Origin of the sequence: Streptomyces sparsogenes (assembly GCF_001704635.1) — a bacterium.
Taxonomy (GTDB): Bacteria; Actinomycetota; Actinomycetes; order Streptomycetales; family Streptomycetaceae; genus Streptomyces; species Streptomyces sparsogenes.
Genome location: NZ_MAXF01000016.1, coordinates 1 through 56,662, shown reverse-complemented (window position 1 = coordinate 56,662; position 56,662 = coordinate 1). Strand labels below are relative to the sequence as shown.

Sequence of the window (56,662 nt, the reverse complement as noted above, 5' to 3'; positions counted from 1 at the left end):
GCCTGCCGCGACGTCCGCCGCGAGGTCTTCGTCGTCGAGCAGCGGATCCCCGAGGCCGAGGAGATGGACGCGTACGACGCCCACGCCGTCCACCTGCTCGCCACCGGCCCCGACGGCCCGGTGGGCACCGTCCGCTTCCTGCACGGCGCGGCCGCCGACAGGAAGTACGGCCACGCGGGCGTGGACGGCGCCACGACCGCGGCCCTGGGCCGGCTCGCGGTCCTGCCGGCCGCCCGCGGCACCGGGCTCGGCGCGGAGCTCGTCCGCGCGGTCGAGGCCGAGGCGCGGCGGCGCGGGCTGACCGAGGTCTACCTGGAGGCCCAGACCCACGCCCTCGGCTTCTACGAGCGCCTCGGCTACGCGGCGTACGGCCCCGAGTTCGACGAGGGCAGCGGCATCCCGCACCGCGCCATGCGCAAGACCCTCCCGTAGGGTTCTCGGCCCCGAGGTGGTCAGCCGCGGCGCGAGCCCGTGCCGTCCTTGCGGAATTCGCCGTCGAAGCGGGCGAGGCGGTCCTCGGAACCGGGCCCGGCCCCGGGCGCGGGGCGCGGCGGGTGGACGGTCGCCGTGGTGATGCGCGGCAGCGCGTACGGATGGTGCTCGCGCAGCCACGCGATCATCTGCTCCCGCACCTCACAGCGCACGGTCCAGGCGTCGTCCGGGTCCCGGGCCGTGATCAGCGCCCGCACCACCATCGTGGACGGCGTGGTGTCCGTGACCGCCAGGTTCCAGTCCCGGCCGTCCCAGGCGGGGGACTTCCGCACGATCTCGCCCAGCTTCATCCGCATCGCCTCGATCGGCGCCGAATGGTCCAGGTGGAACAGGACCGCGCCGGTCTTCTGCGTGCCGCCGCGCGACCAGTTCTCGAACGGCTTGCCGGTGAAGTACGACACCGGCATGGTGATCCGGCGCTCGTCCCAGGTCCGCACCGACAGGAAGGTCAGCGTGATCTCCTCGACCGTGCCCCACTCGCCGTCCACGACCACCGTGTCGCCGATCCGCACCATGTCGCCGAAGGCGATCTGCAGCCCGGCGAAGAGATTGCCCAGCGTCGACTGCGCGGCGACACCGGCGACCACGCCCAGGATCCCCGCCGAGGCCAGCATGGAGGTGCCCACCGTGCGCATCGTGGGGAAGGTCAGCAGCATCGCCGACGCCGCGACCACCCCGACGATCGCGGTCACCACCCGCTGGATCAGCGTCACCTGGGTGCGCACCCGGCGCACCCGCGCCGGGTCGTGCGCGCTGGCGGCATAGCGGTAGTACGAGGACTCCACCACCGCCGCCGAGACCCGCACCGCCAGCCACGCCGTGGCCGCGATCAGCACCAGCGCCAGGACCTGCCCGATGCCCGACGCGTGCTCCCGCACCACCCGGGCGTGCGTCTTGTCGTACGAACCGCGCAGCAGCGCCGCGCACACCGTCACCTGGAGGGGGAGCCGGGCGCGGCGCAGCAGGCCCCACAGCGGCGTCTCGGGGTGCCGGGCGTCGGTGCGCAGCAGCAGCCGGTCGACCGCCCAGCCGATGAGCAGCGTGATGGCGACCGAACCGCCGATGACGATCAGCGGACGCAGTATGTCCTCCATGGACACGTATCCTTTTCCTTCCCTCGGGGGCACCGGGCGTTCCGCTTCCCCGGAACACAACTGGCACGATGGGCGAAGCGCTCCGCGGACAAGGAAGTGACCAAGTGACCCGTTCCCCGATCCTGCTCCTCCATTCGATGTACGGACTGCGACCCGCCGTGCACGCGGCCGCCGACCGGCTGCGCACCGCGGGCCACGAGGTGCGCGTACCCGATCTCTACGAGGGGCGGACGGCCGACAGCGCCGAGGACGGCATGGCCCTCAAGGAGGAGATCGGCCGGGAGGAACTGCTGCGGCGGGCCGTGGCGGCCGCCGCGCCGCTGTCCGACCGCGGCATCGTGTACGCGGGGTTCTCGCTCGGCGGGTCGATCGCCCAGAACCTCGCGCTCGGCGACGAGAAGGCGCGCGGGCTGCTGCTCCTGCACGGCACCTCGGACATCGCCGACGACGCGGCGACGGACGGCCTGCCGGTGCAGCTGCACGTCGCGGACCCGGACCCGTTCGAGCCGCACGACTGGCTGAACGCGTGGTACCTGCGGATGGGGCGCGCGGGGGCGGAGGTGGAGGTCTACCGCTACCCGGGGGCCGGGCACCTGTTCACCGACCCGGACCTGCCGGACTACGACGAGGAGGCGGCCGAGGCCACCTGGAAGGTGGCGCTCGGCTTCCTCGAGGAAGTCACGGAGGGCTGACGGCCGCGTAGGCCCCCAGCGGGTCAGCGCACCGGGCCCTCGGCGCGCTCGACCCGCTGGGTGCCGGAGCGGGTCCGGTAGGAGCGTGCCCAGGAGGCGGTGGCGGCCGGGTCGGTGCGGTCGGAGACCACGTAGTAGTCCATCTGGGCCCGCTCGGGGGTGACGTCGAGCACGCCGTAGCCGTGCGAGTCCATGTCCACCCACTTGACGTGGCGGTTGGCGGCCCGGATCGCGGCGGCCGCGGCGAGCGAGACCGTGTGCGGCGCCACACGCAGGATGTCGTCCAGGTTGTCCGAGGTCACCGAGGTGACCACGAACTCGGTCGCGGCGGAGGCCGACAGCGGGTACGTCGCGGCCTTCACCGGCACGTCGTTGGCCCAGGCCATGTGGATGTCGCCGGTGAGGAAGACGGTGTTGCCGATGGAGCGCCCGGTGAGATGGGCGAGCAGCTCCCGCCGGTCGTCCGTGTAGCCGTCCCACTGGTCGGGGTTGATCGCCAGGCCCTCCTTGGGCAGCCCGAGCAGCTCGGCGAGCGGCCCGAGCAGCTCGGCGGGGACGGCCCCGAAGGCGACCGGTGAGATCATCACCGAGTTGCCCACCAGCCGCCAGGTGGTGCCGGAGGCGGCCAGGCCGGACTTCAGCCAGTCGAGCTGGGCCCGGCCGATGATCGTGCGGTCGGGGGCGTCCACGTCGCCGCTGCCGGTGGTGGCCTGCTGCGAGCGGAAGGACCGCAGGTCGAGCAGGTGCAGATCGGCGAGGTTGCCGAAGCGCAGCCGCCGGTAGGTGGTGCCCTCGGTGGAGGGGCGCACCGGCATCCACTCGAAGTAGGCGCGCTTGGCGGCGGCCACCCGGGCCGCCCAGTCGCCCTCGGTGCCCGGGGTGTGGTTCTCCGCCCCGCCGGACCAGGCGTCATTCGCGAACTCGTGGTCGTCCCAGATCGCGATCAGCGGCCGGGCGGCGTGCAGCGCCTGGAGGTCGGGGTCGGTCCTGTACCGGCCGTGGCGGATCCGGTAGTCGGCGAGGGTGACGATCTCATGGGCGGGGGAGTGGGCGCGGACCGTGTACTTCCGCTCGGGGTACGCGCCGCTCGCGTACTCGTAGATGTAGTCGCCGAGGTGGAGGGTCGCGTCCAGGTCGGCCCGCGCGGCCAGGTGGCGGTACGGGGAGAAGTAGCCGGCCTCCCAGTTGGCGCAGGAGACCACGCCGAAGCGGAGGGCGCCCGGGGCGGCGTTGTGCGCCGGGGCGGTGCGGGTGCGCCCCACGGGGGAGAGCACGCCGGGCTGGGCGCCGAAGCGGTAGAAGTAGTCCGTGGCGGGCCGCAGCCCGCGGACGTCCGCCTTGACGGTGTGGTCGGCCGCGGCGGTGGCCCGTACGGTGCCCCGCGCGACGACCGCGGCGAAGTCCTTGTCCTCGGCGACCTCCCAGGTCACCTCGGTGTCCGGGCCGAGCCCCGAGCCGGGCACCGCCTCGGGGGCGGGCGTGACGCGGGTCCACAGCAGGATCCCGTCGGGCAGCGGGTCCCCGGAGGCGACGCCGTGCAGGAAGGCGGGGCCGTCGGCGGCCCGGGCGGGGGTGGCCGGGGCGGCCAGGGGCAGCAGGGCGGCGGTGGCGGCTGCTGCCGTGACGGCGGTGCGGCGCGTTATGGCGGTGTGGTGGAGGTCGGTCACGGCCGACGAGACTACTGGCTGGTAGTCCCGCCGCGCAGGGCTCTTCGCCAAGTTCGCCCGCCCGTCGCCGGCCGGTCACCGCCGGGTCGCCGCACAGCTCGCAGGTGGTTCGCGGGGCGCGTCGCCGGAACGGGCCGCCGGGGTGTCGGGCGCGCCGCGACGGCACGCCCGACACCCCGGCGGGGGCGCCCCTCGGCGCTACTTCTTCAGGTTCTCCCGGACCACCGAGTTGAACTGTTCGGGGGTGATCGGGGGCGCCTGCTGTCCCTGGACGGTCACCCTGAGGATCTTGCCGTTCAGCTTGATCGTCGGGGTGCTGTCCACGTCCTTGGTGTCGTTGAACGCCTTGGACATGGCCAGCGCCCACCGGTCGTAGGTGCCGTTCGTCACGGCCTTCTCGAAGGACTTGTTGCCCTTGAGCGCCTTGACCTGCTGGGCGATCTCGATCAGCTTCTGGTCGCTGGCGAAGGCGTCGTCGGTCTCCTGCTGGGGGTGGTTCTTGGCCGAGAAGAGCGCCGACTTGTACTCCAGGAAGGCGTCCGGGCTGACATTGAGGGCCGCGCCCAGCGCGCTCAGGGCGTTCTTCGAGCCGGCCCCGATCATGCCCTCCTTGTCGTCCAGGAAGGTGCCCATCGTGTACTGCGCCTTGTAGGTGCCGTCCTTGATGTCCTTCGCCACGGTGCTGCCGGTGTACTGCTCGAACTCCGCGCAGACCGGGCAGCGCATGTCCTCGTAGACGTGCAGGGTGTTCTTGGCCTTCTGGTCGCCGATGACCACGGTCGTGCCCTGCGGGCCGGTCGTGTGAGCGGGCTTGACCAGGGGCTCCTTCTCGGCGGCGGCCTTCCACTTCTTGCTGGCGTCGCCGCCGCCGCCGTTCATCTGGCTGACGCCGTAGCCTATGCCGCCCGCGATCGCGAGGATGGCGACGACCGCGCCGCCGACGATCAGCTGGCGGCGCGTCCGGTCCTTCTTGGCCTGGCGCTCGCGCTCGGCGCGCAGCCGCTCGCGCGCGGCCTGCTTGTTCTGGTGGCTGTTGCGGTTGCTCATGGTGGATCGCTCTCCGTCGTGTGAAGGTCGTACGAAAGGGTGGGAATCGCTGTGCTCAGGCGGCGGCTGAGCACGGCGGTCCACGCCGCACGACGGAGTGCACGAGAAGGGGGAGCGCCGGGGCCGGGCTCGGTGGGCCCGCCGGCCGCGGAGCGCGGCGCCGGGCCGCGAAGGCCGCGGTGACGACCGCGACGGCCAGCAGCAGCGGCCGGAAGGCGAAGGCGGCGAGCGAGGACAGCAGCCGGCCCACGGCGGCCTCGCCGCGCCGCAGCCAGGCCGCGGCGACCAGCCCGAGGGCGACATGCGCGGCGAGCAGCAGCCAGGGAGTGGCGGAGCCCACGGCGGACGCGAGGGAGCCGCCGCCCGGCCCGGCGACCCGGGCCAGCGGGGAGCCGACGCCGCCGCTGCCGCACAGCACGTCCACGCCCAGGGCGCGCAGAGAGCCCGCCACAGGGCCGCCGGAGGGCCCGTAACAGGCGCTCTGGCCGGTGGTGAAGACCGTGTCGGCCGCCAGCTCCAGGGGGACCAGCAGCGCGGCGATGCTCCAGTAGCCGCGCTCCCGTCCCGCCAGGGCGTACGCGATCACGAAGACGAGGACGGACAGCCCCGCCACGGTCGTCAGCGGCAGCGGGGTGCTCGACAGCAGGACGTGGGCGGAGGAGGACAGCGTGACGCACAGCGCTGTGAACAGCGCCGCGCGCAGTCCCCTCAGCAGCGGTCCCGTCCCGTCCATAGGGTCCGATTGTCACACGACGGGCTGTAGGGGCGACATCAAGACCGTGGGACGGGGAGGCACCCAGCGCGCGAGCACCTGCGCGGCCGGGTGCCCCTACCGTCCGGGAGTCCGCCGCTACAGCCCGGGGATGCGGCCGTTCCGGAAGAGGTCCACGAAGATCTGGTGGTCGGCCCGCGCCCGCGCCCCGTAGGAGTGCGCGAAGTCCACCAGCAGCTCCGCGAAGCCGCCCTCGTCCGCCGCGATCACCGCGTCGATGGCCCGCTCGGTGGAGAACGGCACCAGCGAGTGGCCGCTCTGGTCGTCGGCGGCCGCGTGCATCGTGGCCGTCGCCCGCCCCAGGTCGGCGACGACGGCGGCGATCTCGGCCGGGTCGTCGATGTCCGACCAGTCCAGGTCCACCGCGTACGGCGAGATCTCGGCGACCAGCTGCCCGGCGCCGTCCAGCTCGGTCCAGCCCAGCCACGGGTCGGCGTGCGCCTGGAGGGCGCGCTGCGAGATGACCGTGCGGTGGCCCTCGTGGTGGAAGTACGAGCGCACCCGCTCGTCCGTGATGTGCCGGGAGACCGCGGGGGTCTGCGCCTGCTTCATGTAGATCACCACATCGTTCTCGAGGGCGTCGCTGTTGCCCTCCAGCAGGATGTTGTACGAGGGCAGCCCCGCGCTGCCGATGCCGATGCCGCGGCGGCCGACGACGTCCTTGACGCGGTAGGAGTCCGGCCGGGCGAGGCTGGACTCGGGCAGCGTCTCCAGATAGCCGTCGAACGCGGCCAGGACCTTGTAGCGAGTCGCCGCGTCCAGCTCGACCGAGCCGCCGCCGGGGGCGAAGCGCCGCTCGAAGTCACGGATCGTGGTCATCGAGTCGAGCAGCCCGAAGCGGGTCAGCGAGCGGGCGTCGCGCAGCGCGTCCAGCAGCGGGCCCTCGGCGGTCTCCAGGGTGAACGGCGGCACCTCGTCGTCCTTGGCGCCGACGGCCAGGGCGTGGATACGCTCGCGGTAGGCGGCGGCGTAGATGCGCACCAGCTCGCTGATCTTCTCGTCGCTGAGCGCCTTGGTGTAGCCGATCAGCGCCACGGAGGCCGCGAAGCGCTTGAGGTCCCAGGTGAACGGGCCGACGTACGCCTCGTCGAAGTCGTTGACGTTGAAGATCAGCCGGCCGTTGGCGTCCATGTAGGTGCCGAAGTTCTCGGCGTGGAGGTCACCGTGGATCCACACCCGGCCCGTGCGGTCGTCCAGGTAGGGCCCGCCGTCCCGCTCCTGCTCCGCGTCGGCGTAGAAGAGACACGCCGTGCCGCGGTAGAAGGCGAAGGCCGAGGCGGCCATCTTGCGGAACTTGACGCGGAAGGCGGCCGGGTCGGCGGCGAGCAGCTCGCCGAAGGCGGTGTCGAAGACGGCGAGGATGTGCTCGCCTCGCTGGTCCGCCTGGGTCTGCTGGGTCGGCATCGCGGGGCGCCTCCTGGTGCGTGGAAGGAGAAGTGGACGGAGAAGGTGAAAAAGAGCATGACAAATAATGGCGAACGGGACGGGTTGCCCGTCCGTCCCAACGCCTGAGGCTACTCGTGGGTGCCCACGAGCTGTCAGTCCGGAGGGGTAACCTTCGGAGCTGTTCCGTCAGCCCGTAACCGCCCTTCACCGATCGTTCGCCGGAGGTCTGCCACCGTGACCAAGCCGCCCTTCACGCACCTGCATGTCCACACCCAGTACTCGCTGCTGGACGGTGCGGCGCGGCTCAAGGACATGTTCAACGCCTGTCAGGAGATGGGCATGACGCACATCGCCATGACGGACCACGGCAACCTGCACGGGGCGTACGACTTCTACCAGCAGGCGACCGGGGCGGGCATCACGCCGATCATCGGGATCGAGGCGTATGTCGCCCCCGAGTCGCGGCGCTACAAGCGGCGCGTCCAGTGGGGCCAGCCGCACCAGAAGCGGGACGACGTCTCCGGCTCCGGCGGTTACACCCACAAGACGATCTGGGCCTCCAACAAGGCCGGTCTGCACAACCTCTTCCGGTTGTCCTCGGACGCCTATATGGAGGGCTACTTCGTCAAGTGGCCCCGGATGGACAAGGAGACCATCGCCCAGTGGTCGGAGGGCCTGATCGCCTCCACCGGCTGCCCCTCCGGCGAGGTGCAGACCCGGCTGCGGCTCGGCCACTTCGACGAGGCGCTCAAGGCCGCCTCCGAATACCAGGACATCTTCGGCAAGGACAAGTACTTCCTGGAGCTGATGGACCACGGCATCGAGATCGAGCGCCGGGTCCGCGACGGCCTGCTGGAGATCGGCAAGAAGCTCGGCATCCCCCCGCTGGTCACCAACGACTCGCACTACACCTACTCCCGCGAGGCCGAGGCCCACGACGCCCTGCTGTGCGTCCAGACCGGCAAGAACCTCTCCGACCCCGACCGCTTCCGCTTCGACGGCTCCGGCTACTACCTGAAGTCGACCGACGAGATGTACGCCATCGACTCCTCCGACGCCTGGCAGGAGGGGTGCCGCAACACCCTGCTGGTCGCCGAGCAGATCGACACCGCCGGGTGGTTCGAGAAGCGCGACCTGATGCCCCGCTTCGACGTGCCCGAGGGCTACACGGAGGTCTCCTGGTTCCAGGAGGAGGTCCGGCGCGGCATGGAGCGCCGCTACCCGGGCGGGGTGCCGGAGGACCGCCAGAAGCAGGCCGAGTACGAGATGGACGTCATCATCCAGATGGGGTTCCCGGGCTACTTCCTCGTGGTCGCCGACTTCATCATGTGGGCGAAGAACAACGGCATCGCGGTCGGCCCCGGCCGCGGCTCCGCGGCCGGCTCGATCGTCGCGTACGCGATGGGCATCACCGACCTCGACCCGATCGACCACGGTCTGATCTTCGAGCGGTTCCTCAACCCCGAGCGCGTGTCCATGCCCGATGTCGACATCGACTTCGACGAGCGCAGGCGCGGTGAGGTGATCCGGTACGTCACCGAGAAGTACGGCGCCGACAAGGTCGCCCAGATCGGCACGTACGGCACCATCAAGGCGAAGAACGCGATCAAGGACTCGGCCCGGGTGCTCGGCTACCCGTACGCGATGGGCGACCGGATCACCAAGGCCATGCCCGCCGATGTGCTCGGCAAGGGCATCCCGCTGTCCGGCATCACCGACGAGAAGCACCCCCGCTACAGCGAGGCGGCCGAGGTGCGCGGGATGTACGAGAACGAGCCGGACGTGAAGAAGGTCATCGACACCGCCCGCGGTATCGAGGGCCTGGTGCGGCAGATGGGTGTGCACGCCGCCGGCGTGATCATGTCCAGCGAGACGGTGACCGAGCATGTGCCGGTCTTCTCACCGAAGAACGACGGCCAGGTCGTGACCCAGTGGGACTACCCCACCTGTGAGTCGCTCGGCCTGCTGAAGATGGACTTCCTCGGCCTGCGCAACCTGACCATCATGGACGACGCGGTCAAGATGGTGCGCCAGAACAAGGGCGTGGACCTCAAGCTGCTCGAGCTGCCGCTGGACGACCCCAAGACCTATGAGCTGCTGTGCCGCGGTGACACGCTCGGCGTCTTCCAGTTCGACGGCGGCCCCATGCGCTCCCTGCTGCGCATGATGAAGCCCGACAACTTCGAGGACATCTCCGCCGTCTCGGCCCTCTACCGGCCGGGCCCCATGGGCATGAACTCGCACATCAACTACGCCCTGCGGAAGAACGGCCAGCAGGAGATCACCCCGATCCACCCCGAGCTGGAGGAGCCGCTCAAGGAGGTCCTCGGCATCACCTACGGCCTGGTCGTCTACCAGGAGCAGGTGCAGAAGGCCGCCCAGGTGCTCGCGGGCTACTCGCTGGGCCAGGCCGACCTGCTGCGCCGCGCGATGGGCAAGAAGAAGAAGGAGGTCCTCGACAAGGAGTTCGTCCCCTTCCAGAAGGGCATGCGGGACCGGAACTACTCCGACGAGGCCATCCAGGCGGTGTGGGACGTGCTGGTCCCGTTCGCCGGCTACGCGTTCAACAAGGCCCACTCCTCGGCGTACGGCCTGGTCACCTACTGGACCGCCTACCTCAAGGCCAACTACCCCGCCGAGTACATGGCCGCGCTGCTCACCTCGGTGCGCGACGACAAGGACAAGTCGGCGATCTACCTCAACGAGTGCCGCCGCATGGGCATCAAGGTGCTCACTCCGAACGTCAATGAGTCCGAGGCGAACTTCACCGCCCAGGGCGATGACGTGATCCTCTTCGGTCTTACCGCGGTTCGAAACGTCGGACAGAACGTGGTGGAAGCGATCATCCGCGGTCGCAAGTCGAAGGGGAAGTACACCTCCTTCCCCGACTATCTGGACAAGGTCGAGGCGGTCGTCTGCAACAAGCGCACCACCGAATCGCTCATCAAGGCGGGTGCCTTCGACGAGATGGGCCACACCCGCAAGGGGCTCATGGCCCACTACGAGACCATGATCGACAACGTGGTCGCGGTGAAGCGCAAGGAGGCCGAGGGCCAGTTCGACCTCTTCGGCGGCATGGGCGGCGACGACAGCGGCGGCGACGGGCCGGGCTTCGGGCTCGACGTCGAGTTCTCCGACGTCGAGTGGGACAAGGCCTATCTGCTCGCCCAGGAGCGCGAGATGCTCGGCCTGTACGTCTCCGACCACCCGCTCTTCGGCATCGAGCACGTCCTCAACGACAAGGCCGACGCCGCCATCTCCCAGCTCACCGGCGGCGAGCACGCGGACGGCGCCATCGTCACCATCGGCGGCATCATCTCCGGCCTCCAGCGCAAGATGACCAAGCAGGGCAACGCCTGGGCCATCGCCACCGTCGAGGACCTGGCGGGCTCCATCGACTGCATGTTCTTCCCCGCCACCTACCAGCTGGTCTCCACCCAGCTCGTCGAGGACGCCGTCGTCTTCGTCAAGGGACGGCTCGACAAGCGCGAGGACGTGCCGCGGCTGGTCGCCATGGAACTGATGGTCCCCGACCTCTCCGAGGCCTCGGCCAACGCACCGGTGACCATCACCATCCCCACGGTCAAGGTCACCCCGCCGCTGGTCGAGAAGCTCGGCGAAGTGCTCACCCACCACCGGGGCTCCACCGAGGTGCGGATCAAGCTCCAGGGGGCGCGCAAGACCACCGTGCTCCGGCTCGACCGGCACCGGGTCACCGCCGACCCCGCCCTGTTCGGCGACCTCAAGGTGCTGCTGGGCCCGGCCTGCCTGGCGGGCTGACCGTCCGGCGGGCTGACGGAGACGGCCCGTAGGACCGGCTCATGAAAGGGGCGCGCCCGGACCGGGCGCGCCCCTCAATCGCTCTGTGACAGCGATCCGTTCGGCGATCAGTTGTGGCCGAAGCTCTTCTGCCGGTCCTTACGGGCGGCGGCCGAGGGGGCCGCGGGGCCGCCCTCCGACTGCATGGCGTGCGACTGCCCGTCCATCGAGGGGCGTTGCGTCTGCTCGCTCTGGCGGTCGGCCGTACCGCGGCTCTGGCGCTGCTGCTGTTCCTGCTGCTTGCGGTCGCGGTTCTTGTTCTTGGCCATGGTGCTGTGCCTCCAGTTGGGATCGGCCCCCGAGGGGAAGAGCCCTTCGGGAAGAACAGTGACACGTCCGGGCGAAGGCTGCATTTCGGGCAATTACGGTGAGTGAGAAGGAGGGTCTTCGAGGGTAGGCCGTATCCGCCACGCCAGTGATCCAGTTCGGACTGATAACCGCCGTCGCGTCGGGCAGACTCCACATGAGGCCGAAAGCGAGAAATCGAGGCACGGCTGTGCACGGGGGGCGACCGAGGACTGGACTTCAGGAAAGAGGGTGGAACGTGGACCGCTGCGTCGTCCTGGTGGACGCCGGTTATCTGCTGGGCGCCGCCGCGAGCCTGCTCGCCGGGGAGCCCGCCCGGTCCCGCATCTCCGTGGACCACGCGACCCTCATCCAGGGACTGCGTGAGCGCGCCGAAGCCGAGACCGAGCGGCCGCTGCTGCGCATCTACTGGTTCGACGGAGCACCCGACCGCGTCCCCCAGCCCGAGCACCGGCGGCTGCGCGTGATGCCCCGCGTCACCGTCCGGCTGGGCGCCCTGACCCGCAGCGACGGCCGCTGGGCGCAGAAGGGCGTGGACGCCGCCATGCACGCCGAGCTCACCGAGCTCGCCCGCAACCGCGCCTGCTCCGACATCGTCCTCGTCACCGGCGACGGCGACCTGCTGCCCGGCCTGATGTCCGCCAAGGAACATGGCGTGGCCGTCCATCTGTGGGCCGTCCAGGCCGCCGACGGCGACTACAACCAGTCCGAGGACCTGGTCGCCGAGGCCGACGAGCGGCGCGTCCTGGACCGCGCCTGGATCACCCGGGCCGTCCGCGCCAAGGACCTCACCGGGGCGTGCGCGCCCGCCTCCGAGCCCCGCCCGGAGATCGCGGCCATCCTCTCCGCGCCGCTGCCCGAGACCGCCGCCGCGGCCGCCGCCGGGGCGGTGAGCGGCATCTCCGGGGTCTCCGGCGCCGCCGGGGACCTGGCGCCGGGCCGCAACGGCGCCACCCGGCCGGGCACCGCGCCCGCCCGCGGCCCCGGCAGGACGCCCGCCGACCCCGCCCGGGACGACGGCTCCGGCCCCGCCGGCCCGGGCGGCGGGGCGGCCACGACCGGCTCCGAGGCCGGCTCCGCCCCCGGCGGCAGAGGCGTGCCCACCCCCAAGGACCTCGCCGACCTCGGCCGCGGCCCCGCCGGCGGCCACCCGGCCCACCCCGCGCCCAGCGCCACCCTGCGCTGGTCCTCCGACAAGGGCTGGATCGACCGCGGCCCGGGCACGGGGCTCGGCGAGCCGCCGGAGACCGCCGGGCTGCCCATGCTGGCCCAGCTCACCAGCCCCGAGCAGCGCTGGGCCGACCGCGAGGAGGACATCACCACCGTCAGCGGCGACCCCTTCGAGGTGGGCCAGGTCTTCGCGCGGCGCTGGATCGAGCGGCTCTCCGACCCCGGCCACCTCCAGCAGCTCTCCACCGAGTACCCGCGCATCCCCCACCGCATCGACGGGGAACTGCTGCGCTACGCCGCCCGCTTCGGACTGCTCGCCCACAAGGACGACCAGATCGACGAGCACGACCGCTACGCCATCCGCGCGGGCTTCTGGCGCGAGATCGACACCCGCACGGCCGCGGAGCACGCCCCGGCGGCCGAGTAACCCGGACGGGGCCCGCGGCCCACGCCCCCACCGGACCCTGAGAGCAAGGGTGGGTGATTGGGCGCGTACCCTCATAGCTCGTGAGGACGGGCGCGAAACAGGCCGCGGGCGGCGATGTGGTGTGCGCCGTGCGCGGGCTGGTCAAGACCTATCCGGCCGCGCGCGGCCGCCGGGGCGTGCCCGCCGCGCCCGCCGTCCGCGCGAGCGACGGCATCGACCTCGAGGTGCGCCGCGGCGAGGTGTTCGGGCTGCTCGGCCCGAACGGTGCCGGGAAGTCCACCCTGGTGCGCCAGCTCACCGGGCTGCTCCGCCCCGACGACGGCAGCGTCCACGTCCTCGGCCACGACCTCGTACGCCACCCCGAGCGCGCGGCGCGCCTGCTCGGCTATCTGGGGCAGGACTCGACCGCGCTGGACGAGCTGACCGTCGCCCTCGCCGCCGAGACGACGGGCCGGCTGCGCGGGCTCGACCTCCGGGCGGCCCGCGCCGAGCGGGACGCGGTGATCGAGGAGCTGGGGCTCGGCGAGCTGGCCGGGCGCCCGCTCAAGAAGCTCTCCGGCGGTCAGCGGCGGCTGGCCTGCCTGGCCGCCGCCCTGGTGGGGGAGCGGCCGCTGCTGGTGCTGGACGAGCCGACCACCGGAATGGACCCCGTCGCCCGGCGGGCCGTGTGGGCGGCCGTGGACCGGCGGCGGGCGGAGCGGGGGGTGACGGTGCTGCTGGTCACCCACAACGTGATCGAGGCGGAGACCGTGCTGGACCGGGTGGCGGTGCTGGAGCGCGGCCGGGTGATCGCCTGCGACACCCCGGCCGGGCTGAAGGCGCTGGTCGCCGACGAGGTCCGGGTGGAGCTGGTGTGGCGCGACGAGCCACCGCTGGAGGCGCCCGGGGTCGCCGCGCTGCGGGAGGCCGCCCGGGCCTCCGGGCGGCGCTGGACGCTGCGGATGGCCCCGGAGCAGGCCCGGGCCGCGATCGCCACGGTGACCGGCGGGCCCGCCTTCGCCGCGCTCGACGACTTCACGCTCGCGACCCCTAGCCTGGAGGACGTCTATCTCGCGCTGGGCGGCCGCTCGGAGGGGGCGGAGGGGCTGGTGAAGGCGTGACGACCAGGGCGGAAACCGGGGGAAGAGCAATCGCCGGAAACAGGAGCAGCGCAAGGTGAGTGTCGTGCCCGCGGAGGCCGTGTCCGGCGAAGACGCCCGCCCCGGGGCCGGCGCCCCGACCGGCGGGGCGCCCCGGCCCGGCGGCGACGCCGTACCCGCCCCGCTGGCGGCGCGGGCGCGGCTGCTGCCCGCGCTGGCCGCCGTCTACCGGGCGCAGCTGTCCCGGGCCCGGGTGGCGCGGATACCGCTGCTGTTCGTCGCGACCTTCCAGTCCGTGGGGATCATGATCCTGATGCGCGGGGTCGTGGACGGCGGGGTGGAGGCGCGGTCCGTGGTCGCCGGGTCCAGCGTGCTGGTCGTGGCGTTCGTCGCGCTGAACCTGCTGGCGCAGTACTTCGGCCAGCTCCGGGCGAGCGGCGGGCTCGACCACTACGCGACCCTGCCGGTGCCGCCCGCCGCCGTCGTGCTCGGCGCGGCCGCCGCGTACGCGTCCTTCACCGCGCCCGGGACGGCGGTCACCGCCGTGGTGGGGAGCGCGCTGTTCCAGCTCCCGATGGCGCATCTGTGGGTGCTGGTGGCGGTGATCCCGCTGTCCGGGGCGGCCCTGGCGGGCCTGGGTGCGGCGCTCGGGCTGCTCGCGCCGCGTCAGGAACTTGCCACGCTCTGCGGGCAGTTGGGCATGTCGGCCGCGCTGCTGCTGGGCGTGCTGCCCGCTGAGCGGATGCCCGCCGTGGTGTCGTACGCGCGTGACGCGCTGCCCTCGACGTACGGTGTGGAGGCGCTGGCGCGGTCCTTCGACAGCAGCCCCGACTGGCTGGTGGTCTGCGCGGACCTCGGTGTGTGCGCGGCCGTGGCGGTGGTCTCGCTGACCGCGGCGACCTGGGCCTACCGCCGGGCAGCCGTGCGGTGACGCGGCGCGGCGGGCCTCCCGCCGACCGGTGGACGCCCGTCGCCTGGCACCATGACGGGGTGACCGCACCGTTGACTCCGCACGACCGGCCTCAGCCCCATCAGTCCCTGCCGCACGACCAGTCCCCGCCTGGAGGTGCTGTGCCCCACCCGTCCGCTCCGGACCACTCCGCCCCGGACCCCTCCGAGCCGGGCTCCTCGGCTCCGGACCCCTCCGAGCCCGGTCCCGAGCTGCGCGCCGAGCTGGTGCAGGCGGCGCTGGTGGCGATCGGGGTGGCGGTGAGCGGGGTGCTGCTCGGGCTGGTGTGGCTGTGGCTCGCGCCGCGGGTGCCGCTGGTCTGGATCGGTGACGGGATCTACCCGAAGGACGCCGAGGGCGAGCAGGCGATGGGCGCGGACGGGGTGTTCACGCTGCGGGCGCTGGCCTTCGGGGCCGTGTCCGCGGCCGTCGTCTTCTGGTTCTTCCGGCGGGGCGGCATCGCGCTGGTCGTGGGTCTCGCGATCGGCGGGGTGCTCGCGTCCGTGATCGCCTGGCGGCTGGGGGTGTGGCTCGGGCCCGCGGCCGACATCAAGGCGCACGCCAAGGACGTGGGCCGGAACGTGACGTTCGACGCCCCGCTGAAGCTGGGCGCCAAGGGGGCGCTGCTGGCCTGGTCGTTCGCGGCCATGGCGGTCCACCTGGGCCTCACCGCGCTGTTCGGGCCCCGAGACGAAGAGCCGGCGCAGCCGGCGGGCTGAGCGGTGCGGGCGCAGCAGGCGGGCTGAAGAGAACTTCTAGAAGCGCGCGATGGGTGCCAGCACCGCGTCCGTGAGGGTCGCGAGGTCCCCCGGCGACAGCTCGACCTCCAGCCCGCGCCGCCCCGCCGAGACGCAGATCGTCGCGTGCTCGGAGGCCGACGCGTCCAGCGCGGTGGGCAGGCGCTTGCGCTGCCCGAGCGGGGAGATCCCGCCCAGCACATAGCCCGTGGCACGCTCGGCCGCCGCCGGATCCGCCATGGCCGCGCGCTTGCCGCCCACCGCCGCCGCGAGGGCCTTGAGGTCGAGCGTGGCGGAGACGGGCACGACCGCGACGGTGAGGCCGCCGTCGACGCTCGCGACGAGGGTCTTGAAGACCCGGGCCGGGTCCACGCCGAGGGCCTGCGCGGCCTCCTCGCCGTACGAGGGGGCCGCCGGGTCGTGCTCGTACGCGTGGAGCGTGAAGGCGGTGCCGGCGGCGGTCAGGGCGGTGGTGGCCGGGGTGCCGGCGGAGGTCTTCTTCTTGGCCATCTCGGTGGGGGCTCAGTTCGGGCTGGTGGGGTGGCGGGTCAGATCGACCGCCGGAAGCGAGGGGAGCTTACCGATGACCGCGCTCTCCGCACGCAGCAATTTCAGCTCCTCCGCCAGCCGGCTCGCGGTGTCGGGGGCCTGGAGCAGCCGCTGCTTGGCGGGCGTGTCCAGCACGGCGGCGGCCGCGACCAGGTAGGACAGCACGGACGGCTCGTCGGGCAGGTCCTGCTGGGCGGCCAGGGTCCGCTCGCGGGCGCCGGCCAGCCGCTTCTGGTAGGTCCGGAAGGCGCGTACGACCCCGGAGGCCAGCGCCCCGGCGCCGTCCCCCGGCTTCTCGTCGAGCTCGTCGATCTCGGCCGTCAGGTACGGGCCCGAGGCGTCGACCGAGCGCAGCTCGAAGCGGGTGGTGCCGGTGGCGAGCACCTCGAAGGTGCCGTCCTTCTGCTTCCGGATGGTGGCCGCGTCCGCGACGCAGCCCACGGCGTGGAAGGACTTCATCGGGTCCGGGCCGAACCCGGCCGCCGCGCCGCGCTCGGGCTCGGCGGTGGGGTCGGGCAGGCCGACGGCGGTCGTCGCGACCTCGCGGCCGTCCCGGATGGCGATGACGCCGAAGCGGCGCGGCACGTCCTCGGGCAGCGCCAACAGATCGCGCATCATGGCGCGATACCGCTGCTCGAAGACGTTCAGGGGCATGACGAGCCCCGGGAACAGCACCGTGTTCAGCGGGAAGAGCGGAAGGCGCGCGGAGGTCACGGGCGTTAAGCCTAGTGGTCCCGCGCGCTCCGATCACTGGCGGCGCAGCAGCCGGGAGGCTCCGGCCGCCACCGTGGTGGCCAGGACCCAGCCGAGCATGATGGTCACGATGGCCGCCCACTGGACCGCGCCGTCGGGTTTCCAGTAGCCGTCCTGGCCCAGATCGATCACCGGGAGCAGCAGGTCCAGGGTGTACAGGGAGGCGTTCCAGTGGGGTGACTCGGCCGGTTTGATGGCCTCCGGCCGGTTGTGGGCGAAGAACACCGAGCCGATCGCCCACAGGACCGCCATCCACACCGCGGCCCGGCCCGGGCGGTAGCCGTAGGCCACGGTCCAGTCCTGGAGGTAGCCCCACAGCTTTCCGGCCAGCGGCAGCGTCTCCCGGCGCCGGCGCTCCTTGGCGAGCAGCACCTCGCGCGCCTCCGAGTCCTCGCCGCTGCTGCGCATCGCCTGGGCCAGCATCTCGTACGGGCCCCGGGAGAACTCGGGGGTGGCGGCCGCCACCCACTCCAGCCGCCGCGACAGCGGGAAGTGGCCGACCGGTATCAGACACTCGTACGAGAAGCCCGCCATCGCCAGGCCGCCGGGGCCCGGCCAGCTGACCGACTTGTCAACCAGGTTGACCACCCGCGCGCCGGAGAGGATCACCCGCCCCCGCTGCGGCCGCTCGCCGACGAACCGCAGCTCGGGCGTCTGGATGCGGCGCAGCGACAGCTCCTGGTCGTTCTCCATGACGAAGCGGGCCTGGTCGAAGTCGACCGCGTCGCCGAACCGCCCGTCGTCCAGCCGTATCCCGCCCTCGCACTCGAAGCGCTGGATGCGGGTGCCGCGGGTCGGCGTGTTGCTGGTGCCGTACGGCGGGGTGGCGCCGCCCGAGTAGTTCGCCACCCCGGCGGCGGTGAGGTAGAGGCTGCGCTCGACGGTCAGCTGCGGCGCGTTCAGCGCGTGGCGCCCGTAGGGGTTGCGCAGCTGGGCGCCGCGCAGGCTGAGCGACACGCCGATCTGCGCGCCGCGCAGCCTCAGCTCGCCGTGCGACTCGATCATCTCGGCCTGGAGGTCCTGGCCGACGGTCAGCCCGTCGGCGCTGATCGACAGGCCCCGCCGGTCGCGGCGCACCACTAACTGGTTGAGCAGCAGGTCCGTGCCGATGTGGGCGTCGGTGAGCCGGATGCCGTGCTCCACCACACAGCGCGGCAGATGCAGATCGCCCTCGGTGCGCAGCCGGGCCCCCTCCAGCCGCGGCAGCGCGCAGCCGACCAGGCGGAGGGTGGTGAAGCTCGTCTCGGGGAGCAGCACCTCCTGCTCGAAGCGGCAGTTCTTCATCTCCACGTACGGCTCGATGGTGCCCCCGGCCAGGTCGAGCTGGCCCGTGATGTGCACCCCGTTGAGCTTGAGCGCGGCGACCCGGCCCGGCTGCGGGGTGGGGCCGTCGAGCAGCAGGAGGGCGACGACCCGGGCGCGCACGCTGCGCTCGGGCCCCCAGGCGTAGGGGCCGGAGGGGTCGTTCCGCTGGGGGTGGGCGGTGCGCAGATCGTGGGTGCTGCCGTTGCGGAACGCCTGCCACATGCCCCACTCCGCGGTGGTCAGGTCGAGCCCCGGGGGTGGATCGCCGTCGTGTGGCTCGGTCACAGCCGTGTCCCCTCCTGTTCTCCGTACCCCCGTACGGATCCCCATTCCCGCTGAGTAACCGCTTGAACGCTCGCGGTCAGAGTCAACTTAGACCGTCCCGCAGCGGTACGTATCACTGACTGATACGGGGGGCGGGCCGCCGGTGCGGGTCTGAGACAATTGATCGCGTGATCTCCCGAATCGATCTGCGCGGCGCCGCCTTCCCGGAAGGCGGGATCGACCGCGACCTGCTGCCCCGTGCCGAGCTCGACGTCGAGGCCGCCCTGGAGAAGGTGCGGCCCATCTGCGACGACGTGCGCCATCGCGGCACCGCGGCGCTGGTCGACTACGCGCGGCGGTTCGACGGGGTGACCATCGAGCGGGTGCGGGTGCCCCGGGAGGCGCTGACGCGCGCCCTCACGGAGCTGGACCCGGCCGTGCGGGCCGCCCTGGAGGAGTCCATCCGGCGCGCCCGGCTGGTCCACCGCGAGCAGCGGCGCACCGACCACACCACGCGGGTCGTGCCGGGCGGCACGGTCACCGAGCGGTGGGTGCCGGTCGAGCGGGTGGGGCTCTACGTGCCGGGCGGTCGGTCGGTCTACCCGTCCTCCGTGGTGATGAACGTGGTGCCCGCGCAGGAGGCCGGGGTCGGCTCGATGGCCGTCGCCTCGCCGCCGCAGAGTGAGTTCGGCGGGCTGCCGCACCCCACCATCCTGGCCGCCTGCGAGCTGCTCGGCGTGGAGGAGGTGTACGCGGCGGGCGGCGCCCAGGCCGTCGCCATGTTCGCCTACGGCACCGAGGAGTGCCGCCCGGTCTCCCTGGTCACCGGGCCGGGAAACATCTATGTGGCCGCGGCCAAGCGGCTGCTCAAGGGGCGGATCGGCATCGACGCCGAGGCCGGCCCCACCGAGATCGCGATCCTCGCCGACACCACCGCGGACCCGGTGCACGTCGCCGCCGACCTGATCAGCCAGGCCGAGCACGACCCGCTGGCCGCCTCGGTGCTCGTCACCGACTCCGAGGAGCTGGCCGCGGCGGTCGAGAAGGAGCTGGACGCGCAGGTCGCCGCGAGCAAGCACGCCGAGGAGCGGATCCGCCCCGCGCTCGCCGGCCGGCAGTCCGGCATCGTGCTGGTCGACGGCCTGGAGCAGGGCCTGGCGGTCGTGGACGCCTACGCCGCCGAGCACCTGGAGATCCAGACCAGGGACGCGGCCCAGGTCGCGGCCCGGGTGCGCAACGCCGGCGCCATCTTCGTCGGGCCGTACGCGCCCGTCAGCCTCGGCGACTATGCGGCGGGGTCCAACCACGTCCTGCCCACCGGCGGCTGCGCCTGCCACTCCTCGGGACTCTCGGTGCAGTCCTTCCTGCGCGGCATCCACGTCGTGGACTACACCCGCCAGGCGCTGGCGGAGGTCGCCGGGCATGTGGTGACGCTCGCCGAGGCGGAGGACCTGCCCGCCCACGGCGCGGCGGTGAAGGCAAGGTTCGACTGGAAGGTGCCGGGCGACAAGTGACCGGGATCGACGACCTCCCCATCCGGGACGAGCTGCGCGGCACGTCCCCGTACGGCGCCCCGCAGCTCGATGTGCCGGTGCGGCTGAACACCAACGAGAACCCGTACCCGCTGCCCGAGGAGCTGGTGGCGCGGATCACCGAGCGGGTCGCCGAGGCGGCCCGCCACCTCAACCGCTACCCGGACCGGGACGCGATCGAGCTGCGCACGGAGCTGGCCGGATATCTGACCCGCACGGCCGGGCACCAGGTCTCCGTGGCCAACGTGTGGGCCGCCAACGGGTCCAACGAGGTGCTGCAGCAACTCCTGCAGACCTTCGGCGGGCCCGGGCGCACGGCCATCGGCTTCGAGCCCTCGTACTCGATGCACGCCCTGGTCTCGCGCGGCACCGGCACCGGCTGGATCTCCGGCCCCCGGAACGCGGACTACACCATCGATGTCGACTCGGCCCGCGCCGCCATCGCCGAGCACCGCCCCGACGTCGTCTTCATCACCTCGCCGAACAACCCGACCGGCACCGCAGTCGAGGCCGAGACCGTGCTGGCCCTCCACGACGCCGCGCAGGCGGCGCGGGCGGACGCGGCGGGGGCGCTCGTGGTGATCGACGAGGCGTACGGGGAGTTCAGCCACCGTCCCTCGCTGCTGCCGCTGATCGAGGGACGCCCCCGGCTGGTCCTCTCCCGGACGATGTCCAAGGCCTTCGGCGCGGCCGGGCTGCGGCTCGGCTACCTCGCGGCCGACCCGGCGGTGGTCGACGCCGTCCAGCTGGTCCGGCTGCCCTACCACCTGTCCGCCGTCACCCAGGCCACCGCGCTGGCCGCCCTCGAGCACACCGATACGCTGCTCGGGTACGTCGAGACGCTCAAGGCCGAGCGGGACCGGCTGGTGAGCGAGTTGCGCGCGCTCGGCTGCGAGGTGACCGAGTCGGACGCCAACTTCGTACAGTTCGGCCGCTTCGAGGACGCCCACGCGGCGTGGCAGGCCCTGCTGGAGCGGGGGGTCCTGGTCCGTGACAACGGCGTACCGGGCATGCTGCGGGTCACCGCGGGCACCCCGGCCGAGAACGACGCGTTCCTCGACGCGGTACGCGAGCTGATGAAGGAGACAAGCGCATGACCCGCGTGGGCCGTGTGGAGCGCACCACCAAGGAAACCTCGGTCCTCGTCGAGATCGATCTCGACGGCACCGGCCAGGTCGACGTCTCGACGGGCGTCGGCTTCTACGATCACATGCTCGACCAGCTCGGCCGCCACGGTCTCTTCGACCTCACCGTCAAGACCGAGGGCGACCTGCACATCGACACCCACCACACCATCGAGGACACCGCCCTCGCGCTCGGCGCCGCCTTCAAGCAGGCGCTCGGCGACAAGGTGGGGATCTACCGCTTCGGCAACTGCACGGTGCCGCTGGACGAGTCGCTGGCCCAGGTGACCGTCGACCTCTCGGGCCGCCCGTACCTGGTGCACAGCGAGCCGGAGAACATGGCGCCGATGATCGGCACGTACGACACGACGATGACCCGGCACATCCTGGAGTCCTTCGTTGCGCAGGCGCAGATCGCCCTGCACGTCCACGTCCCGTACGGGCGCAACGCCCACCACATCGTCGAATGCCAGTTCAAGGCGCTGGCGCGAGCCCTGCGCTACGCGAGCGAGCGCGACCCGCGGGCCGCGGGCATTCTTCCTTCGACGAAGGGCGCGCTGTGAGCGACGCACACGCGGCCGCCCGGCCGCAGACGACACTCAAGCCGCGCTTTCGCCGCGTGGGCGGAGAAGCGAACGGGATGATGCTGTGAGCGGTCTGTCTACTGTCTTCATCGTTCTCGGTCTGTTCCTGCTCGGCGGGGTGATCTCCTTCGTCAAGCAGGGCCTGCCCAGGAGCGTGATCGTGCTGCTCGGCATCGGGGCGGCGATGTCGCTCACCGCTGGGATCCTTCGGCTGGAGGTGTGGAATTGAGCACGGGCGCCAAGAAGGTCGTCGTCTTCGACTACGGCTTCGGCAACGTACGGTCCGCCGAGCGGGCCCTCGCCCACGTCGGAGCCGACGTGGAGATCACCCGTGACTACGACCGCGCCGCCGCCGCCGACGGCCTGCTGGTCCCCGGGGTCGGCGCCTTCGCCGCCTGCATGAAGGGGCTGCGGGAGGCCCGCGGCGACTGGCTGGTGGAGCGCCGGCTGGCCGGCGGGCGCCCGGTCATGGGCATCTGCGTGGGCATGCAGATCCTCTTCGGGCGCGGCATCGAGCACGGCGTGGAGGCCGAGGGCCTGGACGAGTGGCCCGGCACCGTCGAGCAGCTGAACGCGCCCGTCGTCCCCCACATGGGCTGGAACACGGTGAAGGCCCCCGAGGACTCCCGGCTCTTCGCGGGCCTGGACGAGGACGCCCGCTACTACTTCGTCCACTCCTACGCGGTCCGCACCTGGGAGCTCGAGGTCACCAACCCGAAGATCGCCGCCCCCAAGGTCACCTGGGCCACCCACGGCGAGCCGTTCGTCGCCGCGGTCGAGAACGGGCCGCTGTGGGCGACCCAGTTCCATCCCGAGAAGTCCGGCGACGCCGGGGCGCAGCTGCTGCGCAACTGGCTGGACACGCTCTGACCGGCCCGGCCGCACCCGTCAACTCCGCAAGCCTCACAGCCCTCACAGCCCCGTAGCCCTCACCGTAAGGTCCCCCATGCGCACCCACCGCCTCGAACTCCTCCCCGCCGTCGACGTCCGCGACGGCCAGGCCGTACGCCTCGTCCACGGCGAGTCCGGCTCCGAGACGTCCTACGGCGACCCGCTGGAGGCCGCCCTCGCCTGGCAGCGGGCCGGCGCCGAGTGGCTGCACCTGGTGGACCTCGACGCGGCCTTCGGCACCGGCGACAACCGCGAGCGGATCGCCGAGGTCGTGGCCACCATGGACATCAAGGTCGAGCTGTCCGGCGGCATCCGCGACGACGCCTCGCTCGCCGCCGCCCTCGCCACCGGCTGCACCCGCGTCAACCTGGGCACCGCCGCGCTGGAGTCCCCCGAGTGGGTCGCCAAGATCATCGCCGAGTACGGGGACCGCATCGCCGTGGGCCTCGACGTCCGCGGCACCACCCTGCGCGGCCGCGGCTGGACCCGCGACGGCGGCGACCTGTACGAGACGCTGGCCCGCCTGGACTCCGAGGGCTGCGCGCGCTACGTCGTCACCGACATTGCCAAGGACGGCACCCTCCAGGGCCCCAACCTGGAGCTGCTGAAGAACGTGTGCGCCGCGACCGACAAGCCGGTCGTCGCCTCGGGCGGCGTTTCCTCCCTTGACGATCTGCGCGCCCTTGCGACCCTGGTGCCGGAGGGCGTGGAGGGCGCCATCGTCGGGAAGGCGCTCTACGCCAAGGCGTTCACCTTGGAAGAGGCGTTGGAGGCGGTTTCCGTATGAGCTCACCCGAGAGTGTCCGGCGTGTCCAGGCGGACAGCCCGTGGGAGGAGACCATCGGCTTCGCCCGGGCCGTCGCGGCCGGCGACCGGGTCCTCGTCTCCGGGACGATGCCGCTGGTGGGCGGGGTCCTCCAGGGCGAGGGCGATCCGTACGAGCAGACGCTGGCCGCCTTCCGGAACGCGCTGGACGCGCTGCGGAAGTTCGACCTCGGCGTCGAATCGGTCATCCGTACCCGCATGTACCTCACCCACGCGCGCGATGTGGACGAGGTGGGGCGCGCCCACAAGGAGCTCTTCGACGCCGTGCGCCCCGCCGCGACCCTGGTCGTGGTCTCCGGTTTCGTCGACTCGCGCGTCCTGGTGGAAGTCGAAGTAGAAGCATTCCGAGGAGCCGACGCGACATGACCCTGGCGGTCCGAGTCATCCCCTGCCTGGACGTGGACAACGGCCGGGTCGTCAAGGGAGTCAACTTCCAGAACCTGCGGGACGCCGGCGACCCCGTCGAGATGGCCAAGGTCTACGGCGAGGAGGGCGCCGACGAGCTGACCTTCCTCGACATCACGGCCTCCTCCGGCAACCGCGAGACCACGTACGACGTGGTGCGCCGCACCGCGGAGCAGGTCTTCATCCCGCTCACCGTGGGCGGCGGCGTCCGCACCGTGGAGGACGTGGACAAGCTGCTGCGCGCCGGCGCCGACAAGGTCGGTGTCAACACGGCGGCCATCGCCCGGCCCGAGCTGATCCGGGAGATCGCCGAGCGCTTCGGCAGCCAGGTCCTCGTCCTGTCCGTCGACGCCCGGCGCTGCGGGGAGGGCACGGTCACCTCCTCCGGCTACGAGGTCACCACCCACGGCGGCCGCCGTGGCACCGGCGTCGACGCCGTCGAGTGGGCCCACCGGGCGGCCGAGCTGGGGGCGGGGGAGATCCTGCTGAACTCGATGGACGCCGACGGCACCAAGGACGGCTACGACACGGCCATGATCGAGGCCGTCCGCAAGCACGTCACCGTCCCGGTCATCGCCAGCGGCGGCGCGGGGAAGCTCTCCGACTTCCCCCCGGCGATCGCGGCGGGTGCGGACGCGGTCCTCGCGGCCTCGGTCTTCCACTTCGGCGATCTGCGCATCGGGCAGGTCAAGGAGGCGCTGCGGGAGGCGGGGCACCCGGTGCGGCTGTAGGCCTGGCCCCAGGCCTCCGGGCGGCCGGCCGTGCCGCCGCCCGGAGCGCCGGGCCCCGGCTCAGCGCCCGATGTCGAAGGCGCGCAGCACCAGCTTGCGCTTGGGGTCATCGAGCGGATGGCCGATCACATACAGCTTGTCCCCCCAGGTGCCGACGCTCATCATGTCGACACGGTTCAGCGAGTGCCCCGGCGTGTAGAGCACGCCCCGGGACCGCTCCTTGCCGTCCCGCAGCCCGAGGGAGACGAGCGTCGGGTCCCCGCCCAGCTGACGTGCCGCCTTCAGGGCGAGCACCTTGCCGTCCTCCATGCCGACCTGCCGGGTGTTCTTCTTGGACCACAGCACCTCGCCGGTCTTGAGGTCGGTGGCCCCCAGGCCCGAGGTGGTGCCGTAGTTGGACAGCAGCACCGACGCGTCCTTGTCGACGAGCTTCGTGTTTCCGAACTGGACGTTCCCCAGCTTGCCCGTCAGACGGAAGCTCTTGTCCGGCTTCCCGTCTTCCGTATAGGTCTGCAGATAGCGCTTTTCGTCGTCGTTGCCCTCCTGGTCGACCAGGACCAGGGTCAGCGGGTCGTCCCCCACCACCTGCTCCACGTCCCGCTTCTCGTTCGGGAACTTCCAGTTGTCCCCGTACCGCAGGTCGAGGATGCTGAGCTGGTTCTCCGGCTTGGCGTCGCTGCAACTGCTGGAGTAGGCGAGATAGCCCGCGGACCACTCGATGTCGTTCCCGCAGTCGCGGCCGCGTGAGTACAGCGTCCACTTCTTGGCGCCCCCGGAGATGGAGTACGCCGCGACCCCGCCGATGCCGGCGACCACCGTGTCGTCGCTGACCTGGACGTGCGGCGCGACCGTCTTGTAGCCGCTCGACAGGTTCTTCGACCACAGGGTCCGTCCGGTCTCGGTGTCGAAGACGACCAGGTACGCGCAGTCGTTGCCGCCCGCGTCGTAGACGGCGGCGCCGACACCGTCGGAGTTCGGCTGCGGGGCGATGGCGCACACCTCGCTGGCCCCCTTGGGGGTCTTCACCGTCCACAGCTTCTTGCCGGTCTCGGGGTCGAAGGCGCGTACGCCGTTGTCGTCGGCGTAGACGGGGTTGCGGGTGGTCGTCCACAGGGCGGGCAGTCCGCTGAGGTTGCCCAGGACGTGCGACTCGGGCAGCTCCGTCTGCCATGTCTGGTGCAGCGCGTTGGCCGGTGGTCCCGACTGCTTCGCCGAGGGGCCGCCGGAGCCGTCGGAGTCCGAGGTGTCGTGCCTGGCCACCGCGACCGCGATGCCGCCCGCGATCAGCAGGACGGCGAGGGCGATGGCGGCCGCGACCTTGCCGCCGCCGCGCCGCGGCGGCACCGGCGGGGGCGGGGGCCACGGGGCCCCGGGGGCCGCGCCGCCGCCGGGCGGCTGCTGCGGATAGGAGGGGAGCCCGCCCGGCCCGGCCTGCGGCCCGGCGGGCGGGGCGGTGGGCGGACCGGGCGGCGCGGCGTCGGCCCCGGGCGGCGGCGCCGACGGCCTCGGCGGCACCGACGGCTGCCCGCCCCCACCCTCCCGTTGTGGTCCGCCCTGCCCGGGCACCTGGCCGTCGCCGTCGTACGTCACCGTTCCGACCCCCGATCCTCGCCGGACCGCACCCTGCGGCCCGCACCAACAACAGACGACGATCGCCGCCGTCGCGTTGCATCACGAGGGGCGGGAGGATAGCAGCGGGATCCGGCCCGACAACCGGTGGGTCCGATCGTGAGTTTCGACCCGGGTGCCGGGTGCCGGGTGCCGGGCGGCGGCGGATCGGCGGGGTGCTCGGTGTCCCGCTGGGGCTCGCCGAGTTCGAGTACGACGCGGGGAGGTCACGCGGTGGGGGGAGTGGCTGATCAACGCATGCTACGTGCCGCTCGTGGCGTGGGGGCCGCTGCTGGCGGTCGTCACGGCGCACTACTACCGGCGCCGCACGCGCGACTCGGCGGGGTAGCGCTTTCCGGCCCGCCTGGACCAACCCCCTGCTCGCCGGCCCTCGGGCCGCGCAGCAGCGCCAGGGTCTGCTCCAGCTCGGCCCGCAGCACATCGCCCGCCGCCTCCGCGTCGCCCCGCTCGACGGCCCGGACCAGGGCGCTGTGGGTCTCCTCGCCGTGGTTCGGTGCGCCGGCGCGCAGGGCGAGCAGGTCCACCAGGTCGATCAGGCCTTGCCGCAGCCGGGGGGTGAACTCGGCGAACAGGTCGGTGAGCACGGGATTGTGCGCGGCGGCGACCACCGCCGCGTGCAGCGCGATGTCGGCGTCGACGAAGGAGGCGTCGTCGCCCGCGGCGGCGGCCTTCCGGGCCTCCAGGGCGGCGCTCAGGGCGGTGAGGTCGGCGTCGGTGCGGCGGCGCGCGGCGAGCTGGGCGGCCTGGACCTCGATCAGCATGCGCACCTCGAAGACGTCCGTGACGGCCGCGCGGCGGAGCCGGGCGGGCCAGTCCTCGGCGGGTTCGGTGGCGATGACGAAGACGCCGGAGCCCTGGCGGGCCCGCACCAGCCCGGCGCCGGCCAGGACGCGCACGGCCTCGCGCACGGTGGAGCGGCCCACGCCGAGGGTCTTGGCCAGGGTGGTCTCGCCGGGGAGCCGGGTGCCGACCGGCCAGTGGCCCCCGGTGATCTCCTCGCGCAGCCGCGCGGCCGCCTGTTCGACCAGGGGAGTGGGGCGGAGGGTGCCCAGCGGCATCCGGTTCACCTTTCGGGGTTCGGTCGTCGTCTCGATGTCTTCTTCTCCTGTGCGGAGGCTCCCAGTTTCCCAGAGAGTCCCCGCTCCCCAGGTTGTCAGCTTGTCTGAGGAGCTGACATGTGGCTAACCTGTCCCGCATGACGCTGCGCGGGCTTCTCCTCGGCTGCCGCGGCGGGGCCTGATCCGACCGGCACCCCGCCGCGGGGCCGTGCGTGCCGGTCGCCCTCCGACCGAGCGAAGGAAAACCCGGCCCCATGGCTGTTCAGCACGACGAGCCGACCCAGCACCAAGAGCCCACCCAGCACCAAGAGCCCCTCCGGCCCCAAGAGTCCGACCGGCACGACGACACCCCCTCCTGGAACCCGCAGCGGCCCGGCCCCATGCCGTACCACCGCTACCGGTCCGTGTACGACCGGGTCGCGGTGCCGCTGACCGACCGCGCCTGGCCGGCCCGGCGGATCGAACGGGCGCCGCTGTGGGTGCCGGTCGACCTGCGCGACGGCAACCAGGCCCTGGCCGAGCCGATGGACACCCCACGCAAGCGCCGGATGTTCGACCTCCTGGTCGCGATGGGCTTCAAGGAGATCGAGGTCGGCTATCCCTCGGCGAGCCAGACCGACTTCGACTTCGTACGGCACCTGGCCGTGAGCGACGCCGTCCCCGCCGATGTGACCGTGGTGGTCTTCACCCCGGCCCGCCGCGACCTGATCGAGCGGACCTTCGCGGCCATCGAGGGCCTGCCCTGCTCGGTGGTGCACCTGTACACCGCCACCGCCCCCGTCTGGCGCGAGGTGGTGCTCGGCCGCGGCCGCGCCGAGGTGCACGAGATGATCCGGGACGCCGCCGGGCACCTGGCCAGGCTCGCCGAGGCCCGCCCCGAGGACATCCGGTTCCAGTTCTCCCCGGAGGTCTTCAACCTCACCGAGCCCGACTTCGTGCTGGAGGTCTGCAACGGCCTCACCGCGCTGTGGGACGCCTGCCCCGAGCGGCCAGTGATCCACAACCTGCCCGCCACCGTCGAGTGCGCCACCCCCAACGTGTACGCCGACCAGATCGAGTACATGCACCGCCACCTGGAGCGGCGCGCCGACGTCATCCTCTCCGTGCACCCGCACAACGACCGCGGCACCGGGGTCGCCTGCGCGGAGCTGGCCGTCCTGGCGGGCGCCCAGCGCGTCGAGGGCTGTCTGTTCGGCAACGGCGAGCGCACGGGCAACGTGGACCTGGTCACCCTCGCGCTCAACCTCTACGCCCAGGGCGTGGACCCGATGCTCGACTTCTCCGACATCGACGCGATCCGCGACACCGTCGAACACTGCAACCGGCTGCCGGTCCACCCCCGCCACCCCTACGGCGGCGAGCTGGTCTACACCGCCTTCTCCGGCACCCACCAGGACGCCATCAGCAAGGGGCTCGCCCACCACGCCCGGCGGGCCGCCGAGTCCGGCGTACCGGAGGGCCGGGCGCCGTGGGCGGTGCCGTACCTGCCCATCGACCCGGCCGACGTGGGGCGCAGCTACGAGGCGGTCATCCGCGTCAACAGCCAGTCCGGCAAGGGCGGCATCGCCCATCTGCTCCAGGCCCACTACGGCCTCGACCTGCCCAAACGGCTCCGCGCCGACTTCTCCCGGACCGTCCAGGCCGCCACCGACGACAGCGGCCGGGAGGCCACGGCCAAGGACCTGTGGGAGCTGTTCCGGGCCTCCTACCTCGCCCCCGGCCACGACGGGCCGATCATCCTCGCCTCCTGGACCACCGAGGAGACCGCCCCCGGCCTGCACCGCTTCGTCTGCGAGCTGCGCACGGGGGAGGGCGGTACGGGGGACGGCGAGCGCCGGTACGAGGGCACGGGCAACGGGCCGCTGTCCGCCTTCGCCGACGCCCTGGCCGGGGCCGGGATCGCCGTGGACATCCTCCACTACGCCGAGCACGCGACCGCCGCCGGACCCGGCAGCCCCGCCGTGGCCTACGCCGAATGCCGCGTCGCCGGCACGACCCGGTGGGGGGCCGGTCAGGACACCTCCGTGCTCACCGCCTCGGTGCACGCCGTCCTGGCCGCGGTGAACCGCGCGCTGTGACCGTCGCGCCGTGAACCGTGCGCTGTGATCGCAGTGCTGTGACCGCAGTGCTGTGACCGTCGCTGCGTGCGAAAGTCGCGGCGTGAGGAAGGGGCGACGAGAGGGGCGGGGCGCTCGCTAGACGCCGAGCTTGGCGGTGTGCAGCGCCGCCACCGCCTCCTTGTCGCCCTCCAGCTCGACCCGGGCGGCGTCCTGGCGGCCGAACAGGAAGACCGCCAGCTCGCCCGGCTCCGCGGTGACCGTGACCACCGGGGTGCCCCGGTGCGCCACCGCCGTACGGCCGTCCGGGCGCCGCAGCACCAGGCCGACCGGGGACTTGCGGCCGAACACCTTGGCGATCCGCTCGATCCGGGACCACAGCGCGTCGGCGAAGACCGGGTCGAGCTCGCGCGGTTCCCAGTCCGGCTGGGCCCGGCGGACGTCCTCGGTGTGGACGTAGAACTCGATGGTGTTGGCCGCCTCGTCCACCTGCTTCAGGGAGAACGGGGACATCCGCGGCGGGCCCTCGCGGAAGAGCCGGACCAGCTCCGCGTACGGCTTCGCGGCGAACTCGGCCTGCACCCGGTCCAGCCGCCCGGACAGCGGCTTGAGCACCAGGCCGGCGGCCGCGTCGGCGCGGCGCTCGCGCACCACCAGATGGGCGGCCAGGTCATGGGTGGTCCAGCCCTCGCACAGCGTCGGGGCCTCGGGTCCGGAGGTCTCCAACAGGTCGGCCAGCAGCAGGCGTTCGCGCCTCGCGTGAGTGGACATACGGCCCACCCTAAGGCCGCCGTCCGGCCCTCGCCACGGCGCCGCGCGGCACCCGTCACTTCGGGAGCGGCTTGGTCAGCTTCTTGCCGTTCAGGCTCCCGCTGAGCGTCAGGGCACAGGAGACCTGGTCCTGGCCCTGGATCCGGTAGGTGCCGAGGGCCGGGTAGAGCGCGTAGTAGTAATACATCCGGCCGTCGTTCGGTATGGACTTCAGGCGCTCCTTGGCGTCCGTCTCGCACAGCGTGAGCGCCTTGTCCTGGATCGCCTTCTCGGTGGCGAAGTCCCCGGTCAGGGTCTCGTTGGCGATGACCTCACCGTCGTGCGGACCGTCGCACCCCCGCTTCTCGACCTTCGTCACGCTGCTGTCCAGCGCGGGGTGGTCGAAGCACTGGCCGGGCTTGAGCACCACGTACGGCACCAGGTCGCCCGGGTCCGCGGACGCGGAGGCCGAGGGGGTGGAACCGCCGTCGGGGACGTCACTGCCGCCGCCCAGCGGCGCGCCCTTCCCGGGGTCCGCCGAGCCGGACGGGTCGGCGGAGTCGGAGGAGGAGGGCGAGGGGGACGCCGACTCGGAGGCCGAGGCCGACGGGGAGCCCGACGACTTCGGGTCGGCCGACGCCTCGGTCTTGCCGCCGTCGTCCCGCGTGCCGAGCACGATCCCGCCGATGACCAGCGCGCCGGCCACCACCGAGGCCACGGCGATCGCCGCGACCCGGGCCCCGCCCCGGCCGGGGCCCGGCGGGGGCGGCGGCAGGGCGCCGGGGGGAAGCGCGCCAGGAGGAAGCGCACCGGGCGGGAGCGCGCCAGTGGGCGGGCCGAAGCCGCCCGACGGCGGCAGCGGGGCTTGCGGCGCGGGCGGGCCGGGCTGTGCGGGCGGGCCGAACCCCTGCTGCGGGGGCGGTCCGAAACCCTGCTCCGGCGGTGGCCCGAACCCCCCGCCGTTTCCGGGCCGGTTGGGATCGTGCGGCGACGGCGGAAACGTCATGCCCGAAGCATGCCCCATCCCACCGACATACCGGCCATCGGGCCGGGCGGTCGCGCGTGCAGAATGGTCGCATGACCGGCTCCGACCGCCCCTCCTCCCTCGACCCGGCCCTCGCCGCCCGCCTCAAGCGGAACGCCGACGGTCTCCTCCCCGCCATCGCCCAGCAGTACGACACCGGCGAGGTGCTGATGCTCGGCTGGATGGACGACGAGGCGCTGCACCGCACCCTCACCACCGGCCGCTGCACCTACTGGAGCCGCAGCCGCCGGGAGTACTGGGTCAAGGGCGACACCTCCGGGCACATCCAGCTGGTGAAGTCCGTCGCCCTCGACTGCGACGCCGACACCATCCTGGTCAAGGTCGACCAGGTCGGCGCGGCCTGCCACACCGGCGACCGCACCTGCTTCGATTCCGACGTCCTGCCGCTCGGCCAGTAGGCTCGCCGGCCATGACCCAGGGTGCGCACACGATGGACCTCGAGACCTTCCGCAAGCTGGCGGCCGACCGCCGCGTCATCCCCGTCAGCCGCCGGCTGCTCGCGGACGGCGACACCCCGGTCGGGCTCTACCGCAAGCTGACCGCCGAACGCCCCGGCACCTTCCTCCTGGAGTCCGCCGAGAACGGACGGTCCTGGTCCCGCTACTCCTTCATCGGCGTACGCAGCGCCGCCACCCTCACCGAGCGCGACGGCCGCGCGCACTGGCTGGGCACCCCGCCCGTCGGCGTGCCCACCGACGGCGACCCGCTCCAGGCGCTGCGCGCCACCATCGAGACCCTGCACACCCCCCGCGACCTCGGGGGACTGGCCCAGCTGCCGCCCTTCACCGGCGGCATGGTCGGCTATCTCGGCTACGACATCGTGCGCCGGCTGGAGAAGATCGGCGAGAGCGGCCGGGACGAGCTGGGGCTGCCCGAGCTGACCATGCTGCTCACCTCGGACCTGGCCGTACTCGACCACTGGGACGGCACCGTCCTGCTGATCGCCAACGCGATCAACCACAACGACCTCGACACGGGCGTCGACGAGGCGTACGCGGACGCCGTGGCGCGGCTCGACGCGATGACCGCCGACCTCGCCCGGCCCGTCCCCACGGACCCCACCGCCCTGCCGGCCTCCGAGCTGCCCGAGTACACCGCCCGGTGGGGCGGGGCCGACTTCATGGCGGCCGTGGAGGACGTCAAGGAGCGCATCCGCGCCGGGGAGGCGTTCCAGGTCGTGCCCTCCCAGCGGTTCGAGACCCCCTGCGCGGCCAGTGCCCTGGACGTCTACCGCGTGCTGCGGGCCACCAATCCGAGCCCGTACATGTACCTCTTCCGCTTCGACGGGTTCGATGTCGTGGGCTCCAGCCCGGAAGCGCTGGTCAAGGTCGAGGACGGCCGGGCGATGGTGCACCCGATCGCCGGTACGCGCCCCCGCGGCGCCACTCCGCGCGAGGACGCCGCCCTCGCCGACGAGCTCCTCGCCGACCCCAAGGAGCGGGCCGAGCACCTCATGCTCGTCGACCTCGGGCGCAACGACCTGGGCCGGGTCTGCGAGCCCGGCAGCGTCGAGGTCGTCGACTTCATGTCGGTCGAGCGCTACAGCCACGTCATGCACATCGTCTCCACCGTCACCGGCCGGCTCGCCGAGGGCCGCACCGCCTTCGACGTGCTCACCGCCTGCTTCCCCGCGGGCACCCTCTCCGGCGCGCCCAAGCCGCGCGCCATGCAGATCATCGAGGAGCTGGAGCCGAGCCGCCGCGGCCTGTACGGCGGGTGCGTCGGATACCTCGACTTCGCCGGCGACTCCGACACCGCCATCGCCATCCGTACCGCGCTGCTGCGGGACGGCACGGCGTATGTGCAGGCCGGAGCGGGGATCGTCGCGGACTCCGACCCGGCGGCGGAGGACGCGGAGTGCCGGAACAAGGCGGCGGCGGTGCTGCGGGCCGTGCACACGGCGGGGCGGCTGGAGCGGGGCTGACATCCGGGGCCGCTGCCGCGGGTCGACGTTCCGGGGAGCCGTTCCCGGACGTACGGGTGACACCCGCACCGAAGCATCGAATCAGGCATTCCGTATCCCCGCGGCGGGCTTGTCCGAGCCGTGGGGGATAGTGGTACGCGTGAGTGCAGCAGCCGTACCCCAGCCCCGGGCCCACCATGAGCCCACCGCCGCAGCCGCGCGCGGCCGCAGACGCAGCCTCGGCGTCGCCCTGCTGTCCGGGGCGCTCGGCGCCGCGCTCGTACTGCTGGCCACCAGCCGCACCTGGGCCAAGGGCACGGCCGCGGTCGCCAAGGGCACCCTGCCGCAGCATGCGAACGGTGACGACATCACCGGGCTGCCCGGGGCGCTGGCGGTCGTCGGCCTCGCCGCGCTCGTCGCGGTGTTCGCCGTCAACCGCGTCGGGCGCTGGGTCGTCTCCGGGCTGCTGACCCTCAGCGGGGCGGGCATCGTGGTCAGCTCGGTGCTGGGCGCCTCCGACAAGGCGGCGCTCGAGGAGAAGGCGTCCCAGGCGACCGGCCTGGCCGACAGCGCCATCCACGACGTCGCGTACACCCCGTGGCCCTGGGTCGCCATGGGAGGCGGGGCGCTGCTGCTGCTCGCCGGCGTGCTCGCCCTGGGCTACGGCCGCCACTGGCCCGCCATGTCCGGCCGGTACGAGCGCGCGGGCGCCGGCGGCGAGGGCGGCAAGGGCGGCGGCAGGAGCCGCGTGGCGGGCCGCGCGCGGCGCGGTGGCGCGGCGCCGGACCCGGAGCGGCCCGAGGAGCTGTGGAAGGCCCTCGACCGCGGCGAGGACCCGACGGAGGCCTGAGCGTTCCGGCCGGGCAACCCTGATGGAGCGGACCCCCGCTCACGGCGGTTCCGACCGTCGGGGACAATGTCCTGGGAGCGTTCGCCCCGCGCGCCCGGGACCCGGGGGCAGTAGAGCAACGAGGAGTATTCATGGCGGGTAACAACCACGGACACACCCCGGCCGCCTGGACCGGCGTCACCATCGCCTTCGTCGGCTTCTGTGTCGCCGCCGCGTTCATCGTGCTGGCCAACCCGATCGGCTTCTGGGCGGGCATGGTCGTGGTGGTCCTCGGCGGCGTCGTCGGTGCGGCGATGCGCGCGGCCGGGCTCGGGCAGGCGCCGAAGCGGCAGCCGCAGGCCCAGCCGCAGGCGCAGACCCAGCAGTGAGCCGGGGGCGGGGCTGAGGCGACCCGCCTGACCCGCCTTCGCCTGATCCGCCTCAGGGCGCGGCGCGGGGCCCGGGCGTACGGCCGTACGGCGGCAGGACGCGGGCCCTGAGCTGCGCCTTCGCATATCCGCCGCGAGACTCGGCGATGTGACCGAGAACCGGCCCGTGCGGCGGCTGGCGGCGCCCCTGGGGGTGCTCGCGGCGGTCGTGGGCGCCTTCGCCTTGGTGGGGCTCGTCGACCCGAACGAGCCGGGCCACTACCCGGCGTGCCCGCTGCTGAGGCTCACCGGCCTGTACTGCCCCGGCTGCGGCGGGCTGCGCGGCGCGTACGCGGTCGCCCACGGGGAGCCGCTCACCGCGCTCGGGGCCAACGCGCTCGCCGTCCTCGGCTACCTCGGCTTCCTCGCCGTCTGGCTGCGCTGGCTCCTGGACCGCGCGCGGGGGAGCACGGCGGGGCCGGTGGTGCCGCTGCGGACCGCGCACGGGTGGCTGATCGGCGGGGCGGTTCTCGGCTTCACCGTTATCCGGAACCTCCCCTTCGGAAGTTTTCTCGCCCCGTGACCGTTGAAGATGAAGGCGACCGTCGGTTCCGTACCGGTCCCGGCGGCGGCCGGGGGCGCGGGTCCGCGTCAACCGGATGCGAGACCTCGGTCCTCCGGCAGATACCATCGCAGTGCCTGGTGAATCGGTCGCGTCCCCGTGGACGCCCGCTGTGCCAGTAGTGATCAGAAGCTCCATCCCGTCCGGAAGGGGGCCGCTCGCGTGAGTGTGCTCGACGAGATCATCGACGGAGTCCGTGCCGACCTCGCGGAGCGGCAGGCGCGCGTCACCCTCGACGAGCTCAAGGAGCGGGCCGCGAGGGCACCCCAGGCCAAGGACGGGGTCGCCGCGCTCAAGGGCGACAGCGTCAAGGTGATCTGCGAGGTCAAGCGGTCCAGCCCGTCCAAGGGCGCGCTCGCCGCGATCGCCGACCCGGCCGGGCTCGCCGCCGACTACGAGGCGGGCGGCGCGGCCGTCATCAGCGTGCTCACCGAGCAGCGGCGGTTCGGCGGCTCGCTGGCCGACCTGGAGGCCGTCCGCGCGAAGGTCGACATCCCGGTGCTGCGGAAGGACTTCATCGTCACCTCCTACCAGCTCTGGGAGGCGCGGGCGTACGGCGCGGACGTCGCCCTGCTGATCGTCGCCGCGCTGGACCAGCCGGCGCTGGTCTCGCTCATCGAGCGCGCCGAGTCGATCGGGCTGACGCCGCTGGTCGAGGTGCACGACGAGGACGAGGTCGAGCGGGCGGTGGACGCCGGGGCGCGGGTGATCGGCGTCAACGCGCGGAACCTGAAGACGCTCCAGGTGGACCGGGGGACCTTCACGCGGGTCGCGCCGGAGATCCCGGACCACATCGTGAAGGTCGCGGAGTCGGGCGTGCGCGGCCCGCACGACCTGATCGCGTACGCGAACGACGGCGCGGATGCCGTGCTGGTGGGCGAGTCGCTGGTCACCGGCCGGGACCCGAAGGGCGCGGTCGCGGACCTGGTCGCGGCGGGAGCGCACCCCGCGCTGCGGCACGGGCGGGACTGAGGCCTTCTCCATGGACACGTACGCGCGCTTGGCCCGGGGGTGCCGCCCCCGTGGCTGCCGTGCGCCCGCGAGGCGGGTGCGGGGCCGGCGCGTGCGGTACCACATCGGCTGCGAGCCGGGGCAGATCAATGGGCGCCGATGGCGTGAGGCGCTGGTGCCGCGCGGGGCGCGCGGGTAGCTCCCGACCGGGTGCGGCTCCCTTGGCGAGCCGACCGGTGGTGAGTCGGCCGGTGGTGAGCCGACCGTTGGTGAGCCGACCGGTGCTGGATCGGCCGGTGGTGAGCCGGTCGGCGCTCATGCGTGGCGATCTTCGTCATTTGTCCGTTATGACGTCTGGGGCGGTCGCCCCGATGTGATGTTTCGGGGCGTGCGCCCCGACTGAGGAGTACGTCAGATGCCGTCTGACTTCTTTGTCCCGGACCCCGAGGGTCATCTCCCCAGCGCCGAGGGGTATTTCGGCGCGTTCGGCGGTCAGTTCATCCCCGAGGCGCTGGTCTCCGCCGTCGACGAGGTCGCCGCCGAGTACGACAAGCTGAAGGCCGACCCGACGTTCGCCGCCGAGCTCGAGGATCTGCTGGTCAACTACGCGGGGCGGCCCAGCGCGCTGACCGAGGCGCCCCGGTTCGCCGAGCACGCCGGCGGCGCGCGGATCTTCCTCAAGCGCGAGGACCTCAACCACACCGGCTCCCACAAGATCAACAACGTGCTGGGCCAGGTGCTGCTCGCCAAGCGCATGGGCAAGACCCGGGTGGTCGCCGAGACCGGCGCCGGGCAGCACGGCGTCGCCACGGCCACCGGGTGTGCCCTGTTCGGGCTCGAGTGCGTCGTCTACATGGGCGAGATCGACACCGAGCGGCAGGCGCTCAACGTCGCACGGATGCGGATGCTGGGCGCCGAGGTCATCGCCGTGAAGACCGGCAGCCGGACGCTCAAGGACGCGATCAACGAGGCGTTCCGCGACTGGGTGGCCCATGTGGACCACACCCACTACCTGTTCGGCACCGCCGCCGGACCGCACCCGTTCCCGGCGCTGGTGCGCGACTTCCACCGGGTGATCGGCGTGGAGGCGCGGCGGCAGATCCTGGAGCGGGTCGGCCGGCTGCCGGACGCCGTCGCGGCGTGCGTCGGGGGCGGGTCCAACGCCATCGGGCTGTTCCACGCCTTCCTGCCGGACGACTCCGTGCGGCTGTTCGGCTTCGAGCCGGCCGGGCACGGCCTGGAGACCGGGGAGCACGCGGCCACGCTGACCAAGGGGGACCCGGGGATCCTGCACGGCTCCCGGTCCTATGTGCTGCAGGACGAGGACGGGCAGATCGTGGAGCCGTACTCGATCTCGGCCGGTCTGGACTACCCGGGGGTGGGCCCGGAGCACGCCTATCTGAAGGACGTGGGGCGGGCCGAGTACCGGGCCGTCACCGATGACGCGGCCATGGAGGCGCTGCGGCTGCTGTCCCGCACCGAGGGGATCATCCCGGCGATCGAGAGCGCGCACGCCCTGGCGGGGGCGCTCGAGCTGGGGCGTGAGCTCGGGAGCGACGGGCTGCTGCTGGTGAATCTGTCGGGCCGTGGCGACAAGGACATGGACACGGCGGCGCGGTATTTCGGGCTCTACGAGGGAGAGAAGTGATGAGCGCAGAGCTGCTGGGGTCCGTGCTCGCCAAGGCCGGGGCGGAGGGGCGCGCCGCGCTCATCGGCTATATGCCGGCCGGCTATCCGACCGTGGACGGCGCGGTGCGCGCCATGACGGCGATGGTCGAGGGCGGCTGCGATGTGATCGAGGTCGGGCTGCCGTACAGCGACCCGGTGCTGGACGGCCCGGTCATCCAGACCGCCGACGACATCGCCCTGCGGGGCGGGGTGCGCATCCGCGATGTGATCCGTACGGTCGGCGAGGTCCACGAGCGGACCGGGGCGCCCGTGCTGTGCATGACGTACTGGAACCCGGTCGACCGGTACGGGGCCGAGCGGTTCGCCGCCGATCTGGCGGCGGCCGGCGGCGCGGGCTGCATCCTGCCGGACCTGCCGGTCCAGGAGTCGGAGGGATGGCGGAAGGCCGCCGAGCAGCACGGCCTCGCCACGGTCTTCGTGGTGGCGCAGAGCACCGGCGACGAGCGGCTGGCGAGGATCACCGCGGCGGGCAGCGGCTTTGTGTACGCGGCCTCGATCATGGGCGTCACCGGCACCCGCGATTCGGTGGGGGAGGGGGCGCGGGAGCTGGTGGAGCGCACCCGCGCGACGACCGACCTGCCGGTGTGCGTGGGGCTCGGGGTGTCCAACGCCGGGCAGGCCGCCGAGGTGGCCGGGTACGCGGACGGCGTCATCGTCGGGACGGCCTTCGTCCGGCGGCTGATGGACGCCGAGGACCTGGAGTCGGGGATCGCGGCCGTGCGCGCCCTGGCGGGTGAGCTGGCGGAGGGAGTCCGCGTCGCTCGTTAGGGGGAATACGGGGCGGAGGGGCTCAGCGGGGCTCCTCCGCCTCGTTAGGCGAGGGCGTGAGCGAGAAAAACCGTGAGGGGAAGCGCAGCGCCCGGGAGCGGCTGCGGGAACAGCGAGAGAAGGAGCGGCTCCGCGCCAGGCGCAGGCGCACCATGGGCGTGGCCGGGGCTGTGGTGGCCGTGCTCGGGGTGGCCGCGGGCGTGGGCATGGTCGCCTCGAAGAGCGGCGAGGACTCGTCGGGGAAGTCCGGGAGCCGGGCGGTCGCGCCCCGCGGCGCGGCGGGCACGGTGATCACCTCCGGGAAGGCGGGCGCGAAGAAGACGCTGACCGTCTACGAGGACTTCCGCTGCCCCGGCTGCAAGCAGTTCGAGGACGTCTTCCGCACGACCGTGCACCGGCTCCAGGACAAGGGGCGGATGAAGGTGCGCTACCACCTGGTGACGATCATCGACGGGAACATGGGCGGCACCGGCTCGCTCCACGCGGCGAACGCGGCGGCCTGCGCGCAGGACGCCGGGAAGTTCCGGGCGTACCATGACGTGCTCTACAAGAACCAGCCCCCGGAGACCAAGGACGCGTACGCGAACAAGTCGAAGCTGATCAAGCTGGCGGGCAAGGTCCCGGGGCTGGACACCCGGACCTTCCGCAGGTGTGTGGAGGACGGCCGGCACGACGGGTGGGTGCGGAAGTCCAATGCCGCCTTCACCCGCTCGGGCTACAACAGCACACCGACCATCCTGCTGGACGGGAAGGCGGTCTACGGCGATCCGGACAAGCCGCTGAGCCCGCGGAAGCTCAAGCGGATGGTGACCAAGTAGCTCGTTATGCAGCCGTTGTGGCGGGTGGGTTGCCGCATCCGCCGCCCGGCAGGGTAGCGTCGACTTCGACATGGACCTCGCATACATTCCCAGCCCGTCGTCCGGCGTGATCTATCTCGGCCCGATCCCGCTGCGCGGCTATGCCTTCTGCATCATCATCGGTGTCTTCGTGGCGGTCTGGCTCGGCGGGCGGCGCTGGGTCGCCCGCGGCGGCCGGGTCGGCACGGTCGCCGACATCGCCGTGTGGGCGGTGCCCTTCGGGCTCGTCGGTGGTCGTCTGTACCACGTCATCACCGACTACGAGCTGTACTTCACCGACGGTCGCGACTGGGTGGACGCCTTCAAGATCTGGGAGGGCGGCCTCGGGATCTGGGGCGCGATCGCGATGGGCGCGCTCGGCGCCTGGATCGGCTGCCGGCGCCGGGGCATCCCGCTCCCGGCGTATGCCGACGCGGTCGCGCCGGGGATCGCCTTCGCCCAGGCGATCGGCCGCTGGGGCAACTGGTTCAACCAGGAGCTTTACGGCAAGCGGACCGATGTGCCGTGGGCGCTGAAGATCGACGCCGACCCGGGGATAGGGCGGGTGGCCGGGACGTACCAACCGACGTTCCTGTACGAGTCGCTGTGGTGCGTGGGCGTGGCGCTGCTGGTGATCTGGGCGGACCGGAAGTTCAAGCTGGGGCACGGCCGGGCGTTCGCGCTGTATGTCGCCGCGTACACGGTGGGCCGCTTCTGGGTGGAGTACCTGCGGGTGGACACCGCCCATCATGTGCTGGGCCTGCGGCTGAACAACTGGACGGCGGTCGCCGTCTTCCTGGCGGCGGTGGTCTACTTCGTGCTCTCCGCGAAGAGGTCCCCCGGGCGCGAGGAGGTCGTGGAGCCCGCCGCCGTGGCCGAGGCCGGGGAGGGCGAGGACGGCGGCGAGCCGGCCCGCGCGGACAGCGGCGAGGACGGAACCCAGGCGAAGGCCGGAACCAGGGCGAAGGGCGAGGCCGAGGCGAGGAGCGAGGCCAAGGCGGACGGCGAGGCGAAGTCCGAGGCCGGGCCCGCCGAGCCGGCCGAGCAGTCCCAGTAGTTTCGTAGTCTCCGAGCCCCCCGAGGCCGCCGGACCCGCGAGGGTCCGGCGGTCTTCGCGTTTGTGCAGGTCAGCGAGGTAAGTTCGGCCTTCCTTGCTGGCGGCGGCAGGGAATTCGCGCGTACCTTCGAACTGTTGGGTCGAGGGCGGCCATGCCCGCACACCCCCGAAGGGAGCACCATGTCGGTCATCGAGGGCACCGAACAACCTCACATCGCGCACCGCGACAACCACACCCACCGCGATGTGAACGGCGGCTGGCTGCGCCCCGCCGTGTTCGGCGCCATGGACGGTCTCGTGTCCAATCTCGCCCTGATGACCGGCGTCGCCGGCGGCTCCATGGACCGGCAGACCATCGTGATCACCGGCCTGGCCGGGCTGGCGGCCGGCGCGTTCTCGATGGCCGCCGGGGAGTACACCTCCGTGGCCTCCCAGCGCGAGCTGGTGGAGGCCGAGCTGGAGGTCGAGCGGCTCGAGCTGCGCAAGCACCCGGTGGACGAGCTGGAGGAGCTGGCCGCGCTGTACGAGTCGCGGGGCGTGGAGCCGAAGCTGGCGCGCCAGGTGGCCGAGCAGCTGTCGAGGGACCCGGAGCAGGCGCTGGAGATACACGCCCGCGAGGAGCTGGGCGTCGACCCGGACGACCTGCCGTCTCCGCTGGTCGCCGCGGTGTCCTCGTTCGGCTCGTTCGCGCTGGGCGCCCTGCTGCCGGTGCTGCCGTATCTGCTGGGGGCCACCGCGCTGTGGCCGGCCGTGGTGCTGGCGCTGATCGGGCTGTTCGCTTGCGGTGCGGTGGTGGCGCGGGTGACCGCCCGTAGCTGGTGGTTCAGCGGGCTGCGGCAGCTGGCGCTGGGTGGCGCGGCGGCCGGTGTGACATATGCCTTGGGCACACTCTTCGATACCGCGGTGGGTTGATTTACCATACGGCGAGCCGCAAGATTACGCCGTTACCCGACGGTTTCAATCCGTTTACCGGCGGGCATAACGCCGTAGCGCCGTGGGCAGCGTCGCCCGCTTCGCGCTGACGGCGGGGTGATCGTTTGATCCCCCTTGCCTCACTTCATCCCTCGTGCACGTTGTCCGCATGGTGGAACGAGCTATCCACTTCTCGGGATCCGACTCATCATGTAACCTGCACGAAAATTTCTTGGCGGAGGGCCAGCGTCGTCCCTCGGCACACCCATATGCCGTAGACGACGACGGGAGAGCCGATGCGTTCCGCGTCCCACCCCGCCCGACAGGGGATGTACGACCCGCGCGATGAGCACGACGCCTGTGGCGTCGGCTTCGTGGCGACCCTCACCGGCGAGGCCAGCCATGAGCTCGTGGAGCAGGCTCTGACCGTCCTGCGCAACCTCGAGCACCGCGGGGCCACCGGTTCCGAGCCGGACTCCGGTGACGGCGCGGGCATCCTGGTGCAGGTCCCCGACGCCTTCCTGCGGGAGAGCGTCAGCGGCTTCGAGCTGCCCGAGGCCGGCTCGTACGCCGTGGGCATCGCCTTCCTCCCGGACGGGGAGGCCGAGGGCGCCGCCGGCCACATCGAGCGCCTCGCGGCCGAGGAGGGCCTGACCGTCCTCGGCTGGCGCGAGGTCCCGGTCGCCCCCGATCTGCTGGGCAACGGCGCGCGCGCCACCATGCCCGCGTTCCGCCAGCTCTTCGTCACCGACGGCGCCAGCAGCGGGCTCGCCCTGGACCGCAAGGCGTTCGTGCTGCGCAAGCGCGCCGAGCGGGAGGTCGGGGTCTACTTCCCGTCGCTGTCCTCGCGCACCCTGGTCTACAAGGGGATGCTGACCACCGGCCAGCTGGAGCCGTTCTTCCCCGACCTGTCCGACCGCCGCTTCGCCACCGCGATCGCGCTGGTCCACTCGCGCTTCTCCACCAACACCTTCCCGAGCTGGCCGCTGGCCCACCCGTACCGCTTCGTCGCCCACAACGGCGAGATCAACACGGTCAAGGGCAACCGCAACTGGATGCGCGCCCGGGAGTCGCAGCTGGTCAGCGACCTGTTCGGGGACAAGGGGCTGGAGCGGATCTTCCCGATCTGCACCCCCGACGCCTCCGACTCCGCGACCTTCGACGAGGTCCTGGAGCTGCTCCACCTCGGCGGCCGCTCGCTGCCGCACAGCGTGCTGATGATGGTCCCCGAGGCCTGGGAGAACCACCCCTCCATGGACCCGGCGCGGCGCGCCTTCTACCAGTACCACTCCACGCTGATGGAGCCCTGGGACGGCCCGGCCTGCGTCACCTTCACCGACGGCACCCAGGTCGGCGCGGTCCTGGACCGCAACGGCCTGCGGCCCGGGCGCTACTGGGTCACCGACGACGGCCTGGTCGTACTGGCCTCCGAGGTCGGCGTCCTGGACATCGACCCGGCCAAGGTGGTGCGCAAGGGCCGGCTCCAGCCGGGCCGGATGTTCCTGGTCGACACCGCCGAGCACCGCATCATCGAGGACGACGAGATCAAGGCCGCGCTCGCCGCCGAGCAGCCGTACGGCGACTGGCTGGACGCGGGCCTGATCGACCTGGCCGACCTGCCCGAGCGTGAGCACATCGTGCACACCCACGCCTCGGTCACCCGCCGCCAGCAGACCTTCGGCTACACCGAGGAGGAGCTGCGGGTCATCCTGGCCCCGATGGCCAAGACCGGCGCCGAGCCGATCGGCTCGATGGGCACCGACTCCCCGATCGCCGCCCTCTCCGAGCGTCCGCGGCTGCTGTTCGACTACTTCACCCAGCTGTTCGCGCAGGTCACCAACCCGCCGCTGGACGCCATCCGCGAGGAGCTGGTCACCTCGCTGATCTCCTCGCTGGGCCCGCAGGGCAATCTGCTGGAGCCGACCCCGGCCTCCTGCCGCAGCGTCACCCTGCCCTTCCCGGTGATCGACAACGACGAGCTGGCCAAGCTCATCCACATCAACGCCGACGGCGACATGCCGGGCCTGAAGGCCGCCACCCTCTCGGGCCTGTACCGGGTCGGCGGGGGCGGCGAGGCGCTGGCCGCGCGGCTGACGGAGATCTGCGCGGAGGCCGACGCCGCCATCGAGGACGGCGCCCGGCTGATCGTGCTCTCCGACCGCCACTCGGACGCCGAGCACGCCCCGATCCCCTCCCTGCTGCTCACCTCCGCCGTCCACCACCACCTCATCCGCACCAAGCAGCGCACCCAGGTGGGCCTGCTGGTCGAGGCGGGCGACGTCCGCGAGGTGCACCACGTCGCGCTGCTGATCGGCTACGGCGCCGCGGCCGTCAACCCGTACCTGGCCATGGAGTCCGTCGAGGACCTGGTCCGCGCCGGCACCTTCCTGCCGGGCGTCGAGGCCGAGACCGCGATCCGCAACCTGATCAAGGCGCTCGGCAAGGGCGTGCTCAAGGTGATGTCCAAGATGGGCATCTCCACCGTGGCCTCCTACCGCGGCGCGCAGGTCTTCGAGGCCGTCGGCCTGGACGAGGCCTTCGTGGACAGCTACTTCCACGGCACCGCCACCAAGATCGGCGGCGCGGGCCTGGACGTCGTCGCCAAGGAGGTCGCCGCCCGGCACGCCAAGGCGTACCCCGTCTCCGGTGTCGCCTCCGCCCACCGGGCGCTGGACATCGGCGGCGAGTACCAGTGGCGCCGCGAGGGCGAGCCGCACCTCTTCGACCCCGAGACGGTCTTCCGGCTCCAGCACTCCACCCGCTCCCGGCGCTACGACATCTTCAAGAAGTACACCGAGCGGGTGAACGAGCAGTCCGAGCGGCTGATGACGCTGCGCGGCCTGTTCGCCTTCAAGAGCGACCGGCCCTCGATCCCCCTCGAGGAGGTCGAGCCCGCCAGCGAGATCGTCAAGCGCTTCTCCACCGGCGCCATGTCGTACGGCTCCATCTCCCAGGAGGCGCACGAGACCCTGGCCATCGCCATGAACCGGCTGGGCGCCAAGTCCAACACCGGCGAGGGCGGCGAGGACCCGGAGCGGCTGTACGACCCGGAGCGCCGCTCGGCGATCAAGCAGGTGGCCTCCGGCCGCTTCGGCGTCACCAGCGAGTACCTGGTCAACTCCGACGACATCCAGATCAAGATGGCGCAGGGCGCCAAGCCCGGCGAGGGCGGCCAGCTGCCCGGCCACAAGGTCTACCCGTGGGTGGCCAGGACCCGGCACTCCACCCCGGGCGTCGGCCTGATCTCCCCGCCGCCGCACCACGACATCTACTCCATCGAGGACCTCGCCCAGCTCATCCACGACCTGAAGAACGCCAACCCGAAGGCGCGCATTCACGTCAAGCTGGTCTCCGAGGTCGGGGTCGGCACCGTGGCCGCGGGCGTCTCCAAGGCGCACGCCGACGTGGTGCTGATCTCCGGCCACGACGGCGGCACCGGCGCCTCCCCGCTCACCTCGCTCAAGCACGCGGGCGGCCCCTGGGAGCTGGGCCTGGCCGAGACCCAGCAGACGCTGCTGCTCAACGGCCTGCGCGACCGCATCGTGGTGCAGACCGACGGCCAGCTGAAGACCGGCCGCGACGTGGTGATCGCCGCGCTGCTCGGCGCGGAGGAGTTCGGCTTCGCGACCGCCCCGCTGGTGGTCTCCGGCTGCGTGATGATGCGCGTGTGCCACCTGGACACCTGCCCGGTCGGCATCGCCACCCAGAACCCGGTGCTGCGCGAGCGGTTCAGCGGCAAGCCGGAGTTCGTGGTGAACTTCTTCGAGTTCATCGCCGAGGAGGTCCGCGAGCTGCTGGCCGAGCTGGGCTTCCGCACCCTCGACGAGGCCGTCGGCCACGCCGAGCTGCTGGACACCGCCCGGGCCGTGGCCCACTGGAAGGCGCAGGGCCTGGACCTCGCCCCGCTGCTGCACGTCCCGGACCTGCCCGAGGGCGCGGCGCGCCACCAGGTGGTGGGCCAGGACCACGGCCTGGAGAAGGCGCTGGACAACGAGCTGATCAAGCTCGCGGCCGACGCGCTGAGCGCGGAGAGCGCCGAGGCGGCCCAGCCGGTCCGCGCCCAGGTCGCGATCCGCAACATCAACCGGACCGTGGGCACCATGCTCGGCCACGAGGTGACCCGGAAGTTCGGTGGCGCGGGCCTGCCCGAGGACACCGTCGACATCACCTTCACCGGCTCGGCCGGCCAGTCCTTCGGGGCGTTCCTGCCGCACGGCGTCACCCTGCGGCTGGAGGGCGACGCCAACGACTACGTCGGCAAGGGCCTGTCCGGCGGACGGGTGATCGTCCGCCCGGACCGGGGCGCCGACCACCTGGCAGAGTACTCGACCATCGCGGGCAACACCCTCGCCTACGGCGCCACCGGCGGCGAGATGTTCCTGCGCGGCAGCGTCGGCGAGCGGTTCTGCGTCCGCAACTCGGGCGCGACCGTGGTCTCCGAGGGCGTGGGCGACCACGGCTGCGAGTACATGACCGGCGGCCGGGCCGTGGTGCTCGGCCCGACCGGCCGCAACTTCGCGGCGGGCATGTCCGGGGGCGTCGCCTACGTCGTCGACCTGGACCGGGACAACGTCAACGCCGGCAACCTCGATGCGATCGAGCCGCTCGACGACGCCGACCAGCGGTGGCTGCACGACGTGGTGCGCCGCCACCACGAGGAGACCGGCTCCACCGTCGCGGGCACCCTGCTCGCCGACTGGGACGCCGCCCTCACCCGCTTCAGCAAGATCATCCCCACCACGTACAAGGCAGTGCTCGCCGCCAAGGACGCCGCCGAGCGAGCCGGGCTCTCCGAGTCCGAGACCACCGAGAAGATGATGGAGGCGGCGACCAATGGCTGATCCCAAGGGCTTTCTCACCACGGACCGCGAGGTCGCCAGGACCCGCCCGGTGGCCGAGCGCGTCAAGGACTGGAACGAGGTCTACGTCCCCGGCTCGCTGCTGCCGATCATCAGCAAGCAGGCCGGCCGCTGCATGGACTGCGGCATCCCGTTCTGCCACAACGGCTGTCCGCTCGGAAACCTGATCCCCGAGTGGAACGACTACGCCTACCGCGAGGACTGGCGGGAGGCCAGCGAGCGGCTGCACGCGACCAACAACTTCCCCGAGTTCACCGGGCGGCTGTGCCCCGCCCCGTGCGAGGCCGCGTGCGTGCTGGGCATCAACCAGCCCGCGGTGACCATCAAGAACGTCGAGGTCACCATCATCGACAAGGCCTGGGAGACGGGCGACGTCACCCCGCAGCCGCCCGAGCGGCTGTCCGGCAAGACCGTCGCCGTCATCGGCTCCGGGCCGGCCGGACTGGCCGCTGCCCAGCAGCTGACCCGGGCCGGCCACACGGTCGCGGTGTACGAGCGCGCCGACCGCCTCGGCGGGCTGCTGCGCTACGGCATCCCCGAGTTCAAGATGGAAAAGCGCCACATCAACCGGCGCATCGAGCAGATGCGCGCGGAGGGCACCAAGTTCCGCACCGGGGTGGAGATCGGCCGCGACATCGACGCCGCCAAGCTGCGCAAGCGCTACGACGCCGTGGTCATCGCGGCCGGCGCCACCACCGCCCGCGACCTGCCGGTGCCCGGGCGCGAGCTCAAGGGCGTCCACCAGGCCATGGAGTACCTGCCGCTGGCCAACAAGGTGCAGGAGGGCGACTACGTCACCTCCCCGATCAGCGCCGAGGGCAAGCACGTGGTGGTGATCGGCGGCGGCGACACCGGCGCCGACTGCGTCGGCACCGCCCACCGCCAGGGCGCCGCCTCGGTCACCCAGCTGGAGATCATGCCGCGGCCGGGCGAGGAGCGCTCCCCGGCCCACCCCTGGCCGACCTTCCCGATGCTCTACAAGGTCACCTCGGCCCACGAGGAGGGCGGCGAGCGGGTCTACTCCGTCTCCACCACCCACTTCGAGGGCTCCGCCCCTGAAGAGGGAGAGACTGTCGGCCATGTGCAGTGGCTCCACCTGATCGAGGTGGAGTTCAAGGACGGCAAGCTCGAGCAGAAGCCGGGCACCGAGCGGAAGATCCCGGCCCAGCTGGTCACCCTGGCCATGGGCTTCACCGGCACCGACCAGGAGAACGGCCTGGTCAGGCAGTTCGGCCTGGAGCTGGACGCGCGCGGCAACATCGCCCGCGACGCGGACTTCGCCACCAACGTGGACGGCGTCTTCGTGGCCGGTGACGCGGGCCGCGGCCAGTCGCTGATCGTGTGGGCCATCGCCGAGGGCCGCTCGGCCGCCCGCGGCGTGGACCGCTACCTGGCCGGGACCAGCGCCCTGCCCGCCCCGATCCGCCCGACGGACCGCGCCCTGACCGCCTGACCCGCCCCCACCACCAGGCGCTCCCCGAGACTCCGCCCGTACAACGGCGTACGGAACGGTGCACGGCGCCCGCCCCCTCCCGACCGGGGGCGGGCGCCGTGTGTTGTCCGCGCCCCCACCCGCCCGCCTTGACATCGCCCGGAGATCATCACACCATCATTCCACTAACTGATTAGTGAAAGGGTGGTGGCGGCTGGTGGAATACCGCATCGACCGCCGCAGCGGCATCGCCACCTACCTCCAGATCGTCCAGCAGACCAAGCAGGCGCTGCGCCTGGGACTCCTCCAGCCGGGGGACCGGCTGCCCACGGCCAAGGAGGTCGTCGCGGCCACCGCCATCAACCCGAACACCGTCCTGAAGGCCTACCGGGAACTGGAGCGCGAGGGCCTGGTCGAGCCGCGGCCCGGCCTCGGCACCTTCGTACGGCGCTCCCTGGCCCGCCCCGGCGCGGCCGCCGACTCGCCGCTGCGCGCCGAACTGGCCGCCTGGACGGACCGGGCGCGCGCCGCCGGTCTCGACCGCGAGGACATCGCCGCGCTCATCGCCTCCGTCCTCGACGAGCGCTTCCGTGACGGCGACACCACCACCGCCCGCACCACCACCGCCCGCACCGCCACCGGCGAGAGCACGGTCCGACACGGGGAGAACGGGTGACCCACCGACACGACCCCTCCACCGCCCTGGAGGCCACCGGGCTGGGCAAGAGATACCGGCGCGGCTGGGCCCTGCAGGACGTCTCCTTCCGGCTGCCCGCCGGGCGGATCTGCGCCCTGGTCGGCCCCAACGGCTCGGGCAAGAGCACCCTGCTGTCCCTGGCCGCGGTCCTGCTCGCGCCGACCACCGGGACCGTACGAGTCTTCGGCGCCGACCCGAGGGCGGCCGAGGCCCGGCGGCGCGTCGCCTTCGTCGCCCAGGACAAGCCCCTCTACCCGCGCTTCACCGTCGCCGAGACCCTCCGCCTGGGCCGCGAGCTCAACCCCGGCTGGGACCAGGCCGCCGCCGAGCGCTTCGTCGCCGAGGCCGAGGTGGAGCTGACCGCGCGCGTCGGCTCCCTCTCCGGCGGGCAGCGCACCTGCGTGGCCCTGGCCCTCGCCCTCGGCAAACGCGCCGACCTGCTGCTGCTCGACGAACCCATGTCCGACCAGGACCCGCTGCGCCGGCACCGGACGATGGGCGCCCTGATGGCCGAGGCCGCCGAACACGGCACCAGCGTGGTCATCTCCACCCATGTGCTCGCCGAACTCGACGGCGTCTGCGACTACCTGCTGCTGGTCGGCGGCGGCCGGATCCGCCTCGCGGGCGAGACCGACGCCCTCCAGTCCGCCCACCGCCTCGTCACCGGCCCACGCGGCACCGGGGGCACGACGCCCGCCGAGATCGCCCGCCACACCGTGGTCGAGACCCGCGCGACGGGCCGTCAGCTCACCGCGCTGATACGCCCCCGGGGCGCCCCGGCCGAGGACGGCTGGATCGTCCGGGAACCCACCCTGGAGGAGGTCCTCCTCGGCTACCTGCGCGCCCCCGACGCCCCGCCGCTGCTCACGGCCGGCGCGCGCCCGCCCGCCCCGGAGGCCGGGGCGTGAACACGGTCCCGGCACGGCCCGCCGCGCCCCGCGAACACCCGTCCGTACGAGGGCTGCTGTGGCCGGTGGGGCGTCAGCCCCGGGCCGCCCTCTGCGCGGGCCTCGTCCTGATCGCGGCCGTCGCCGCGTACATCCTGTGGATGCGCGCCGACATGGTCGGCTATCTGCGGGCGCACGGCATCGAGGACTGCGCGCAGTGGCGCGCCTGCTGCGGGCCGCACTCCGAGGCGTACGCCCACGTCCACCGCGCCTACCGCGACCCGCTGCTGAACACCGGGCGGCTGATCCTCGCCCTGCCCGCGCTGGCCGGCGTCTTCCCGCTGGAGCGCTGCCTGTCCGCCGACGGCGGCAGCGGCACGGAGAACTGCCTCGCCCGGCTCGGCGCCACCCGGCGGGCGTACGAGGAACCGCACCCGGCGGGCCACTCCTGGCCCCTCCAGTGGATCCAGGCCGGGATCTGCCTGTCCGCGGCCGCCGCGCTCGCCGCGTTCTGCGTGTGGTGGGTCCGGCGCCGACCCACTGTGAAGGAGACGGCGTGACGACCGGAACCATCTCCCGCCCCGGCCCCCGCGCCACCGGCGCCGGCCCGGGCCCGCGCGGCCCGCTCTGGCTGGCCTGGCGCCGCCGGCGCGCCGCCCTGCTGGCGGGCGGCGTGCTCGTGCTCGCCCTCGCCGGATACCTCGCCTACCAGCGCACCGGCATGGCCGCCTTCGTCGCCGACCACCACCTGACCGGCTGCCGGCTGTGGCAGGACTGCGGGGGCAGGCGGGTGGGGTCCGAGAGCGACCGCCCCACCGCGCTGGCCCGGGCGTACAGCCACCTGGGGACGTATCGCACGCCGCTGCTCACCACCGGGCGGCTGATGCTCGCCCTCCCCGCCGTCATCGGGGCCTTCGTCGGCGCGCCCCTGGTCGCGCGCGAACTGGAGAGCGGCACCGCCACCCTCGTCTGGTCCCAGTCCGTCGGCAGGAGGCGCTGGCTCCTCGCCACCCTCGCCGTCCCCGCCGCCGCCACCGTGGCCGCCACCACGCTGCTGTCCGCGCTGTTCACCTGGTGGTGGTGGCCCCACCGCGCCCTGTTCGACGGCGTCGCATGGGGCACCGCCGTGCCCTTCGACGCGGCCGGCCCGGCCCCCGTGGCGCTGTCCCTGCTGTCCCTCCTCCTCGGCACGGCCTGCGGGCTGCTGCTCCGGCGGACCCTGCCCGCCATGGCCTGCGCCCTCACCCTCACCGCCGGCGCCCTGTACGGCCTCCAGTGGCTGCGCCCCCGGCTGCTCTCCCCGCACACCGCCACCGCGAACGCCGGCACCTACCCGGAGACGCCCGCCGACGCGTGGCGGCTCGGCTCGGGCTACCTCACCCGGTCCGGCGGCCGGATCGCCGAGACCGGCTGCGACTCGATCGCCGACCCGGCCTCTCGTATGCGCTGCTTCGACCGCCACCACCTGCTCGCGCAGTACGCGGACTACCACCCCCTCGGCCACTTCTGGCCCCTCCAGTGGATACAGGCGGGCATCTGCCTGGCCGCGGCCGCCGCGCTCGCCGCCTTCTGCCTGTGGTGGATCGGGCGCCGACGGGGCTGACCCGCGACCGCCCGCCGGCCCCCTCCGCCGTCCGCTCCGATCGGAGTCCCCTTCCCATGGCCCGCTCGCCCGCCCTCGACACCGCCCCGGGCCTCCCGCGCACCCGCCCCGGGACCGGGCCCCGGCCGCCCCGCCGCCCGGGGCGCGCCGCCGTCGCGCTGGCCCCGGCCGGGCTGACGCTGGCGCTCGGCCTGTGGGGGATCCGCCGCGGAAACAGCATGTGGCGGGACGAGTCGACGACCTATCAGGTCGCCCACCGCTCCGTCGCCCAGATCGTGCGTCTGCTCGGCGACGCCGATGTCGCCCACGGCGTGTACTACCTGCTGATGCACGCCGTCTTCGCCCTGTGGGACGGCGGGCTGCTCGCGCTGCGGCTCCCCTCGGTGCTCGCCATGGCCGCGGCGGCCGCCGGGGTGGCGCTGCTCGGCCACCGGCTCGCGGGCCCACGGACCGGCCTGGCGGCCGGGACGGTCTTCTCGCTCGCGCCGGCGGCGCAGCGCTACGCGCAGGAGGGGCGCTCGTACGCCCTGGTCTGCGCCGCGGTCGTGGGGAGCACCCACCTGCTGCTCTCGGCCGTCGCCCGGCCCCGCAAGCGGACCTGGACCGGATACGCCGCCGCCGCGTCGGCGACCTGCCTGCTGCACGAGTTCGCGGTCCTGGCCGTGCTCGCGCACGGCGCCACGCTGCTCTGCGCCCGCGTCCCCGCGCCCGTCCGCTGGGCCTGGGCCAAGGCGGCGTCGGCCGTGGCCGTCGTCCTGGCCCCGCTGGCGACAGTCAGCCAGCAGCAGGCGGCGCTGGTGGGCTGGATAGACTCCCCGGGCCCGCCCGAGCTGCTGGGCTTCGCGGCCCTGGCGCTGGTCGGGCTCGGCTGCGCCAAGGCCGCGCCGGCCGCGCCCGGCCCGCTCCCGCTGCCCGCCCTCGCGCTGCCCCTGCTGACCCTGCCGGGGGCCACGCTGCTGGCGGTGTCCTTCCGCCACCCGATCTACGTCGACCGGTACGTCCTCTACTCCTCCGCCGGGCTCGCCCTGCTCGCGGGCGCGGCGCTGGAGGCCGTACTGCGCGCCGTGCCGCGCCCGAGGGCCGCGGCCGCGGCGCTGGCCGCCGTCGCGGTGGCCGCCCTGCTGCCGTGCTCGATCCAGCTGCGCACGCCGCAGAGCCGCCTGGACGACCCGATGGCCGCGGCGCGCGCCGTACGGGAGCTGACCCGGCCCGGCGACGGGGTGCTGTTCATGCCCGCCAGGCGGCGGGAGCCGATCCTGTCCAGCCCCGGGGAGTTCCGGGGCCTGCGGGAACTCGCCCTGGCCCGGCACGCGGTGGCCTCGGGCACCCTGCACGGCATCGAGCTGCCCGCGCCCCGCATCCGCGCCCGCATGCTGACCGCCGAACGGATCGCCGCGGTGACCGACCCACCCGACCAGCCGCTGGACGACACCCCGCAGGAGCGGGTGAAACGCGAGGTGCTCGACCGGTACTTCCGCCGGTGCGCCCAGCGGGAGGTCCAGGGGATGGTGGTCGTCCTGTACGCCCGCCCGGGCGCGTGCTGACCCGGGCGGGTGCTGACCCGGGCGGGTGCCGGCCCGGGCGCGGCAGGTCACGGGGCCCGCCGCGCCCGGCTCCTCACCCCTCGCTCACCCCTCGTCCTCCGCCAGCCGGGCGGGGAAGCCGCCGGTGGCGATCGGGCCCCAGCGCTCGGGGGTGATCCGGATCAGCGACTTGCCCTGCTTGACCATGGCGGCGCGGTACTCGTCCCAGTCCGGGTGCTCGCCCGCGATGTTGCGGTAGTACTCGACCAGCGGCTCCACGGACTCGGGGGTGTCGATCACCTCGGCGGTGCCGTCGATCTGGACCCACGGCCCGTTCCACTCGTCGGACAGCACGATCACGCTGACGGCCGGATCGCGCCGCGCGTTGCGGACCTTGGCGCGCTCGGGGTAGGTCGAGACCACGAGCCGCCCCGCGTCGTCGACGCCGCATGTCAGGGGCGAGGCCTGGGGCGAGCCGTCGGCGCGGCGGGTCATCAGGACGGCGCGGTGGCGCGGCCGTACGAACTCCAGCAGCTCGTCGCGGCCGACCCGGGTGTTGGTGGCGATGGAGGGGCTCATGCGACCGAGCGTACGACGTCAGGCGCGCCGCGCGGTCAGGTGTCGCACTCCAGGACCGTGCGGCACAGCCCGCAGCGGGCCCGCATCCTGCCGCGCACCGGGACCCGGATGCGCTGCCGGCAGGTCGGGCAGGGGAAGGAGACGCGCGGCGGGGAGCCGGTCTCGAAGGCGTACCCGGCCGCGCCGACCGCCGGCGGCGCCTCGGGGTCGCCCAGCGCCCAGCGGCGGTCCCGCGCGTAGCGGCGGCGGCCCGCCCAGCCCGACGCGGCCAGCGGCGGCTGCCGCTCGTCGCGCCGGGCCACGGCCAGACCCTCGGCGTACGCCTCGTACGCCTGCGGGCTGGTGAACCAGACGGCGGGGTCCTCGCCGAACGCCAGGGCCCGCTTGGCCAGCACGTACCCGAACTCCTCCGGGGTCAGATAGCCGAGCTTCTGGCTGGAGACCGAGTCCTCGCGGTAGGCGTCGAGCAGCAGCCAGCCCGCGCCGAGGTACGCGGCGGTGGTGTCGGTGAGGATCTCGTTGTCGCGGGTGCCGGGGAACGCCAGGTCGAGCCGGTGCAGATAGACGTGGGTGACCTCGTGGGCGAGGGCCGCGCCGATGTCCCGGCGGTGGGTCTTGAAGCGGGAGTTGAGCTCGATGAAGTACTCCGGCCCGGCGGTCAGTTCGACGTTCGCGGCGTGTCGCATCTCGCGGAAGCTCACGATCACCCGGGCGTCCGGCAGCCGCAGGTGCCGCACCATGACCCGGGCGACGCGCTGGACGCCGAGATACAGGTCGTCCTGGTCGGAGAAGGCCACATCGCCGGGGGCCACGCTCAGCCCGTAGGTGCGCACCCCGTCGTACGACAGCCGCCGGTAGAGCGCGGTCAGCGCGGCCCGGACGGTCTCCAGGTGCGGAAAGCCGTGCTCGACGTCGCTGCCCGGTGCCCTCACACCGCCACCCCGTCCCCACTGTCCGCCGTGCCCCATATTGTCACTTTACGGGCGTCCGGCCTGGCCGTGGCGCAGGTCGGGGCGCTCGGTGTGGCTGGAAAGCGCCCCTTGTCATGTCGTTCGAGCCGTCCGGATAATCGCAACGCACTTGGCATGAGCCTGGCAAGTGCCCCAACCCCCCACGAAAGGAATCCCGTTGCGGAACCTCCGGAAGCCCGTCAAGAGATCGGCCGCCGTCGGAGCGGTCGCTCTCGCCGCGTTCAGCCTGATGCCCGGCACCTCCCTGGCCCAGGCCAAGGGCGCCGAGCCCGTCCCCTCCGTGGCTCAGGCCAAGAGCGCCGAGCCCGTCCCCTCCGTCGTGGGCGGCACCCGCGCCGCCCAGGGCGAATTCCCCTTCATGGTGCGGCTGTCCATGGGCTGTGGCGGCGCCCTCTACACCCAGGACATCGTGCTCACCGCCGCCCACTGCGTGTCCGGCAGCGGCGCGAACACCTCCATCACCGCCACCGCCGGCGTCGTGGACCTCCAGAGCTCCAGCGCCATCAAGGTCAAGTCCACCCGCGTCCTCCAGGCCCCGGGCTACAACGGCACCGGCAAGGACTGGGCACTGATCAAGCTCGCCAAGCCCATCAACCAGCCCACCCTCAAGATCGCCGAGACCACCGCCTACAACAAGGGCGACTTCACCGTCGCCGGCTGGGGCGCCGCCAGGGAAGGCGGCGCCCAGCAGCGCTACCTGCTCAAGGCCACCGTGCCCTTCGTCGACGACGCCACCTGCAAGACGGCGTACAGCGACCTCGTCGCGGGCGAGGAGATCTGCGCCGGGCTCATGGACACCGGCGGCATCGACACCTGCCAGGGCGACTCCGGCGGCCCGATGTTCCGCAAGGACGAGGCCGGACAGTGGATCCAGGTCGGCATCGTCAGCTGGGGCGACGGCTGCGCCCGGCCCGGCAAGCCCGGCGTCTACACCGAGGTGAGCACCTTCGCCAAGGACATCAAGGCGGGCGCCACCCAGCTCGGCGGCTGACCCACCACTCGCGCCCCTGGCCGACGGGCCAGGGGCGCGAACGCGTCAGCTCTGCCCGTACCGTCAGCTCTGCCCGTACGCGTCAGCTCTGCCCGTAACAGAGGCAGAAGGGATGCCCCGCCGGATCGCTGAACACCCGGAACCCGGACCGCTCCCCGCCGCTGTCGTACAGGAACGTCGCCCCCAGCGCGATCACCTCCGCCTGAGCGCGCTCCACGTCGTCCACCCGCCCGCCCAGGATCCCCGCGTAGAAGCGGGCCAGCGCGACGGGGTCGGGACAGTCGATGACGGTGCACTGAAGCTTCGCGATCACGAGCGTGAGCATAGGCGCCCCCAGAAACCCCGGCCCGGATGGAACCCACGGCTCCGTACCGCACTCCTCCACGGTGGAGTCGCTCAACCGGGGAGAGCACTCCGAGCGGTCGACCGCCTCCAGCCCCTCACCCAACCCCCCACAGGGACCGGAGGCGGTCCCCGCGACCCCCGCCCCGGCCACCCACTGGTCACCGGACCGCTCCGGGCCGCATAGGGTCACTGGTCATGAAGCACACCGAGACCGAGAGGACCGACGGGACCGCCGCCATGAGCACCAACGACGACATCGACGAGTCCGTCCGCGCCGAGCTGACCCGGCTGCGCGACTCCATCGACAACATCGACGCGGCCGTGGTCCACATGCTGGCCGAGCGCTTCAAGTGCACCCAGCAGGTCGGCTACCTCAAGGCCGCCCACAAACTCCCCCCGGCCGACCCCGCCCGGGAAGCCCGCCAGATCGAGCGCCTCCGCGACCTCGCGGAAAGCGCCAAGCTCGACCCGGCCTTCGCGGAGAAGCTCCTGAACTTCATCATCGCCGAGGTCATCCGCCACCACGAGACGATCGCGCGCTCGTAGGCGCGGCAGCGGGGAACGGGGGGCGGCGGGCGGCCCGGGCCCGGCGCGGCCGCGTGACCCCGGTGTGCCCGCGACCGCGCGCGCCGCCCACGCCTGGGCCGGGACACACCGCCACACGCCGGGCGCACCACCCCCCGGACCCGCGCGGAACCCCACCGCCCCGAGGAACCTCTTCCCACGCGTGTGACGCCCGCGGGCAGTAGGGCAGCATGTCCCCATGTCCGTACTGACGCGCGACGAAGCGCAGACCCGAGCCCGCCTCATCGAGGTGCACCGCTACACCATCGACCTCGACCTGACCCGGGGCGACGAGACCTTCGGCTCCATCACCACCATCCGCTTCAGCGCGCGCGAACCGGACGCGGACACCTTCGTCGAGCTCAACCCGGCCGCCCTGCACCGCGTCGTCCTCGACGGTCGGGAGCTGCCCCTCGACAACGCCGGGGACCTGATCGCCGACGAGCGGCTTCCGCTCACCGGCCTCGCCGAGGGCGAGCACGAGCTGCGCGTCGAGGCGGACATGCGCTACTCCCGCACCGGCGAGGGCATGCACCGCTTCACCGACCCCGCCGACGGCGAGACATACCTCTACACCATGTGCTGCATGTCCGACGCCAACGGCGTCTTCGCGGCCTTCGACCAGCCCGACCTCAAGGCCGTCTTCGAGGTGCACGTCACCGCCCCGCCCGAGTGGACCGTCCTCGGCAACGGCATCGCCACCCGCGTCGGCGAACCCGACGAGGGCCGCTGGAGCATCGCGCCCACCCCGCCCATCAGCACCTACCTGGTCGCGCTGGCCGCCGGCCCGTACCACTCGGTGCGCACCGAGCACGCCGGACTCCCCTTCGGCCTGCACGTACGCCGCTCCCTCGCGCCCTACCTCGACGCCGACGCCGAGGAGCTCTTCGACATCACCCGCCGCTGCTTCGACCGCTACCACGAGATCTTCGAGGAGCCGTACCCCTTCGACTCCTACGACCAGGCCTTCGTCCCCGAGTTCAACTCCGGCGCCATGGAGAACCCCGGCCTCGTCACCTTCCGCGACGAATTCGTCTACCGCTCCGCCGTCACCGACGCCGAACGGCAGACCCGCGCCATGGTCATCGCCCACGAGATGGCCCACATGTGGTTCGGCGACCTGGTCAAAGTGGTGGG

General features: G+C 72.8%; 54 protein-coding genes (1 of these 54 cut by a window edge). 38 read left to right on the top strand and 16 right to left on the bottom strand.

From position 1 onward, the window contains the following. Nucleotides 1-432, top strand: partial view of a GNAT family N-acetyltransferase gene (locus BBH68_RS02380; RefSeq protein ID WP_065958543.1) — the 3' portion only. The gene continues 42 nt to the left of window position 1, outside the view; 432 of the gene's 474 nt are visible here — the last part of the coding sequence; the start codon falls outside the window, past its left edge; its stop codon occupies nt 430-432. 20 nt (nt 433-452) lie between these two features. Here BBH68_RS02380 and BBH68_RS02375 read toward each other — a convergent pair whose 3' ends face one another. Continuing rightward, on the bottom strand, nt 453-1,586 hold the full coding sequence (locus BBH68_RS02375) for a mechanosensitive ion channel family protein (protein WP_065958542.1): 1,134 nt from the start codon (nt 1,584-1,586) through the stop codon (nt 453-455). Between the two features lie 68 nt (nt 1,587-1,654). On the opposite strand from BBH68_RS02375, the gene BBH68_RS02370 reads away from it, so the two are divergent. Further along, nucleotides 1,655-2,278, top strand: coding sequence for a dienelactone hydrolase family protein (locus tag BBH68_RS02370; RefSeq protein WP_065958541.1), 624 nt, complete (start codon nt 1,655-1,657; stop codon nt 2,276-2,278). A gap of 23 nt (nt 2,279-2,301) precedes the next feature. On the opposite strand, the gene BBH68_RS02365 is transcribed toward BBH68_RS02370, so the two are convergent. From BBH68_RS02365 to BBH68_RS02350, 4 genes are all read right to left on the bottom strand, one after another. Further along, the gene (locus tag BBH68_RS02365) at nt 2,302-3,945 is read right to left on the bottom strand and encodes an alkaline phosphatase D family protein (protein ID WP_065958540.1); all 1,644 of its coding nucleotides are present in this window, start codon (nt 3,943-3,945) and stop codon (nt 2,302-2,304) included. Nucleotides 3,946-4,143: 198 nt separating this feature from the next. Beyond that, nucleotides 4,144-4,992 carry a thioredoxin domain-containing protein gene (locus BBH68_RS02360; protein WP_065958539.1) on the bottom strand — a complete coding sequence of 283 codons (849 nt, stop codon included), beginning with the start codon at nt 4,990-4,992 and terminating at the stop codon, nt 4,144-4,146. Between the two features lie 55 nt (nt 4,993-5,047). Next, nucleotides 5,048-5,725, bottom strand: a complete 678-nt coding sequence (locus tag BBH68_RS02355; protein ID WP_065958538.1) for a hypothetical protein — start codon at nt 5,723-5,725, stop codon at nt 5,048-5,050. Between the two features lie 117 nt (nt 5,726-5,842). After that, on the bottom strand, nt 5,843-7,168 hold the full coding sequence (locus BBH68_RS02350) for a DUF2252 domain-containing protein (protein WP_065958537.1): 1,326 nt from the start codon (nt 7,166-7,168) through the stop codon (nt 5,843-5,845). Between the two features lie 216 nt (nt 7,169-7,384). On the opposite strand from BBH68_RS02350, the gene dnaE reads away from it, so the two are divergent. Beyond that, a complete protein-coding gene (gene dnaE / locus BBH68_RS02345) occupies nt 7,385-10,930 on the top strand; it encodes a DNA polymerase III subunit alpha (protein ID WP_065958536.1) in 3,546 nt (1,181 codons plus the stop codon). Nucleotides 10,931-11,037: 107 nt separating this feature from the next. On the opposite strand, the gene BBH68_RS02340 is transcribed toward dnaE, so the two are convergent. Continuing rightward, on the bottom strand, nt 11,038-11,238 hold the full coding sequence (locus BBH68_RS02340) for a hypothetical protein (protein ID WP_065958535.1): 201 nt from the start codon (nt 11,236-11,238) through the stop codon (nt 11,038-11,040). A gap of 275 nt (nt 11,239-11,513) precedes the next feature. Here BBH68_RS02340 and BBH68_RS02335 point away from each other — a divergent pair, with 275 nt between their 5' ends. The 4 genes from BBH68_RS02335 to BBH68_RS02320 all read left to right on the top strand — a co-directional run bounded on the left by BBH68_RS02335 (nt 11,514) and on the right by BBH68_RS02320 (nt 15,619). Further along, nucleotides 11,514-12,872 (top strand): NYN domain-containing protein, encoded by a 1,359-nt coding sequence (locus tag BBH68_RS02335; protein ID WP_065958534.1) that lies wholly within the window; start codon nt 11,514-11,516, stop codon nt 12,870-12,872. A gap of 80 nt (nt 12,873-12,952) precedes the next feature. Further along, a complete protein-coding gene (locus tag BBH68_RS02330; protein WP_076972262.1) occupies nt 12,953-13,972 on the top strand; it encodes an ABC transporter ATP-binding protein in 1,020 nt (339 codons plus the stop codon). Nucleotides 13,973-14,027: 55 nt separating this feature from the next. Beyond that, nucleotides 14,028-14,882, top strand: coding sequence for an ABC transporter permease (locus tag BBH68_RS02325; protein ID WP_065958533.1), 855 nt, complete (start codon nt 14,028-14,030; stop codon nt 14,880-14,882). 59 nt (nt 14,883-14,941) lie between these two features. Next, nucleotides 14,942-15,619: a DUF2567 domain-containing protein gene (locus BBH68_RS02320; RefSeq protein WP_065958532.1), complete on the top strand. Its 678-nt coding sequence runs from the start codon at nt 14,942-14,944 to the stop codon at nt 15,617-15,619. A 36-nt stretch (nt 15,620-15,655) separates the two neighbouring features. On the opposite strand, the gene ybaK is transcribed toward BBH68_RS02320, so the two are convergent. From ybaK to BBH68_RS02305, 3 genes are read right to left on the bottom strand one after another with little or no spacing between them, the layout of a single operon-like run. Further along, nucleotides 15,656-16,147 carry a Cys-tRNA(Pro) deacylase gene (gene ybaK / locus BBH68_RS02315; protein ID WP_065958531.1) on the bottom strand — a complete coding sequence of 164 codons (492 nt, stop codon included), beginning with the start codon at nt 16,145-16,147 and terminating at the stop codon, nt 15,656-15,658. Nucleotides 16,148-16,159: 12 nt separating this feature from the next. Further along, nucleotides 16,160-16,900: an LON peptidase substrate-binding domain-containing protein gene (locus BBH68_RS02310; RefSeq protein WP_065958530.1), complete on the bottom strand. Its 741-nt coding sequence runs from the start codon at nt 16,898-16,900 to the stop codon at nt 16,160-16,162. Nucleotides 16,901-16,933: 33 nt separating this feature from the next. Further along, nucleotides 16,934-18,529, bottom strand: a complete 1,596-nt coding sequence (locus BBH68_RS02305; protein WP_065958529.1) for an oxidoreductase — start codon at nt 18,527-18,529, stop codon at nt 16,934-16,936. A gap of 167 nt (nt 18,530-18,696) precedes the next feature. Between BBH68_RS02305 and hisD the strand changes: the two genes are divergently transcribed. The 8 genes from hisD to hisF all read left to right on the top strand — a co-directional run bounded on the left by hisD (nt 18,697) and on the right by hisF (nt 24,600). Then, nucleotides 18,697-20,022 (top strand): histidinol dehydrogenase, encoded by a 1,326-nt coding sequence (gene hisD / locus BBH68_RS02300; RefSeq protein ID WP_065958528.1) that lies wholly within the window; start codon nt 18,697-18,699, stop codon nt 20,020-20,022. Next, on the top strand, nt 20,019-21,137 hold the full coding sequence (locus BBH68_RS02295; protein ID WP_065958527.1) for a histidinol-phosphate transaminase: 1,119 nt from the start codon (nt 20,019-20,021) through the stop codon (nt 21,135-21,137). Before hisD ends, BBH68_RS02295 begins: the two co-directional genes overlap by 4 nt. After that, nucleotides 21,134-21,727 carry an imidazoleglycerol-phosphate dehydratase HisB gene (hisB, locus tag BBH68_RS02290; protein ID WP_065958526.1) on the top strand — a complete coding sequence of 198 codons (594 nt, stop codon included), beginning with the start codon at nt 21,134-21,136 and terminating at the stop codon, nt 21,725-21,727. Before BBH68_RS02295 ends, hisB begins: the two co-directional genes overlap by 4 nt. An 85-nt stretch (nt 21,728-21,812) precedes the next feature. Continuing rightward, nucleotides 21,813-21,977: a hypothetical protein gene (locus BBH68_RS41740; protein ID WP_170066523.1), complete on the top strand. Its 165-nt coding sequence runs from the start codon at nt 21,813-21,815 to the stop codon at nt 21,975-21,977. Then, nucleotides 21,974-22,618, top strand: a complete 645-nt coding sequence (gene hisH, locus BBH68_RS02285) for an imidazole glycerol phosphate synthase subunit HisH (protein WP_065958525.1) — start codon at nt 21,974-21,976, stop codon at nt 22,616-22,618. Before BBH68_RS41740 ends, hisH begins: the two co-directional genes overlap by 4 nt. Before the next feature lie 76 nt (nt 22,619-22,694). Further along, the gene (gene priA, locus BBH68_RS02280) at nt 22,695-23,426 is read left to right on the top strand and encodes a bifunctional 1-(5-phosphoribosyl)-5-((5-phosphoribosylamino)methylideneamino)imidazole-4-carboxamide isomerase/phosphoribosylanthranilate isomerase PriA (RefSeq protein WP_065958524.1); all 732 of its coding nucleotides are present in this window, start codon (nt 22,695-22,697) and stop codon (nt 23,424-23,426) included. Further along, a complete protein-coding gene (locus BBH68_RS02275; RefSeq protein WP_065958523.1) occupies nt 23,423-23,830 on the top strand; it encodes a RidA family protein in 408 nt (135 codons plus the stop codon). The genes priA and BBH68_RS02275 overlap by 4 nt, the downstream gene beginning before the upstream one ends. Beyond that, complete coding sequence (gene hisF, locus BBH68_RS02270) at nt 23,827-24,600, top strand: imidazole glycerol phosphate synthase subunit HisF (protein ID WP_065958522.1); 774 nt, start codon at nt 23,827-23,829, stop codon at nt 24,598-24,600. The genes BBH68_RS02275 and hisF overlap by 4 nt, the downstream gene beginning before the upstream one ends. Before the next feature lie 60 nt (nt 24,601-24,660). Here the strand turns inward: hisF and BBH68_RS02265 are convergent, their stop codons facing one another. Together BBH68_RS02265 and BBH68_RS02260 are read right to left on the bottom strand one after the other, a co-directional pair. Beyond that, complete coding sequence (locus BBH68_RS02265) at nt 24,661-26,190, bottom strand: outer membrane protein assembly factor BamB family protein (protein WP_065958521.1); 1,530 nt, start codon at nt 26,188-26,190, stop codon at nt 24,661-24,663. Between the two features lie 320 nt (nt 26,191-26,510). Beyond that, entirely contained in the window at nt 26,511-27,287 is a 777-nt protein-coding gene (locus tag BBH68_RS02260) for a FadR/GntR family transcriptional regulator (protein WP_079150747.1), read from the bottom strand. Between the two features lie 380 nt (nt 27,288-27,667). Here BBH68_RS02260 and leuA point away from each other — a divergent pair, with 380 nt between their 5' ends. Beyond that, a complete protein-coding gene (gene leuA, locus BBH68_RS02255; RefSeq protein ID WP_065958620.1) occupies nt 27,668-29,365 on the top strand; it encodes a 2-isopropylmalate synthase in 1,698 nt (565 codons plus the stop codon). A gap of 117 nt (nt 29,366-29,482) precedes the next feature. Here leuA and BBH68_RS02250 read toward each other — a convergent pair whose 3' ends face one another. Then, the gene (locus tag BBH68_RS02250; RefSeq protein WP_065958520.1) at nt 29,483-30,115 is read right to left on the bottom strand and encodes a TIGR03085 family metal-binding protein; all 633 of its coding nucleotides are present in this window, start codon (nt 30,113-30,115) and stop codon (nt 29,483-29,485) included. Between the two features lie 55 nt (nt 30,116-30,170). Further along, on the bottom strand, nt 30,171-31,100 hold the full coding sequence (locus tag BBH68_RS41345; RefSeq protein WP_141712947.1) for a hypothetical protein: 930 nt from the start codon (nt 31,098-31,100) through the stop codon (nt 30,171-30,173). A gap of 71 nt (nt 31,101-31,171) precedes the next feature. On the opposite strand from BBH68_RS41345, the gene hisI reads away from it, so the two are divergent. The 19 genes from hisI (at nt 31,172) to BBH68_RS02155 (ending at nt 52,096) form a co-directional block, all read left to right on the top strand. Then, nucleotides 31,172-31,537, top strand: a complete 366-nt coding sequence (gene hisI, locus BBH68_RS02240) for a phosphoribosyl-AMP cyclohydrolase (protein ID WP_065958518.1) — start codon at nt 31,172-31,174, stop codon at nt 31,535-31,537. An 11-nt stretch (nt 31,538-31,548) separates the two neighbouring features. Further along, nucleotides 31,549-33,063: an anthranilate synthase component I gene (locus tag BBH68_RS02235; RefSeq protein WP_076971055.1), complete on the top strand. Its 1,515-nt coding sequence runs from the start codon at nt 31,549-31,551 to the stop codon at nt 33,061-33,063. Between the two features lie 139 nt (nt 33,064-33,202). Next, on the top strand, nt 33,203-33,892 hold the full coding sequence (locus tag BBH68_RS02230) for a TIGR02234 family membrane protein (RefSeq protein WP_065958516.1): 690 nt from the start codon (nt 33,203-33,205) through the stop codon (nt 33,890-33,892). A gap of 131 nt (nt 33,893-34,023) precedes the next feature. Next, entirely contained in the window at nt 34,024-34,260 is a 237-nt protein-coding gene (locus BBH68_RS02225) for an HGxxPAAW family protein (protein ID WP_065958515.1), read from the top strand. A 148-nt stretch (nt 34,261-34,408) separates the two neighbouring features. Then, nucleotides 34,409-34,822, top strand: a complete 414-nt coding sequence (locus tag BBH68_RS02220) for a DUF2752 domain-containing protein (RefSeq protein ID WP_245737856.1) — start codon at nt 34,409-34,411, stop codon at nt 34,820-34,822. Nucleotides 34,823-35,023: 201 nt separating this feature from the next. Continuing rightward, a complete protein-coding gene (gene trpC, locus BBH68_RS02215) occupies nt 35,024-35,833 on the top strand; it encodes an indole-3-glycerol phosphate synthase TrpC (protein ID WP_065958513.1) in 810 nt (269 codons plus the stop codon). Beyond that, the gene (gene trpM, locus BBH68_RS44405) at nt 35,724-36,011 is read left to right on the top strand and encodes a tryptophan biosynthesis modulator TrpM (protein WP_425428760.1); all 288 of its coding nucleotides are present in this window, start codon (nt 35,724-35,726) and stop codon (nt 36,009-36,011) included. Before trpC ends, trpM begins: the two co-directional genes overlap by 110 nt. Nucleotides 36,012-36,227: 216 nt before the next feature. Beyond that, nucleotides 36,228-37,460: a tryptophan synthase subunit beta gene (gene trpB / locus BBH68_RS02210; protein WP_065958512.1), complete on the top strand. Its 1,233-nt coding sequence runs from the start codon at nt 36,228-36,230 to the stop codon at nt 37,458-37,460. Next, entirely contained in the window at nt 37,460-38,269 is an 810-nt protein-coding gene (trpA, locus tag BBH68_RS02205; RefSeq protein WP_065958511.1) for a tryptophan synthase subunit alpha, read from the top strand. Before trpB ends, trpA begins: the two co-directional genes overlap by 1 nt. A gap of 56 nt (nt 38,270-38,325) precedes the next feature. After that, nucleotides 38,326-39,087, top strand: coding sequence for a DsbA family protein (locus tag BBH68_RS02200; RefSeq protein WP_065958510.1), 762 nt, complete (start codon nt 38,326-38,328; stop codon nt 39,085-39,087). A gap of 70 nt (nt 39,088-39,157) precedes the next feature. Continuing rightward, nucleotides 39,158-40,162: a prolipoprotein diacylglyceryl transferase gene (lgt, locus tag BBH68_RS02195; RefSeq protein WP_065958509.1), complete on the top strand. Its 1,005-nt coding sequence runs from the start codon at nt 39,158-39,160 to the stop codon at nt 40,160-40,162. A gap of 180 nt (nt 40,163-40,342) precedes the next feature. Further along, nucleotides 40,343-41,074 (top strand): VIT1/CCC1 transporter family protein, encoded by a 732-nt coding sequence (locus tag BBH68_RS02190; RefSeq protein WP_065958508.1) that lies wholly within the window; start codon nt 40,343-40,345, stop codon nt 41,072-41,074. A gap of 296 nt (nt 41,075-41,370) precedes the next feature. After that, on the top strand, nt 41,371-45,915 hold the full coding sequence (gltB, locus tag BBH68_RS02185) for a glutamate synthase large subunit (RefSeq protein ID WP_065958507.1): 4,545 nt from the start codon (nt 41,371-41,373) through the stop codon (nt 45,913-45,915). Further along, nucleotides 45,908-47,386 (top strand): glutamate synthase subunit beta, encoded by a 1,479-nt coding sequence (locus BBH68_RS02180; RefSeq protein ID WP_065958506.1) that lies wholly within the window; start codon nt 45,908-45,910, stop codon nt 47,384-47,386. Before gltB ends, BBH68_RS02180 begins: the two co-directional genes overlap by 8 nt. A gap of 193 nt (nt 47,387-47,579) precedes the next feature. Beyond that, nucleotides 47,580-48,041 (top strand): GntR family transcriptional regulator, encoded by a 462-nt coding sequence (locus BBH68_RS02175; RefSeq protein WP_065958619.1) that lies wholly within the window; start codon nt 47,580-47,582, stop codon nt 48,039-48,041. Continuing rightward, the gene (locus BBH68_RS02170; protein WP_065958505.1) at nt 48,038-48,970 is read left to right on the top strand and encodes an ATP-binding cassette domain-containing protein; all 933 of its coding nucleotides are present in this window, start codon (nt 48,038-48,040) and stop codon (nt 48,968-48,970) included. The genes BBH68_RS02175 and BBH68_RS02170 overlap by 4 nt, the downstream gene beginning before the upstream one ends. Next, nucleotides 48,967-49,509 (top strand): hypothetical protein, encoded by a 543-nt coding sequence (locus BBH68_RS02165; RefSeq protein WP_065958504.1) that lies wholly within the window; start codon nt 48,967-48,969, stop codon nt 49,507-49,509. The genes BBH68_RS02170 and BBH68_RS02165 overlap by 4 nt, the downstream gene beginning before the upstream one ends. Further along, nucleotides 49,506-50,552, top strand: coding sequence for a transporter (locus BBH68_RS02160; RefSeq protein ID WP_079150746.1), 1,047 nt, complete (start codon nt 49,506-49,508; stop codon nt 50,550-50,552). Before BBH68_RS02165 ends, BBH68_RS02160 begins: the two co-directional genes overlap by 4 nt. A gap of 56 nt (nt 50,553-50,608) precedes the next feature. Then, the gene (locus BBH68_RS02155; RefSeq protein ID WP_065958503.1) at nt 50,609-52,096 is read left to right on the top strand and encodes a glycosyltransferase family 39 protein; all 1,488 of its coding nucleotides are present in this window, start codon (nt 50,609-50,611) and stop codon (nt 52,094-52,096) included. Nucleotides 52,097-52,180: 84 nt separating this feature from the next. On the opposite strand, the gene BBH68_RS02150 is transcribed toward BBH68_RS02155, so the two are convergent. Next, nucleotides 52,181-52,654, bottom strand: coding sequence for a PPOX class F420-dependent oxidoreductase (locus tag BBH68_RS02150; RefSeq protein ID WP_065958502.1), 474 nt, complete (start codon nt 52,652-52,654; stop codon nt 52,181-52,183). Nucleotides 52,655-52,689: 35 nt separating this feature from the next. After that, on the bottom strand, nt 52,690-53,622 hold the full coding sequence (locus tag BBH68_RS02145) for a hypothetical protein (protein WP_104531201.1): 933 nt from the start codon (nt 53,620-53,622) through the stop codon (nt 52,690-52,692). 160 nt (nt 53,623-53,782) lie between these two features. Here BBH68_RS02145 and BBH68_RS02140 point away from each other — a divergent pair, with 160 nt between their 5' ends. Then, a complete protein-coding gene (locus tag BBH68_RS02140) occupies nt 53,783-54,616 on the top strand; it encodes a S1 family peptidase (RefSeq protein ID WP_065958500.1) in 834 nt (277 codons plus the stop codon). Nucleotides 54,617-54,698: 82 nt separating this feature from the next. On the opposite strand, the gene BBH68_RS02135 is transcribed toward BBH68_RS02140, so the two are convergent. Continuing rightward, complete coding sequence (locus tag BBH68_RS02135) at nt 54,699-54,929, bottom strand: VOC family protein (protein WP_065958617.1); 231 nt, start codon at nt 54,927-54,929, stop codon at nt 54,699-54,701. 269 nt (nt 54,930-55,198) lie between these two features. Between BBH68_RS02135 and BBH68_RS02130 the strand changes: the two genes are divergently transcribed. Both BBH68_RS02130 and BBH68_RS02125 read left to right on the top strand, forming a co-directional pair. Beyond that, on the top strand, nt 55,199-55,507 hold the full coding sequence (locus BBH68_RS02130; RefSeq protein ID WP_065958616.1) for a chorismate mutase: 309 nt from the start codon (nt 55,199-55,201) through the stop codon (nt 55,505-55,507). Nucleotides 55,508-55,724: 217 nt separating this feature from the next. Next, nucleotides 55,725-56,662, top strand: a 938-nt coding sequence (locus BBH68_RS02125) for a M1 family metallopeptidase (RefSeq protein WP_245737855.1), incomplete at its 3' end; no start/stop codon positions are given.

Coding starts and splice junctions, on each gene's coding strand:
- BBH68_RS02375 (WP_065958542.1), bottom strand. CDS start 1,586: ATGGAGGACATACTGCGTCCGCTGATCGTCATCGGCGGTTCGGTCGCC.
- BBH68_RS02370 (WP_065958541.1), top strand. CDS start 1,655: ATGGGCGAAGCGCTCCGCGGACAAGGAAGTGACCAAGTGACCCGTTCC.
- BBH68_RS02360 (WP_065958539.1), bottom strand. CDS start 4,992: ATGAGCAACCGCAACAGCCACCAGAACAAGCAGGCCGCGCGCGAGCGG.
- BBH68_RS02355 (WP_065958538.1), bottom strand. CDS start 5,725: ATGGACGGGACGGGACCGCTGCTGAGGGGACTGCGCGCGGCGCTGTTC.
- BBH68_RS02350 (WP_065958537.1), bottom strand. CDS start 7,168: ATGCCGACCCAGCAGACCCAGGCGGACCAGCGAGGCGAGCACATCCTC.
- BBH68_RS02340 (WP_065958535.1), bottom strand. CDS start 11,238: ATGGCCAAGAACAAGAACCGCGACCGCAAGCAGCAGGAACAGCAGCAG.
- ybaK (WP_065958531.1), bottom strand. CDS start 16,147: ATGGCCAAGAAGAAGACCTCCGCCGGCACCCCGGCCACCACCGCCCTG.
- hisB (WP_065958526.1), top strand. CDS start 21,134: ATGACCCGCGTGGGCCGTGTGGAGCGCACCACCAAGGAAACCTCGGTC.
- priA (WP_065958524.1), top strand. CDS start 22,695: ATGCGCACCCACCGCCTCGAACTCCTCCCCGCCGTCGACGTCCGCGAC.
- BBH68_RS02275 (WP_065958523.1), top strand. CDS start 23,423: ATGAGCTCACCCGAGAGTGTCCGGCGTGTCCAGGCGGACAGCCCGTGG.
- hisF (WP_065958522.1), top strand. CDS start 23,827: ATGACCCTGGCGGTCCGAGTCATCCCCTGCCTGGACGTGGACAACGGC.
- BBH68_RS02260 (WP_079150747.1), bottom strand. CDS start 27,287: ATGCCGCTGGGCACCCTCCGCCCCACTCCCCTGGTCGAACAGGCGGCC.
- leuA (WP_065958620.1), top strand. CDS start 27,668: ATGCCGTACCACCGCTACCGGTCCGTGTACGACCGGGTCGCGGTGCCG.
- BBH68_RS02250 (WP_065958520.1), bottom strand. CDS start 30,115: ATGTCCACTCACGCGAGGCGCGAACGCCTGCTGCTGGCCGACCTGTTG.
- BBH68_RS41345 (WP_141712947.1), bottom strand. CDS start 31,100: ATGACGTTTCCGCCGTCGCCGCACGATCCCAACCGGCCCGGAAACGGC.
- hisI (WP_065958518.1), top strand. CDS start 31,172: ATGACCGGCTCCGACCGCCCCTCCTCCCTCGACCCGGCCCTCGCCGCC.
- BBH68_RS02235 (WP_076971055.1), top strand. CDS start 31,549: ATGACCCAGGGTGCGCACACGATGGACCTCGAGACCTTCCGCAAGCTG.
- BBH68_RS02225 (WP_065958515.1), top strand. CDS start 34,024: ATGGCGGGTAACAACCACGGACACACCCCGGCCGCCTGGACCGGCGTC.
- trpM (WP_425428760.1), top strand. CDS start 35,724: ATGCCGTGCTGGTGGGCGAGTCGCTGGTCACCGGCCGGGACCCGAAGG.
- trpB (WP_065958512.1), top strand. CDS start 36,228: ATGCCGTCTGACTTCTTTGTCCCGGACCCCGAGGGTCATCTCCCCAGC.
- trpA (WP_065958511.1), top strand. CDS start 37,460: ATGAGCGCAGAGCTGCTGGGGTCCGTGCTCGCCAAGGCCGGGGCGGAG.
- lgt (WP_065958509.1), top strand. CDS start 39,158: ATGGACCTCGCATACATTCCCAGCCCGTCGTCCGGCGTGATCTATCTC.
- BBH68_RS02190 (WP_065958508.1), top strand. CDS start 40,343: ATGTCGGTCATCGAGGGCACCGAACAACCTCACATCGCGCACCGCGAC.
- gltB (WP_065958507.1), top strand. CDS start 41,371: ATGCGTTCCGCGTCCCACCCCGCCCGACAGGGGATGTACGACCCGCGC.
- BBH68_RS02180 (WP_065958506.1), top strand. CDS start 45,908: ATGGCTGATCCCAAGGGCTTTCTCACCACGGACCGCGAGGTCGCCAGG.
- BBH68_RS02155 (WP_065958503.1), top strand. CDS start 50,609: ATGGCCCGCTCGCCCGCCCTCGACACCGCCCCGGGCCTCCCGCGCACC.
- BBH68_RS02150 (WP_065958502.1), bottom strand. CDS start 52,654: ATGAGCCCCTCCATCGCCACCAACACCCGGGTCGGCCGCGACGAGCTG.
- BBH68_RS02145 (WP_104531201.1), bottom strand. CDS start 53,622: ATGGGGCACGGCGGACAGTGGGGACGGGGTGGCGGTGTGAGGGCACCG.
- BBH68_RS02130 (WP_065958616.1), top strand. CDS start 55,199: ATGAGCACCAACGACGACATCGACGAGTCCGTCCGCGCCGAGCTGACC.